General features: G+C 65.4%; 52 protein-coding genes and 1 tRNA gene (1 of these 53 running past the window's edge). 28 read left to right on the top strand and 25 right to left on the bottom strand.

What is annotated here, in order from left to right; all coding sequences use genetic code 11:
- Both EJC47_RS15155 and EJC47_RS15150 read right to left on the bottom strand, forming a co-directional pair.
- Positions 1-570 carry the start of an acetyl-CoA C-acyltransferase gene (locus EJC47_RS15155; protein WP_126848764.1) on the bottom strand. The gene continues 609 nt to the left of window position 1, outside the view, so 570 of the gene's 1,179 nt are visible here — the first part of the coding sequence; it begins with the start codon at positions 568-570; the stop codon falls past the left edge of the window.
- Positions 571-696: 126 nt separating this feature from the next.
- A complete protein-coding gene (locus EJC47_RS15150; RefSeq protein WP_171010471.1) occupies positions 697-1,131 on the bottom strand; it encodes a MaoC family dehydratase in 435 nt (144 codons plus the stop codon).
- 122 nt (positions 1,132-1,253) lie between these two features.
- On the opposite strand from EJC47_RS15150, the gene putA reads away from it, so the two are divergent.
- Both putA and EJC47_RS15140 read left to right on the top strand, forming a co-directional pair.
- Positions 1,254-4,238: a bifunctional proline dehydrogenase/L-glutamate gamma-semialdehyde dehydrogenase PutA gene (putA, locus tag EJC47_RS15145; protein ID WP_126848763.1), complete on the top strand. Its 2,985-nt coding sequence runs from the start codon at positions 1,254-1,256 to the stop codon at positions 4,236-4,238.
- Positions 4,239-4,287: 49 nt separating this feature from the next.
- The gene (locus tag EJC47_RS15140) at positions 4,288-5,229 is read left to right on the top strand and encodes a DUF2167 domain-containing protein (protein WP_126848762.1); all 942 of its coding nucleotides are present in this window, start codon (positions 4,288-4,290) and stop codon (positions 5,227-5,229) included.
- A 4-nt stretch (positions 5,230-5,233) separates the two neighbouring features.
- Here EJC47_RS15140 and EJC47_RS15135 read toward each other — a convergent pair whose 3' ends face one another.
- On the bottom strand, positions 5,234-6,493 hold the full coding sequence (locus tag EJC47_RS15135; RefSeq protein ID WP_126848761.1) for a mechanosensitive ion channel family protein: 1,260 nt from the start codon (positions 6,491-6,493) through the stop codon (positions 5,234-5,236).
- Positions 6,494-6,501: 8 nt separating this feature from the next.
- Positions 6,502-7,521 carry a DNA topoisomerase IB gene (locus tag EJC47_RS15130; protein ID WP_126848791.1) on the bottom strand — a complete coding sequence of 340 codons (1,020 nt, stop codon included), beginning with the start codon at positions 7,519-7,521 and terminating at the stop codon, positions 6,502-6,504.
- 91 nt (positions 7,522-7,612) lie between these two features.
- Here EJC47_RS15130 and EJC47_RS15125 point away from each other — a divergent pair, with 91 nt between their 5' ends.
- Entirely contained in the window at positions 7,613-8,164 is a 552-nt protein-coding gene (locus tag EJC47_RS15125; protein WP_126848760.1) for a type 1 glutamine amidotransferase domain-containing protein, read from the top strand.
- Here EJC47_RS15125 and EJC47_RS15120 read toward each other — a convergent pair.
- The 3 genes from EJC47_RS15120 to EJC47_RS21395 are packed head-to-tail and all read right to left on the bottom strand — an operon-like array spanning position 8,140 to position 10,710.
- A complete protein-coding gene (locus tag EJC47_RS15120; protein WP_126848759.1) occupies positions 8,140-9,237 on the bottom strand; it encodes an acyltransferase family protein in 1,098 nt (365 codons plus the stop codon). The two genes, EJC47_RS15125 and EJC47_RS15120, sit on opposite strands and share 25 nt — an antisense overlap.
- Positions 9,234-10,589: a putative O-glycosylation ligase, exosortase A system-associated gene (locus tag EJC47_RS15115; RefSeq protein ID WP_126848758.1), complete on the bottom strand. Its 1,356-nt coding sequence runs from the start codon at positions 10,587-10,589 to the stop codon at positions 9,234-9,236. Before EJC47_RS15115 ends, EJC47_RS15120 begins: the two co-directional genes overlap by 4 nt.
- On the bottom strand, positions 10,582-10,710 hold the full coding sequence (locus EJC47_RS21395; RefSeq protein WP_260591602.1) for a hypothetical protein: 129 nt from the start codon (positions 10,708-10,710) through the stop codon (positions 10,582-10,584). The genes EJC47_RS15115 and EJC47_RS21395 overlap by 8 nt, the downstream gene beginning before the upstream one ends.
- A gap of 82 nt (positions 10,711-10,792) precedes the next feature.
- On the opposite strand from EJC47_RS21395, the gene EJC47_RS15110 reads away from it, so the two are divergent.
- From EJC47_RS15110 to EJC47_RS15100, 3 genes are all read left to right on the top strand, one after another.
- Positions 10,793-12,034 carry a TIGR04063 family PEP-CTERM/XrtA system glycosyltransferase gene (locus EJC47_RS15110; RefSeq protein WP_126848757.1) on the top strand — a complete coding sequence of 414 codons (1,242 nt, stop codon included), beginning with the start codon at positions 10,793-10,795 and terminating at the stop codon, positions 12,032-12,034.
- Positions 12,035-12,054: 20 nt separating this feature from the next.
- A complete protein-coding gene (locus tag EJC47_RS15105) occupies positions 12,055-12,849 on the top strand; it encodes a hypothetical protein (protein WP_260591601.1) in 795 nt (264 codons plus the stop codon).
- A 67-nt stretch (positions 12,850-12,916) separates the two neighbouring features.
- A complete protein-coding gene (locus tag EJC47_RS15100; RefSeq protein ID WP_126848755.1) occupies positions 12,917-14,416 on the top strand; it encodes a replicative DNA helicase in 1,500 nt (499 codons plus the stop codon).
- A 186-nt stretch (positions 14,417-14,602) separates the two neighbouring features.
- Here EJC47_RS15100 and EJC47_RS15095 read toward each other — a convergent pair whose 3' ends face one another.
- The 3 genes from EJC47_RS15095 to rplU form a co-directional block, all read right to left on the bottom strand.
- The gene (locus EJC47_RS15095) at positions 14,603-15,142 is read right to left on the bottom strand and encodes a GNAT family N-acetyltransferase (protein ID WP_260591600.1); all 540 of its coding nucleotides are present in this window, start codon (positions 15,140-15,142) and stop codon (positions 14,603-14,605) included.
- A gap of 166 nt (positions 15,143-15,308) precedes the next feature.
- On the bottom strand, positions 15,309-15,578 hold the full coding sequence (gene rpmA / locus EJC47_RS15090) for a 50S ribosomal protein L27 (RefSeq protein WP_010407762.1): 270 nt from the start codon (positions 15,576-15,578) through the stop codon (positions 15,309-15,311).
- Positions 15,579-15,591: 13 nt separating this feature from the next.
- Positions 15,592-15,918, bottom strand: a complete 327-nt coding sequence (gene rplU, locus EJC47_RS15085) for a 50S ribosomal protein L21 (RefSeq protein WP_033966002.1) — start codon at positions 15,916-15,918, stop codon at positions 15,592-15,594.
- 520 nt (positions 15,919-16,438) lie between these two features.
- Between rplU and EJC47_RS15080 the strand changes: the two genes are divergently transcribed.
- Positions 16,439-19,000, top strand: coding sequence for a TonB-dependent receptor plug domain-containing protein (locus EJC47_RS15080; RefSeq protein WP_126848754.1), 2,562 nt, complete (start codon positions 16,439-16,441; stop codon positions 18,998-19,000).
- Between the two features lie 73 nt (positions 19,001-19,073).
- Here the strand turns inward: EJC47_RS15080 and hspQ are convergent, their stop codons facing one another.
- Positions 19,074-19,454: a heat shock protein HspQ gene (hspQ, locus tag EJC47_RS15075; protein WP_033966003.1), complete on the bottom strand. Its 381-nt coding sequence runs from the start codon at positions 19,452-19,454 to the stop codon at positions 19,074-19,076.
- Positions 19,455-19,613: 159 nt separating this feature from the next.
- Here hspQ and EJC47_RS15070 point away from each other — a divergent pair.
- Together EJC47_RS15070 and EJC47_RS15065 are read left to right on the top strand one after the other, a co-directional pair.
- Positions 19,614-19,703: transfer RNA gene (locus EJC47_RS15070), tRNA-Ser, on the top strand.
- Positions 19,704-19,738: 35 nt separating this feature from the next.
- Positions 19,739-20,071, top strand: coding sequence for a DUF6481 family protein (locus EJC47_RS15065; RefSeq protein ID WP_010407771.1), 333 nt, complete (start codon positions 19,739-19,741; stop codon positions 20,069-20,071).
- A gap of 219 nt (positions 20,072-20,290) precedes the next feature.
- Here EJC47_RS15065 and EJC47_RS15060 read toward each other — a convergent pair whose 3' ends face one another.
- Positions 20,291-22,348: an NAD(+) synthase gene (locus EJC47_RS15060; protein ID WP_126848789.1), complete on the bottom strand. Its 2,058-nt coding sequence runs from the start codon at positions 22,346-22,348 to the stop codon at positions 20,291-20,293.
- A gap of 70 nt (positions 22,349-22,418) precedes the next feature.
- On the opposite strand from EJC47_RS15060, the gene EJC47_RS15055 reads away from it, so the two are divergent.
- Positions 22,419-22,802 (top strand): winged helix-turn-helix domain-containing protein, encoded by a 384-nt coding sequence (locus EJC47_RS15055; RefSeq protein ID WP_126848753.1) that lies wholly within the window; start codon positions 22,419-22,421, stop codon positions 22,800-22,802.
- Here EJC47_RS15055 and EJC47_RS15050 read toward each other — a convergent pair.
- From EJC47_RS15050 to hpnI, 7 genes are all read right to left on the bottom strand, one after another.
- Positions 22,786-23,295 carry a hypothetical protein gene (locus tag EJC47_RS15050; RefSeq protein WP_126848752.1) on the bottom strand — a complete coding sequence of 170 codons (510 nt, stop codon included), beginning with the start codon at positions 23,293-23,295 and terminating at the stop codon, positions 22,786-22,788. The genes EJC47_RS15055 and EJC47_RS15050 overlap by 17 nt on opposite strands.
- A 78-nt stretch (positions 23,296-23,373) precedes the next feature.
- Entirely contained in the window at positions 23,374-24,348 is a 975-nt protein-coding gene (locus tag EJC47_RS15045) for a lysylphosphatidylglycerol synthase domain-containing protein (protein WP_126848751.1), read from the bottom strand.
- 214 nt (positions 24,349-24,562) lie between these two features.
- Entirely contained in the window at positions 24,563-25,459 is an 897-nt protein-coding gene (locus tag EJC47_RS15040; RefSeq protein ID WP_126848750.1) for a ferritin-like domain-containing protein, read from the bottom strand.
- 15 nt (positions 25,460-25,474) lie between these two features.
- A complete protein-coding gene (gene hpnK / locus EJC47_RS15035; protein WP_126848749.1) occupies positions 25,475-26,299 on the bottom strand; it encodes a hopanoid biosynthesis-associated protein HpnK in 825 nt (274 codons plus the stop codon).
- Complete coding sequence (locus tag EJC47_RS15030) at positions 26,296-26,493, bottom strand: hypothetical protein (RefSeq protein WP_033966010.1); 198 nt, start codon at positions 26,491-26,493, stop codon at positions 26,296-26,298. The genes hpnK and EJC47_RS15030 overlap by 4 nt, the downstream gene beginning before the upstream one ends.
- Positions 26,494-26,502: 9 nt before the next feature.
- Positions 26,503-27,948: a hopanoid biosynthesis associated radical SAM protein HpnJ gene (gene hpnJ / locus EJC47_RS15025; protein WP_126848748.1), complete on the bottom strand. Its 1,446-nt coding sequence runs from the start codon at positions 27,946-27,948 to the stop codon at positions 26,503-26,505.
- Positions 27,945-29,111 carry a bacteriohopanetetrol glucosamine biosynthesis glycosyltransferase HpnI gene (hpnI, locus tag EJC47_RS15020; protein WP_126848747.1) on the bottom strand — a complete coding sequence of 389 codons (1,167 nt, stop codon included), beginning with the start codon at positions 29,109-29,111 and terminating at the stop codon, positions 27,945-27,947. The genes hpnJ and hpnI overlap by 4 nt, the downstream gene beginning before the upstream one ends.
- Before the next feature lie 159 nt (positions 29,112-29,270).
- Between hpnI and hpnA the strand changes: the two genes are divergently transcribed.
- Genes hpnA through EJC47_RS14985 form a run of 7 tightly spaced genes read left to right on the top strand, consistent with a single transcriptional unit; the run spans position 29,271 to position 37,149 of the window.
- Complete coding sequence (gene hpnA / locus EJC47_RS15015; RefSeq protein WP_126848746.1) at positions 29,271-30,269, top strand: hopanoid-associated sugar epimerase; 999 nt, start codon at positions 29,271-29,273, stop codon at positions 30,267-30,269.
- Positions 30,239-31,516, top strand: coding sequence for a glycosyltransferase (locus tag EJC47_RS15010; RefSeq protein WP_126848745.1), 1,278 nt, complete (start codon positions 30,239-30,241; stop codon positions 31,514-31,516). The genes hpnA and EJC47_RS15010 overlap by 31 nt, the downstream gene beginning before the upstream one ends.
- Entirely contained in the window at positions 31,513-32,364 is an 852-nt protein-coding gene (hpnC, locus tag EJC47_RS15005; protein ID WP_126848744.1) for a squalene synthase HpnC, read from the top strand. Before EJC47_RS15010 ends, hpnC begins: the two co-directional genes overlap by 4 nt.
- The gene (gene hpnD / locus EJC47_RS15000) at positions 32,361-33,200 is read left to right on the top strand and encodes a presqualene diphosphate synthase HpnD (RefSeq protein ID WP_126848743.1); all 840 of its coding nucleotides are present in this window, start codon (positions 32,361-32,363) and stop codon (positions 33,198-33,200) included. Before hpnC ends, hpnD begins: the two co-directional genes overlap by 4 nt.
- 44 nt (positions 33,201-33,244) lie before the next feature.
- Positions 33,245-34,465: a hydroxysqualene dehydroxylase HpnE gene (hpnE, locus tag EJC47_RS14995; protein ID WP_249340826.1), complete on the top strand. Its 1,221-nt coding sequence runs from the start codon at positions 33,245-33,247 to the stop codon at positions 34,463-34,465.
- A gap of 9 nt (positions 34,466-34,474) precedes the next feature.
- On the top strand, positions 34,475-36,424 hold the full coding sequence (gene shc / locus EJC47_RS14990) for a squalene--hopene cyclase (RefSeq protein ID WP_126848742.1): 1,950 nt from the start codon (positions 34,475-34,477) through the stop codon (positions 36,422-36,424).
- Entirely contained in the window at positions 36,421-37,149 is a 729-nt protein-coding gene (locus EJC47_RS14985; protein WP_126848741.1) for a phosphorylase family protein, read from the top strand. Before shc ends, EJC47_RS14985 begins: the two co-directional genes overlap by 4 nt.
- Here the strand turns inward: EJC47_RS14985 and hpnH are convergent.
- Both hpnH and ispH read right to left on the bottom strand, forming a co-directional pair.
- Positions 37,072-38,217, bottom strand: a complete 1,146-nt coding sequence (gene hpnH / locus EJC47_RS14980; RefSeq protein ID WP_033965809.1) for an adenosyl-hopene transferase HpnH — start codon at positions 38,215-38,217, stop codon at positions 37,072-37,074. The genes EJC47_RS14985 and hpnH overlap by 78 nt on opposite strands.
- 8 nt (positions 38,218-38,225) lie before the next feature.
- Positions 38,226-39,185 (bottom strand): 4-hydroxy-3-methylbut-2-enyl diphosphate reductase, encoded by a 960-nt coding sequence (gene ispH / locus EJC47_RS14975; RefSeq protein ID WP_033965810.1) that lies wholly within the window; start codon positions 39,183-39,185, stop codon positions 38,226-38,228.
- A 282-nt stretch (positions 39,186-39,467) separates the two neighbouring features.
- Between ispH and EJC47_RS14970 the strand changes: the two genes are divergently transcribed.
- Both EJC47_RS14970 and EJC47_RS14965 read left to right on the top strand, forming a co-directional pair.
- On the top strand, positions 39,468-40,073 hold the full coding sequence (locus EJC47_RS14970) for an ABC transporter substrate-binding protein (protein ID WP_033965811.1): 606 nt from the start codon (positions 39,468-39,470) through the stop codon (positions 40,071-40,073).
- A 5-nt stretch (positions 40,074-40,078) separates the two neighbouring features.
- A complete protein-coding gene (locus EJC47_RS14965) occupies positions 40,079-41,074 on the top strand; it encodes an MlaA family lipoprotein (RefSeq protein WP_126848740.1) in 996 nt (331 codons plus the stop codon).
- Here EJC47_RS14965 and EJC47_RS14960 read toward each other — a convergent pair.
- The 3 genes from EJC47_RS14960 to EJC47_RS14950 all read right to left on the bottom strand — a co-directional run bounded on the left by EJC47_RS14960 (position 41,071) and on the right by EJC47_RS14950 (position 45,032).
- The gene (locus EJC47_RS14960; protein WP_126848739.1) at positions 41,071-43,665 is read right to left on the bottom strand and encodes an MMPL family transporter; all 2,595 of its coding nucleotides are present in this window, start codon (positions 43,663-43,665) and stop codon (positions 41,071-41,073) included. The two genes, EJC47_RS14965 and EJC47_RS14960, sit on opposite strands and share 4 nt — an antisense overlap.
- Complete coding sequence (locus EJC47_RS14955) at positions 43,662-44,141, bottom strand: DUF2141 domain-containing protein (protein WP_126848738.1); 480 nt, start codon at positions 44,139-44,141, stop codon at positions 43,662-43,664. Before EJC47_RS14955 ends, EJC47_RS14960 begins: the two co-directional genes overlap by 4 nt.
- 93 nt (positions 44,142-44,234) lie before the next feature.
- Positions 44,235-45,032: a hypothetical protein gene (locus EJC47_RS14950; RefSeq protein WP_126848737.1), complete on the bottom strand. Its 798-nt coding sequence runs from the start codon at positions 45,030-45,032 to the stop codon at positions 44,235-44,237.
- A 134-nt stretch (positions 45,033-45,166) separates the two neighbouring features.
- On the opposite strand from EJC47_RS14950, the gene EJC47_RS14945 reads away from it, so the two are divergent.
- The 7 genes from EJC47_RS14945 to EJC47_RS14915 all read left to right on the top strand — a co-directional run bounded on the left by EJC47_RS14945 (position 45,167) and on the right by EJC47_RS14915 (position 52,939).
- On the top strand, positions 45,167-45,880 hold the full coding sequence (locus EJC47_RS14945; RefSeq protein WP_185867686.1) for a DUF4129 domain-containing protein: 714 nt from the start codon (positions 45,167-45,169) through the stop codon (positions 45,878-45,880).
- Entirely contained in the window at positions 45,877-47,091 is a 1,215-nt protein-coding gene (locus EJC47_RS14940; RefSeq protein WP_126848735.1) for a hypothetical protein, read from the top strand. The genes EJC47_RS14945 and EJC47_RS14940 overlap by 4 nt, the downstream gene beginning before the upstream one ends.
- On the top strand, positions 47,073-48,059 hold the full coding sequence (locus EJC47_RS14935; RefSeq protein ID WP_126848787.1) for an AAA family ATPase: 987 nt from the start codon (positions 47,073-47,075) through the stop codon (positions 48,057-48,059). The genes EJC47_RS14940 and EJC47_RS14935 overlap by 19 nt, the downstream gene beginning before the upstream one ends.
- The gene (locus EJC47_RS14930; RefSeq protein WP_126848734.1) at positions 48,056-49,366 is read left to right on the top strand and encodes a DUF58 domain-containing protein; all 1,311 of its coding nucleotides are present in this window, start codon (positions 48,056-48,058) and stop codon (positions 49,364-49,366) included. The genes EJC47_RS14935 and EJC47_RS14930 overlap by 4 nt, the downstream gene beginning before the upstream one ends.
- Entirely contained in the window at positions 49,363-50,409 is a 1,047-nt protein-coding gene (locus EJC47_RS14925; RefSeq protein ID WP_126848733.1) for a stage II sporulation protein M, read from the top strand. The genes EJC47_RS14930 and EJC47_RS14925 overlap by 4 nt, the downstream gene beginning before the upstream one ends.
- Positions 50,390-51,256 carry an RDD family protein gene (locus EJC47_RS14920; RefSeq protein ID WP_126848732.1) on the top strand — a complete coding sequence of 289 codons (867 nt, stop codon included), beginning with the start codon at positions 50,390-50,392 and terminating at the stop codon, positions 51,254-51,256. Before EJC47_RS14925 ends, EJC47_RS14920 begins: the two co-directional genes overlap by 20 nt.
- A gap of 84 nt (positions 51,257-51,340) precedes the next feature.
- Positions 51,341-52,939 carry an FAD-binding protein gene (locus EJC47_RS14915; protein ID WP_171010496.1) on the top strand — a complete coding sequence of 533 codons (1,599 nt, stop codon included), beginning with the start codon at positions 51,341-51,343 and terminating at the stop codon, positions 52,937-52,939.
- Here the strand turns inward: EJC47_RS14915 and EJC47_RS14910 are convergent.
- The gene (locus tag EJC47_RS14910) at positions 52,867-54,672 is read right to left on the bottom strand and encodes a hypothetical protein (RefSeq protein WP_185867685.1); all 1,806 of its coding nucleotides are present in this window, start codon (positions 54,670-54,672) and stop codon (positions 52,867-52,869) included. The two genes, EJC47_RS14915 and EJC47_RS14910, sit on opposite strands and share 73 nt — an antisense overlap.
- 138 nt (positions 54,673-54,810) lie before the next feature.
- Between EJC47_RS14910 and EJC47_RS14905 the strand changes: the two genes are divergently transcribed.
- On the top strand, positions 54,811-56,163 hold the full coding sequence (locus tag EJC47_RS14905) for a patatin-like phospholipase family protein (RefSeq protein WP_185867684.1): 1,353 nt from the start codon (positions 54,811-54,813) through the stop codon (positions 56,161-56,163).
- Positions 56,164-56,281: 118 nt separating this feature from the next.
- Positions 56,282-57,431, top strand: a 1,150-nt coding sequence (locus tag EJC47_RS14900) for a TonB-dependent receptor plug domain-containing protein (RefSeq protein ID WP_185867683.1), incomplete at its 3' end; no start/stop codon positions are given.

Below are 57,431 nucleotides of genomic sequence, written 5' to 3'. Positions count from 1 at the left end.
GATGATCTCGGCGTCGAAATAACCGGCGGCCTGAGCGGCGGCGGTGCGCTGCTGCGACTGGAGCGCATATTCGTCGCAGGCATCGCGGCTGATATTGTAGCGCTTGGCGACGGTCTCGGCGGTGCCGAGCATCGTCATATAGACATCCTTGTGCATCGCGATCAGCTCAGGGTCGGCGGCGACGCGCATTTGCGGGGTCTGGACGAGGCTGATGCTCTCCACGCCGCCACCGACGGTGATGTCCATATTGTCGGTGATAATCTGCTTGGCGGCGGTGGCGATCGCCATCAGGCCGCTGGCGCACTGGCGATCGACCGACATGCCGGGCACGGTGACCGGAAGCCCCGCGCGCAGCAACGCGTTGCGCGCGATATTGCCACCCTGATGGCCCTGCTGCAGCGCGCAGCCGAAGACGAGGTCGTCGACCTGGCCGCCTTCGATGCCGGCGCGCTCGACCGCAGCGCGGATCGAATGTGCCGCGAGCGTCGGCGCGGGGGTGTTGTTGAAGGCACCGCGGTAAGCGCGGCCAATCGGGGTGCGGGCGGTGGAAACGATGACGGCGGAACGCATGGGGTTTCTTCCTTCTGCTTCTTCCTCCCCTCCCGCTTGCGGGAGGGGCTGGGGGAGGGCGTGGGGAGAGCGTAGGAATTGCCCTCCCCTAACCCCTCCCGCGAGCGGGAGGGGAAATGGGTTACATCAAACGAAAATCTGGCTGATCCATTCTGCGATCATCGCGGGCTTGTCCTCGCCTTCGATCTCGACCGTGAATTCATTGGTCTGCTGCCATTGGCCGGGGCGCTTCTCGTCGAAGCTCAACAGCTTGAAACGACCGCGCACGCGCTTGCCCGAGCGGACGGGCTGGAGGAAACGGACCTTGTTGCCCCCGTAATTGACGCCCATCTTGACGCCTTCGATCTCGACGCCGTCGATGATCTTGGACGACAGCAGCGGCATCAGCGACAGCGTGAGGAAGCCGTGCGCGATGGTGCCGCCGAACGGCGTCATCGCCGCCATTGCCGGGTTGACGTGGATGAACTGGTGGTCGCCAGTCGCATCGGCGAACTTGTCGATCATTTCCTGGCTGACCTCGACCCAGTCGGACACCTGTTCGGTGCCGATCCGGCCTGCCATTTCCTGGACTGTAACGGTCGTCACGGCATTCCCCTGAAGCTGATTTCGTCGCATAGGCGCGGCCAAGCAAATGGCATCCGCCGTGCCTGCGCGCAAGCCTCACACCGACCGGAAACCGGAACATGACCTTTGACGTAGCGTCCACCGCCCGCAAATCCATGGGCACTCTGCACCGGGCGAGCGAACCCGATGTTCTAAAGCCGCTCCTGGACCGTGCCGCGCTCACCCCCGAGTCGCGCGAACGGGTGATGGGCCATGCTTTGGGGCTGCTCGCCGACCTGCGCGCGGCGCAGGGGAAAGGCTGGGTCAACCAGTTCCTGCAGGAATATCGGCTGAATTCATCCGAGGGCGTGGCTTTGCTGTCGCTGGCCGAGGCGTTCCTGCGCGTGCCCGACCCCGAGACCGCCGATCTGCTGATCGCCGACAAGCTTGGCGATGCCGATTGGCGCGCGCACACCGGCAAATCCAATTCGACATTGGTCAATTCGGCGACCTGGGGGCTGGTGGTCGGCCGCGCTTTGGTGGGGGAGGGGCAGGCGCAAAGTTCGCTGCGCCGCCTGATTGCCCGTGCAGGCGAGCCGTTCGTGCGCCAGGCGGTGGGGGCTGCCATGCGGATGATGGGCGAGATTTTCGTGATGGGCCGCACCATCGACGAAGCGATGAAGCGGATGAAGAAGCCCGAGCATAAGGGCTTTACCGCCAGCTTCGACATGCTGGGCGAGGCGGCGCGCACGCATGACGATGCGCAGCGCTATTTCCGGGCTTATACCGATGCGGTGGATGCCGTCGGGCGCGATCCGGCGGCGGGGCATTCGATCTCTGTCAAGCTGTCGGCGCTGCACCCGCGCTATGAAGTCGCGCGCTGGGATGAATGCGTGCCCGCGCTCACCGAAATGCTCGAGGCGCTCAGCGTTCAGGCGGCGGGCAAGGGCATCGCGCTGACGGTCGATGCCGAGGAGAGCGAGCGGCTCGAAATGAGCCTCGACATCATCGGCAAGGTCGCCGCGCTGCCGAGCCTGAAGGGCTGGGACGGTTTCGGCATGGCGGTGCAGGCGTACGGCAAGCGCGCGCGGCCGGTGGTGGCGTGGGCGGGCGCGCTCGACCGTATCATGAACGTGCGGCTGGTGAAGGGCGCCTATTGGGACAGCGAGATCAAGCGCGCGCAAGTTGAGGGGCTGTCCGATTATCCGTTGTTCACGCGCAAGGCGGCGACCGACGTGTCGTATCTGGCGGTGGCGCGCGACATGCTCGACGCGCCCAACATCCGCCCGGCCTTTGCCAGCCACAATGCGCTGACGGTGGCGACGATCATGGAATGGGCGGGCAATTCGCGCGACTTTGAGTTCCAGCGGCTGCACGGCATGGGCGATGGCCTGTATGAGCGGCTGGTGCGCGAGCATGGCTATCACTGCCGCGTCTATGCGCCGGTTGGCGGGCATCGCGATCTGCTGGCTTATCTGGTGCGGCGTTTGCTGGAGAATGGCGCGAATTCGTCTTTCGTGCATCAACTCGCCGACGAACGGCTGACCGAGGCGGAGATTTTGGCCGACCCGGTGGCGAAGATCGCCGCTGTCGGTGGCGCGCGGCACCCGAGCATCCCGCTGCCCGTCGACCTGTTCGGCGCGGAGCGCAAAAACTCCGCCGGGGTAGATTTGGCGGATCGCGTGACGTTGGCGCAGACCGTGTCTGCTCTCCGCGGCTTCGCGTCTTCGCGTGAACAAAAAGAAGAGGATTTCACGCGAAGCCGCGAAGGCGCGAAGCAGGCTGTCTCCACTGCCGCTGCGGCCTTTCCCGCATGGGCCGGGCGGTCGATTGAGGATCGCTGCGCGATCGTGGAGCGGTTGGCTGATCTGTTGGAGGCGCATCGCGACGAATTGATGGCGCTTTGCGTGTCGGAAGCGTTCAAAACGATCCCGGATGCGCTGGGCGAGGTGCGCGAAGCGGTCGATTTCTGCCGGTATTACGCGCGGGCCGCGCGCGATGGGTTGCAGCCGGTCGAACTGCCGGGGCCAACGGGTGAGCGCAACGTGCTGCGCTATGCCGGGCGCGGGGTGTGGGCGACGATTGCGCCGTGGAACTTCCCGCTGGCGATTTTCCTCGGGCAGACCGTCGCCGCGTTGGTGACGGGCAATACCGTCGTCGCCAAGCCCGCCCCGCAGACGCCGCGCATCGCCGCGCGCGCGGTCGAACTGGCGCATCAAGCGGGCGTGCCGAGCGATGCGCTGATCCTGCTGCCGGGCGGGCCTGAGGTTGGTGCCGCGCTGACCGCCGATCCGCGCATTGCCGGGGTCGCCTTCACGGGTTCGACCGCCACTGCACGTAAGATCGCGCGCTCGCTATTGGAGGACGACACGCGCCCGATCGTGCCGCTGATCGCCGAGACTGGCGGGATCAACGCGATGATCGTCGATTCGACCGCTTTGCCCGAACAGGTCGTGGCGGACGTTGTCACCTCGGCCTTCCGCTCGGCCGGGCAGCGTTGCTCCGCGCTCAGGCTGTTGCTGCTGCAGGAGGAGATCGCCGAGACGACGATCTCCATGTTGAAAGGCGCGATGGACACGCTGCGCCTCGGCGATCCCGGCGATCCCGCGACCGATGTCGGCCCGGTGATCGACCAGGCGGCCTATGACAAGCTCATGGCGTATCGCGCCGGTGCCACTGTATTGAAGACGCTGGACGCGCCGGCCGATGGGCTGTTCGTGCCGCCGACGCTGATCCGGCTGGCGCGGATCGAAGACCTTACCGCCGAATGGTTCGGCCCGATCCTGCATGTCGTCACCTGGCCTTCGGGCAAGCTCGCAGAGACGATCCGCAGCGTGAACGCCAAGGGCTACGGGCTGACGATGGGGCTGCACAGCCGGATCGCGCGCGCTGCCGAGGAGACCGAGGCGTTGGCCCAAGTTGGCAACCTCTACGTCAACCGGTCGATGATCGGCGCGGTGGTCGGCTCGCAGCCGTTTGGTGGGGAAGGGCTGTCGGGTACTGGTCCCAAAGCGGGCGGACCCAACTATCTCCATCGCTTCGTGGTCGAGCGTGCGGTGTCGGTCGACACCACCAGCGCGGGCGGCAATGCGATGCTGCTAAGTCTTGACGAGGGCGGGATTTAACGGCCTTGTCGGTCGGCGCGATTCTCGCGCCGACCGGGGGGGTTAGCAGATGACATTCAAGGCTGTGGCCAGCGCGTGCGCGCTCGGCCTGGGACTGGTGCTGGCCACCGCAGCGGATGCGCAGAAGGACAGCGCACCGCAGAAACTGTCCGCCGAGGCGATCGCATTCGAAAAGGGCTTGCACAAGCAAAGCGGCGATGTTGCCATTCCCGCCGCGCACGCCGTGCTGCATCTGGGCGAGCGCTATTATTTCGTCCCCGCCGATGAGGCCAAGACGATCCTGACCAAGGTGTGGGGCAACCCGCCATCCTCGGGCGACGGCGTGCTGGGTATCGTGTTTGAAAAAGGGCGCACGATCTACGACAATGTCTGGGGCGCGATCGTCACCTATGAAGACACGGGCTATGTCCCCGATAAGGACGCCAAGACCGAGGATTATGACAAGGTCGTCGAGAGCATTCGCGCGGGCGAAGCCGATGCCAATGCCGAGCGCACGAAGGGCGGTTATCCGACGATCCACCTGGTCGGTTGGGCGCAGCAGCCGTCTTACGATCCGGCGGCGCATTCGCTGATCTGGGCGCGCGACATTAAATTTTCGGATTCGCCGGTCGATGCGCTGAATTACGATGTGCGCTTGCTCGGGCGGAAGGGTGTGCTGAGCCTCAACATGTTGTCCGACATGAAGCATTTGCCCGATGTGCGCGCGGCGGCGACCGATTTCGGCAAGGCGGCGGCGTTCACGCCCGGGGCGACCTATGCCGATTATGACAAGTCGGTCGACAAGACCGCCGAATTTGGTCTGGCCGGGCTGGTCGCGGCGGGCGCGGGCGTGGTCGTCGCCAAGAAGCTGGGCCTGCTCGCGATCGTGTTCGGCTTCTGGAAAGTGATCCTGGGTGGGCTTGCGGTGGCGGGCGCGGCGATTTCTCGCTTCTTCGGGAAGATCTTCGGGCGCAAGCGCGATACGCTGGAGGGCGACGAGGGCTCGCTATAGCGGTTCAGCCGGTGCCGACGTCGCCATCGACGGCGGAATCGCTTGGCGCGGCACCGGTGCCCGTACGACCGTTTACCGCCTTCGAGGCCGATTTGGCCGGGGCCGGTGCTGCATCGTCCGTGGGATACGGCAGCACCATCCGTCCGTCGGGCGCGGCGGTGAAGCTGGTCTGGGTCGGGTAGGCAAGCTGGATACCGGCGTCGTTCAGGCAACGGATGATCGCGAGGCCAACCGCGTGGCGCGCGTCGTAAAACTCCTGGAAGGCGGCGGTGGGGGAATCGAACTCGACGTCGAAATCATAGCTTTGCGCGCCGAAGGTGACGAAACCGGCGCGCACGAACTTCATGCCGCCTGCCTCGACCACGTCCTTGATCATCGATGGCAGCGCCTCCATCGTCTCGACCGGGGTCCATTGCACCAGCCCGAGCGTGAACACCACGCGACGGTATTCCCGCTGGGTGTTGTTGATGATTTCCTTTTCGAGCAATTGCTTGTTGGCGACGATGCGTTCCTCGCCGGTGACGCCGCGAATGCGCGTCGATTTCAGGCCGATCGCCTCCACCGTGCCCGCCGATTTGTCATAGCTGATCGCGTCGCCGCGCCGGAAGGGGCGATCGAGCAGGATGGCGAGCGCCGCGAACAGATCGGCGAAGATGCCCTGCGCCGCCAGGCCAACGGCGATGCCGCCGACGCCAAGGCCCGCGATCAGGCCAGTGACGTTGACGCCGAGATTGTCGAGCACGACGATCGCCGCGATCGCGAATACCGCAAAGCTGACCAGCAAGCGGATAATGTTCATCGCGCTGCCGATGGCTTCACCCGCATAATGGTCGCCACCGGTGCGGTGCTCGATCGTGCCGAGGATGATTTCGCGCGCCCAGATCGCCATCTGGAACACCGCGACGATCACCCACAGGACGTTGATGAGCGAAAGCACCTCGCGCGGCGTCCCCGCGAAAGTGTCGGCGGTGACGATCTTGGCGGCCGCCATCACCATGAAGAAATTGCCGGTCTGCAACGTCGCGCGTGCTGCGACGCCGAACCAGCCGCGCGGGCCGGACTCGCGCATGCAATATTTCCGCGCGAGCCGCCGCACGAAATGCAGCGCCATCACGATCACACTCGCCACCGCCAGCACGATCAGGATCTGCAGCCAGTGGGTGTGGACCCAGTGATAGAGGATGCCGATGAAGCCGCGGGCTTGATCGTCCAGGTCGCCCACCCGAATGGGCGGCAGGATCGCGGTCGTATTTTTGGTCGTCATGGAAACCTTCAGGCGGCTTGGGCGGTCGCCAGTTGCGTGGCGCTTTCGAGCAGGGCGATCAAGCCGCGTTCGACGCGCGAGAGATATTGCGTGCGGCGCGGCAGGCGAAGGCCAGCGCGAAACGCCGTTTGCCCGTCCTTGGCGAGCGCCAGCAAAGCGGGGTGGACATAGGATTTACGCGCAATCGCGGGCGTGTTGCCCAGCGTTTCGCTCACCGGCAGCAGCATCGTCTTCAGGCTGATATCGGCGCGCGCCTCGGCCAGCGCCTCGAAGGCGAGCACGCTGGCCGACCAGGTGCGGAAATGCTTTGCGGTGAAATCCTGCCCCATGGCGGCGCGGATATAGGCGTTGACGTCGGATGAGGTGACGGGATGGGTTTCCCCCGCTTCATCCACCCAGCGGAACAGATGTTGCCCCGGCAAATCCTGACATTTGCGGACGAAGCGGGTGAGCGAGCCGTCGGTGATCGTCAGCACGCGCAACTTGCCTGATTTCGCCTTGAACTGCAGTTTCAGCGCGCGGCCTTTCAGCGCGGCATGGCGTTTGCGCAGCGTGGTCGCGCCGAAGCTCTTATTCGCTTTCACATAGCCTTCATTGCCGATGCGGACCTTGCCGAGATCGAGCAGCCGCACGACCGCGGCGACGGCGGTATCCTTGCCCAGGGTGCGCTTGGCAAGGTCGGCGGCGACGCGCGCGCGGAGCTTGGGCAGAGCCCGGCCGAACGGCGCGCACAGATCATATTTCGCGGCTTCCTGCGTTTCGCGGAAACCGGTGTGATAGCGATATTGCTTGCGGCCTTTCTCATCCCAGCCGACCGCCTGAATGTGGCCGCTGGGCGACGGGCAGAACCAGGCATCGCGATAAGCGGGTGGTAGGCCGATCGCGTTCAGCCGGTCGATTTCGGCGCGATCGGTGATGCGTTTGCCATCCGCACCATAATAGCCCCAGCCGTGGCGCATCTTCTTGCGCGAAATGCCGGGCTCGCTGTCGTCGCAATAGGTGATGTCGCAAAGCGGTTCGCCGGTCATTGCCCATTCCAATGCACGGATCGTCGCATCGTTCCGGAACGGTGCGCGCGATCGCGGGTTGAGCGGCGTGAACCCCCAGCGGAGATTCCCCATGACCGATCTTTCCAACGCGCATGTCCTGATCCTGGCGACCGACGGTTTTGAGCAGGATGAGTTGTTCAAGCCGCGCCAGGCGCTGCTCGATGCCGGCGTCAAGGTGACGCTCGCTTCGATCAAGACCGACCCGATCCAGGGCATGCAGCATGACGTGAAGGGCGACACGATCGTGCCCGACCTGCGGCTGGAGGATGTCGATAGCGAGGATTACACCGCGCTGTTGCTGCCCGGCGGCGTCGCCAACCCCGATACGCTGCGGCTGAATGACCGTGCGATCGAGATCATCGAGGAATTCGCCGATGACGACAAGCTGATCGCGGCGATCTGCCACGCGCCGTGGCTGCTGATCGAGGCGGATGTCGTGGACGGCGTGCGTATGACGAGCTGGCCATCGGTCCGCACCGATCTCGCCAATGCTGGCGCGGATGTGGTGGATGAAGCGGTGGTGCGCGATGGGCCGTTCATTACCAGCCGCAACCCCGATGACATCCCGGCCTTCAACGCGGCGATTCTTGAGGCGCTTCAGGAAGAGCTGGAAGAGGCCTGAACGCGCGCGCCTGTCCGCTGCCAGCGGGCGGGCAGGCGGTTCATCCAATCCTGTGCGGGGCGCTCCACCAGATGGTGGAGCGCCACCGAACTGCCGAGCACCAGCGCCAGATACAGCGCGATCAGCAGCGGCGGAATGGCATGCGCATCTTCGACCAACGCCAGCTTGAACACCCCGAACAGCAGGAAGTGGCCGAGATAGGTGGCGTAGCTGATCTCGCCAAGATAATGCAGCGCCGGGGTTTCGAGCGGGTTGCCGCGCCGGTCTGCGGTGAGTGCGAGCGCGAGCAGGAAAGCGGCGAACGCGCCCGGTATGGTCAGCGTTTCGGGCGCACCCAAGGCCGCCGCAGCGACTCCGGCGACCCCGAGCATCGTCGCCAGCGTGGCGGGCAGGGCGGGGGTGCCGCGCCACCGCATCCACAGCGCGCAAATTGCGGAGCCTGTGGCAAATTCGATCAGGCAGCGGCGCAATCCGAAGGTCCAGATGTCAGTGCCGAGTGTCGGTGCCCCCGCCATCGCGCCGTGCAGCAGCACCAGCAGCGCCGCGATCGTCGCGAGCACCGCCCAGCTTGGCACGCGCCGCCAGTCTAGGCTCAGCGCCAGCAGCGGGAACAGCAGATACGCCGCCCATTCGGTGCTGATCGACCAGCTTGGGTCGTTCCACGCCAGATGATCGGTAAAGCCCCAATTTTGCAGCAGCAGGATGTGGAGCGGCAGATCGGCAAAGGGGTGATGCACGGCATCATGCTTGCCCAGTGCCAGCAGCAAGAGCGCCAGCGCGACCGCGCAGCCGAGCATGAACAGGTGCAGCGGCCAGATCCGCGCGAGCCGCCGCCACAGAAAACCCGGTACCGCGCCGATCCCGCCGCGGCGCAATCGCTCGCTCCAGCTCAGCCAGATGACGAAGCCTGAGAGCAGGAAGAAGAAATCTACCGCGAGATAGCCTTTGGCCAGCACCGCGACCACCCCCTGTGGCAACCCCGCCACCGACAGGCGGATGTGATAGAGCACCACCAGCCACGCCGCGATGCCGCGCATCCCCGTTAGCGCGCGCAGTTCATGCCGACCGCTCATGCCGCGACAGCCTCCGGGCGGGGTTTGCGGATCGGCCGCCATGCCGCCGCGCGGCGTTTGCGCGCGAGATAGGTGTCGAGCCCGATCTGCGCGCCGATCAGCATATAGACGAAGGGCTGGAATGCGATCGCGATGAACGCCGCGCCCAGCAGATAGACGATATGCGCCGATTGCAATGCGCCTGCGAGCGGGGTCACCCAGGCATAATCGGCCTGCTTGCGGTAGCGATGCCGCAGCACCTCCATGCGGAGGATGCCAGTGAGGTTGATCAGCACCCAGATGGCGAGCCCCGGAAAGCCCTGCTCGCCCAGCATTTCGAAATAGGCGCTGTGGAAGGCACGCGCCTGGTCGACGGTCAGCTTGCGGTCGACAGTGGCGTTGGTGGCGTCGCCTTCGACCTTTTCGGTGTCGTAGCGAATCTTGTTCTGGCGATACATTTCGAAGCCGCCGCCGAACGGATGGTCCTTGGCATAGTCCCACGTCCAGCCCCACACGGCGAGCCGGGTCGAAGCGGATTCATCGCCCTTATAAGTTTTGATCGTGCTCATGCGATTGGTGAAGGAGGAGGGCAGGAACGGCACCGCCAGCACGCCCATCGCGCCAAGCAGGCCGAGATAGAGCAGCTTGCGCTTGGCATCGCGCAGCATTAGCAACGCGACGAGGCCAATGCACAGCAGCCCGGTCCGCGTCGAAGTGCCGACCGGGATCAACAGGCATGAGAAGACCAGCGCGTAGCAAAAACCCTTCACCTTCCAATCTGGCGGAAAGATTGTGCCGTGGCGCGTGAACCACAGGATCAGCGGGATGATCGCGACCGCCACGGTCGAGATGGTCGAGCCTTCGTACAGCCCCGAATTGTTGGAGACCATCAGGTTGAGCGTACCGTAACCGCCCCCGCCGCTGGCGATGGTCTTGGCCCCGCCGACGATGATGATCGAGGAGGCCGACGCCACCATCACCAGCAACAGCGCCTCGATCCGCAGCTTGGTGCGCAGCGTGAAGGGCAGGAAGGCAGCGAAGGCCAGCGCCTTCCACACCCACCCCCATTTATCGAGCGCCTCGACCGGGAAATCGGCGTTCAGCGTCGTGGCGTAGCAATAGGCCAGCAGCAGCACGATCAGCACCTGGCGCGGCGCGACGCGCGTTTCGGCTTTGTCGTCTGCGAGCATCCAGCCGCCGACCGACAGCACCACCGCGATCAACGAGATCGGCACTGCGTTGAGCAGATAATAGGTCAGCCGCTGCGGGCTGACGATGTCGATATAGACATAGGCCAGCACGAAAATGAACGGACGGCGAAAGCCTGCCGCGAAGAACGCGCCGAGAAAGGCGACGAAGAAAAGGTCACGCACGCGGGCGACCCTTCCTGGGCGGCGGCGCGTCTTCGCGGTCGAGATCGGGGCGGCGCAGCAATCGCCACACCGCCAGCGCGATCAAGCCGTGGCTGATCGCGAGCGCGAGATTGTCGATCATGAGGCGGCCTGACTTTCCACAGGCGCGGTGTAGGGCGTGCGGGTTGAGGCTCCGTTAAGCAGTGCCACGCTATGGACCGCGCATGCGCATCCTCCACATCCTGGACCACGGCCTGCCGTTGCAAAGCGGCTACACCTTTCGCACGCGGGCGATCCTGAAGAGCCAGATGCGGCACGGCTGGCACGTGGCCGCCGTCACCGGCCCACGCAACGGCGCGCGCGACGCGGCGGCGGAAACCGTCGATGGCATCGATTTTTTCCGCACCCCGCCCGTTCCCGAGACGATCAGCCCATTTGGCGAGATGCGCGAAATCCGCGCCTTTGCCCGCCGCATCGATGAGGTGGTCGAAGAGTTTAAGCCCGACATTTTGCACGCGCATTCGCCGGTGCTGGATGCGGTCGCCGCGCTGCGGGTGGCGCGCACGCGCAAGCTGCCCCTGGTGTATGAGATTCGCGCCTTTTGGGAGGATGCCGCCGTTGGCAACGGCACCGGGCGCGAAGGATCGCTGCGCTACCGAGCGACGCGCGCGCTCGAAACCTGGGCGGTGCGGCGCGCCGACGCGGTGGCGGTGATTTGCGAAGGGCTGCGCGGCGATCTGGTCGCGCGGGGCATCGATCCGGCCAAGCTGCTGGTGTCGCCCAATGGCGTCGACATGGCGGTGTTCGGCGATCCGTTGGCCTATGATTCGGCGTTGGCCGAGTCGCTTGGCCTGAAGGACGCCGAAGTGATCGGCTTTATCGGCAGCTTCTACGATTATGAGGGCCTTGATGATCTGATCGCGGCGATGCCGACGCTGGTCGCGGCGCGGCCCAAGGCGCATCTGGTGCTGGTCGGCGGCGGCCCGATGGAGGACGCCTTGCGCGCGCAGGCTGCAGCCTCGCCGGTGGCGACGCAGATCCATTTCATCGGGCGGGTGCCGCATACCGAGGTCGATCGCTATTACAGCCTGATCGACGTGCTGGCCTATCCGCGCAAACGGATGCGGCTGACCGATCTGGTCACGCCGCTCAAACCGCTGGAGGCGATGGCGCAGCGTCGGTTGGTCGCCGCGTCGGACGTTGGCGGGCATCGCGAGCTGATTCGCCACAACGATACCGGCACGCTGTTCCCGCCCGACGACCCGGTGGCGATGGCGCAGGCGCTGTCGGCGCTGCTCGCGGATCGCGACGGCTGGGAAGGGCGGCGCGAACGCGGCCGCGCCTTTGTCGAGGCGGAGCGCAACTGGGCCGTTAATGTTGCGCGTTATGGCCCTGTTTACCAGAAACTTACCGGTGCGGTGGCATCGTCTGCGTCATGGCCGTGTTCTCCCGTTCCCAACCTCTGATTCTCCCCGTCGCGCCAGCGGTGGCTGGTGTTATCGGGGTGATGACCGCCGCGATGTTCGCGCTGGTGCCGACCGATCTGCTCGAATCGATGGTCGTGGATAGCGGGATCGCCTCGGTCCTGTCCGCAGCCGAGCCGCCGCTTGGGCTTACCGCGCGGTTGGTGTTGGTGCTGCTGTGCGGCGGCGGCATCGGCCTGATAGCATGGTTCGCCCTGTTCCTCGTTTTCGGCGCGCGCACTATGGTGATCCAGCGCTCGCGCGGGGAGCGCGGCAGCGCGCCGGTGTTGCGCCGCGCCGATGCGCATCCCGATGCGCCGGCGCGCCGCCCGTTGTTCGCCAATACCGATCTCGGCACGCCGTTTCTCGATGTGCGCGCGCCCGCCGTCCCCGTCACGGCACCGGCGGCGGTGGAGCCTCCGGTCGAACGACCATTGCCGGTCGATCTTGAAGAACCACTGGCCGCTTATGGTCGGGTCGCGGTGCCTGAAACCCCGCTTGGCGGGTCCTCGACCCCGACGCGGGAGGAGTCGGTTACCATCCTTCCCGCCGAACGCCCGCAGACGTTTGATCCCGGTGAACGCTTCGAAACCTTTCCGCTGACGCCGATGGTGCGATCGACCCCGCAGCCCGTGGTGGAAACGCCGGTGCCGCCGGTCGCGCCCGCACGGGCCGATCCATCCGATACGATTCACGCCTTGCTCGACCGGCTGGAGCGGGTGGTGGGACAACGCCCGCCCGTCGCTGCGCCGCCGCCGCAGGAGACGTTGGAGGACACGCTGGCGGTGCTGCGCCGGATGGCGACGGGCGCGCGCTGAGCGGTTATCCCCGGCTTTAATCGCGCCAGCCCCTTGAGTGGCGGCGGCTGGGGTGGGACAAGGGGGCATGGCCACCGCATTCGTATCCCCGACCGAACCCGAAACCGTAACCCTGCCGCAAAATGTCGAGGCCGAAGCCGCGATGCTCGGCGCGATGATGATCGACAACCGCCTGGCGGACGATCTGATCGACCGGCTCCAGCCCGAGCATTTCTTCGAGCCGCTGCATGGCCGCATCTTTTCCGCGATTCGCACGCTGCGCGGCAATGACATGCTGGCGAGTCCCGTCACGCTGCGCCCGATGTTCGAACAGGATGTCGGGATGCGCGAGCTGGGCGGCCCGGCCTATCTCGCACAGTTGACGGGCTCGGGTGCCGGGCTGCTCGGCGCGCGGGAGTTTGCCAAGCAGATCTATGACCTGGCCATGCTGCGCACGCTGGTCACGGTCGGGCGCTCGCTGGTCGAACGCGCGATGGACACGTCGGAAGAGGTCAACCCGCGTGCGCAGATCGAGGCGGCCGAGGAAGAACTGTACAAGGTCGCCGCCGATGGCGGCAGCGACAACCAGATCAAGACCTTCGTCCAGGCCTCCACCATCACGATCAAGATGGCCGAAGTCGCGCTCAATTCGGGCGGGCATATTTCGGGCATCACCACCGGGCTCGAAAGCCTCAACGCCAAGATCGGTGGTATGCACCGTTCCGACTTGATGATCCTTGCCGGGCGTCCGGGCATGGGCAAGACGTCGCTTGCCACCAACATCGCCTATAACGCCGCACAGCGCTGGATGCGCGACATGGCCGACGGGATTGACCCCGAACGCTCGCTCGGGGCCAAGGTCGCCTTTTTCAGCTTGGAAATGTCCGCCGATCAGCTTGCCGGGCGTATTCTGGCGGAGCAATCGGGCATCAATTCCGAAGTGCTGCGCTCGGGCAAGATCAAGCGCGAGGAATTTCACAAGCTTGCGGCGGCGGCGGCAAGCCTGGAAACGCTGCCCTTGTTCATTGACGACAGCGCCGGGCTTTCGATCGGCGCGCTGCACACCCGCGCGCGGCGCTTGCAGCGCAAGCTCAACAACCAGCTTGGCTTTATCGTGGTCGATTACTTGCAGCTGCTCTCGGGCACCGCCAAGAGTTCGGGCGACGGGCGCGTGCAGGAGATTTCCGAAATCAGCCGTGGCCTGAAGAACATTGCCAAGGATTTGAACGTGCCGGTGATGGCGCTGTCACAGCTCAGCCGCGCGGTCGAGCAGCGCGAGGACAAGCGCCCGATGCTGTCGGATCTGCGCGAATCGGGCTCGATCGAGCAGGACGCCGACATGGTCATGTTCGTGTTCCGCGAGGATTATTATCTCAACATGACCCAGCCCGAAATTCCGACGGCTGGCAGCCCGGCCGACGTGCAGGACAAGCACGCCAAATGGTCGGAGCATCTGTCGCGCGTCGATGGGCTTGCGGAGCTGATCGTCGCCAAGCAGCGCCACGGCTCGACCGGCAAGGTGACGCTGCGATTCGAGCCCAACATCACCAAATTCTCGGACTTCGGCGGCTTCGTTCCGGAGTATTGAGGGAATCGCGGTGCCGACTTCCTATATAGTATCGACTTCCCCGGCGAAGGCCGGGGCCCAGGTGCGAGCGTTGCGGTAACCGACCGCTGTGCCCATTACATCGGCCTCCGCTCCTGGGCCCCGGCCTTCGCCAGGGTGGTAATCAGCGCCGATCTGACGCAAGAGCCCGGCACGCGCCCGCGGCCTTCAGGCCGCGAGCGGGATGGCGTGGGCCACGTCCAGGTCGAGTTCCAGCTTCACGCACGGGACGTGATGCCCGCGTGCGCGACAATGCTGCGGCTCGACGCGACCGGTGGGGGTGAAACCGAGCTTGGTCAGCACGCGACCCGATGCGGGGTTGTCGAGGAAATGCCCCGCGCTCAATCGCTTCAGCCCTAGGGCGTAACGCGCGATCTGCACCATCTGCCGGCCCGCTTCGGTGGCATAGCCATGACCCCAGGCATCGGGGGTGAGCCAATAGCCGAGTTCGTAATGATCGCCCTCCGGGTGCACGCCGATGCCACCGATGATTTGCGGCGTGCCGCTTTCAAGGCTGGTGATGAGCATGAAGACATCGGTCGTAGCGCGCGGGCGCGTTAGGAAGTCGCGAGCGTCCTCCTCGCCATAGGGCCAAGGCGCGCGCGACAGCTTGGTGACCACGTCTTCATGGCCCATTGCCTGCGCAAGCGCAGGGGCATCCTCCGGCCAGCCTGGCCGTAGCGTCAGCCTCGGAGTCCGAGCGAACATTATTACTCTCCTCGTCGCCGTCGCTTGCCCGTCTCTCGTGACGATCAAGCGACAATGGGTGGGGAGGGAGCATGAAAAAAGGGAGACCGGGGCGACCCGTCTCCCTTTTTCGGTAGTCTGAACTACCCGGATCGCCCTGGTGGGCAACCCGGATGGTCACCCGATGTTATTCAGCGGCCAGCGCCAGCATTTCTACCGAGCAGAATTGGCGACCGAGCTTGCCTTTGTGGAAGGTCACGCGACCTTCGGTCAGAGCGAAGAGGGTGTGGTCCTTGCCGATGCCGACATTGGTGCCCGGGTAAAATTTGGTGCCGCGCTGACGCACGAGAATGTTGCCCGGAATGACGGCTTCGCCACCGAACTTCTTCACGCCAAGGCGACGACCGGCCGAATCACGACCGTTGCGCGAGGAACCGCCTGCTTTCTTATGTGCCATCTCGAATTACTCCTTACGCCTGAGCGGCCGGTGCGGCAGATTCGCCACCGATCGCGGTGATGCGCAGAATCGTGTGCTGCTGACGATGGCCGTTCTTGCGGCGATAGTTGTGGCGACGACGCTTCTTGAAGACGATGACCTTGTCGGCCTTCGCCTGCGCGATGATCTCTGCCGAGACCGTGAGGCCTTCGACCGACTTCAGCTCCGAGCCTTCGCCCGCCAGCAGGATATCGCCGAGCGTAATCGACGCCCCGGCCTCGCCCTCGAGCTTCTCGACGACGATCTTGTCTCCGGCGGCAACACGATACTGTTTGCCGCCCGTGCGCACGATTGCGAACATGGGCCTCATCACTTTCAAAAATACCTGTGCCCCACGCACGGCGAGCCGAGCGCGGGAAAGAAGCGCCGACTATGCGACACAGGCCGCGCTGTCAACCGCCGAGGCGCGCCGTATGCGTCGTAAAGTTGTTGCTCAAACGCAATAGTTGGTCCGGAACCGTCCTAATATTGGATGAACTATCCGCTCTGCGTGAACTTTATGTTGCATTGCCAAACGGTCTATGGCGTCATCCGATTCGGAACAGATGAGGCGAACTCGATTCCGGCAATAAAATGTCGCGTTAGAGCGTTCAGCATCACAAGGATTCCACATACATAGATACCGAATGCGGCGTGCTGCATTCGACTAAGTTGGTCGTGTCAAATTATCTGCAGGGTTATTTCAATGCCGTGCTGTGCGGCAGGGGGAACTGTGTCCGTCACTCAGTGGCGACGCAAATGAGGTGCGTATTCGAAAGAACATAAAGTGCTGGGGGCGGATGGACTGAAGGTCACCTGTTTTTTTGGGGGATCTCACAGCCATGTACAAATCTTCGATTTCGCTCTTCGCGCTGGCCGTCGCCAGCGTGGCCGCAATGCCCGCTTTTGCTGACACCAAACCCGATAGCAGTGTTGCGATGTCAGCGGCACCGGCCCCGGCAGATCCCGCGCCCGATACGAGCGCACCCGAGCAATCCGACATTATCGTCACCGGCACTCGGCGCACGGGCACGACTGCGGCCGAGAGCGCCACGCCGATCAAGGTGCTAAGCTCGGATGAATTGTCGCGAGTCGGCCAACCCAACCTCAACCAGGTGCTGACGCAATTGGTGCCGTCCTTCACCGCGCAGGCCTTTGGCGGCGACACCGCCAATTTGACGCTGTCGGCGCGGTTGCGCGGGCTCAGCCCCAACCACACGCTGGTGCTGATCAACGGCAAACGCCGCCATGGCACCGCCAACCTTGCCGTGCTTGGCGGCCCTTATCAGGGGGCGGCGACTGCCGATCTCGACCTGATTTCGCCCAGTTCGATTTCGCGCATCGAAGTGCTCGAAGACGGTGCCGCCGCGCAATATGGGTCGGACGCGATTGCGGGCGTGATCAACATCATCCTGAAAGACGATGCCGAGGGGGGATCGGGCTATGCCACCGCAGGCAAGAATTACGACGTCGGTGGAACGACCTATGCCGGCACCGTGCATCTGGCGACCAAGATCGGCGAGGATGGCTTCATCAACGTGACGCTTTTCCACCGCTTCCACGATTTCACGCAAGTGGGCGGGCTTGATCGGCGTGTGACCGATGCGAGCGGCACATTGCTGACCACCGCAACGAGCCCTGCGCTCTCCGCAGCACAGCAAGCGCTCTACAAAAACATTCCGGGCTTCCCGTACGTCAATCGCATCAACGGCGATGCCAAGTCCTGGCTGACCAATGTCCAATATAACACCGCTTATGATTTCGGGGACGTCACCGCCTACAGCTTCGGTTCGTTCAGCAAGCGGATCGCCAGCGCGTACGAGAATCTGCGCGTTCCCGATCGCGTGATTGCGTCCCCCGTGCTCGGGGTCGGTGGCAGCCTCACCACGGCAGGCGAGCTGGTTCCCTTCCCGCAAGGCTTCAACCCGCGCGAAGGCATTCGCGAGGATGATTATGCCTTTACCGGCGGCGTGAAGGGTGCGGTCGGCGCGGTGAAGTTCGACCTCAGCACGACGTACGGCAAGGACAAGAACCTCATCTACACGCTCGACTCGGCGAACCGCTCGCTGTTCATCGACACCCATTTCACGCCGCGCGATTTCTATAACGGCTCGTTCACCTCGTCCGAATTCACCGCCAATGCCGATTTCTCGACCGAATTCGAACTCGGTATGGCGGCACCGCTGAACGTCGCGTTCGGCGGCGAATATCGCAAGAACCAATATTCGATCGGCTCGGGCGATCCGGGTTCGATCTACAAGGAAGGCGGGCAGTCCTATCCCGGCTTCCGTCCGTCCGACGCAGGCACGCATAGCCGCGAAAACGAATCGCTGTATCTGGATGTCGCCGCATCCCCGGTCGCGGCGCTGAAGCTCGATGGCGCGGTGCGCTATGAGCATTATTCGGACTTCGGCAGCCAGGTGATCTTCAAGGGAACCGGGCGGTACGATTTCTCGCACGCCTTTGCCCTGCGCGGCACCGTTTCGACCGGCTTCCGCGCGCCGACCCTGGCCGAATCCTATTATTCGGCCACCAACGTCTCGCCGACCTCTGCGTTCGTGCAGCTGCCGGCCAATTCGGCAGCGGCCAAGCTGATCGGCTTCCAGAATCTGAAGCCCGAGAAATCGACCAACTTCAGCGCGGGCGGCGTATTTCGTGCGGGCAAGCTGACGGTCACGCTCGATGCCTATCAAGTGAAGATTCGCGACCGTATTCTTGGCACCGGATCGATCTTCGGCAGCGGCGGGGCGACCAACTTTGCGATCGTGACGCAAGCGATCGTCGCCAATGGCAACGTGCTCGATCCGACGGTGACGCAGACCGGCATCAACATCTTCACCAACGGGGCGAGCACGCGCACCCGCGGGATCGAACTGACGGCAAACGTGCCCTCGGACTTCGGGAGCTGGGGCACGGTCAGCTGGAGCCTGTCGGGCAATTATAACGAGACCAAGATCACCAAGCTCGGCGTCGCCCCGGCGTCGCTCGGCGGTATCCCGCTGTTCGACGCCAGCGCCCGCGCCAACCTCGAAACCGCGTCTCCCAAGTTCAAGGCGATCGCCTCGGCCTTGTGGACGATCGGTCCGGTCTCGGCGACGGCGCGTGGCACGCTCTATGGCGAGACATCGACCTATGCGAGCCCGGATGGCGGCACCTATTATCTGCAAAAGGTGCCGACTGCCTTCATCGCCGATCTTGAGGCGACCTATAAGCTGCCGGGGGGAATCGACCTGACATTCGGGGCGAACAACGTGTTCAATCAGCGTCCGCCGAAGGTGGCGCTGGTGCCGGGCACGACCAATACGACCCTGGTCACGGGCGGCAACGTGATCGATGCACCGCTCAGCGCCGCCTATGGCATCAACGGCGGCTATTATTACGGGAAGGTCTCGTTCAAGTTCTGAGCGAACACCCTTCGAACAAAAGGAAAGGGGGCCTGCGCGGCCCCCTTTCTATGTCATGGCGCGGCAGCGGCGATCAGTGGCGATGTTCGCGCCGCAGCGGGTATTTGCCGTCCTCATAATCCCCGAACAGCCCCGAAATGGCGGGGTGGTCGACCGGCTCGTCGCTGTCATCGGGCACCAGATTTTGCTGGCTGACATAAGCGACGTAGCTCGACTCCATGTTTTCGGCGAGTAGGTGATAGAAAGGCTGGTCCTTGCGCGGGCGCAACTTCTCCGGGATCGCGTCATACCATTCGTCGCTGTTCGCGAAGATCGGATCGATATCGAACACCACGCCACGAAAATCGAACATGCGGTGGCGCACAACGTCGCCGATGGCGAAGCGGGCGTGCGCAATGGGCGGGAGAGTGATCGCGCTGTCGAACGGCAGGGCCGAGATGGTGGTACGGGGCATGACTGTAATTTAGGCGCTCTTGCGCAAGGCACAAGCGATTGCTGTGCTTTTGCTGGTGCGCAAACGCTTGCCTCCGCCCGATCACTGCGTTAGAGGCCCCCGCTCACCGACCGGTGCCGCTTTTTGGATTTCCCATCAGACGGCATCTTATGACCTCGCGGAGAGGTGGCAGAGTGGTCGAATGTACCGCACTCGAAATGCGGCGTGGGTGCAAGCTCACCGTGGGTTCGAATCCCACCCTCTCCGCCATTTCCTTCCTGACTGACTCCCGCTAAAGGGCCCGCATGGCATCGTATAAGGAACCCTCGTTCAAGGATCGCGCAGCGCTCTCGGCTGACGCGAAACAGCGCGCGCTTGAGAAGCTGAAGGCCAAGCCGCCGGTCGATCCGGCCGTCGTCGCTGCCCGCGCTGCCGCGCGCGAAGCGAAGGAAGCCGCCGAGGCCAAGAAGCGCGAAGAGAAGAAGGCTGCGATCGAACAGGCGCGGCTCGAAAAGATCGCCAAGGCTGAAGCTGCCGAACGCGCGATCGAAGAGGCCAAGCAGGCCGCGATCCAGGCCGAAATCGACAAGAAAGCGGCGCGCGACGCGCGCTACGCGGCGCGCAAGAGCCGCAAGTAAGGCGCTTTCGGCGCGTTTTTCTTTGGGGGCGCTGTGAAATTGGCAGGTCCGCCCGATTACGGGCCGACCCACCCCCAGCCCCTCCCTTACAGGGAGGGGAGGAACCGCGACGCCTTCCGCCTCCCCTCCCTGGAAGGGAGGGGCTGGGGGTGGGTTGCTCTACAATGGGCAACCGCGTGTCTCGCGGACTCCCCCCTCACTCCCGGTCTACCAATGGCGCTACTGCGGCAGCCCGCGCGCCAGTTCTTCCAGCCACACCCGCGCCGTGCCGTCCGAGGGCGCACGCCAGTCGCCGCGCGGGCTGAGAGCGCCGCCGCTCGAAACCTTCGGCCCATTGGGGATTGCCGAGCGCTTGAACTGGCTCGTCGCGAAGAAGCGCACCAGAAACTTCTCCAGCCAGCTCGCAATCGTCGGCAAATCATACGCGACTCGCGCCGCTAGCGGCACGTCGCGCGGCCAGCGCCCTGCGCTGGCATCGCGCCAAGCGTGCAGCGCCAAAAACGCGATCTTCGACGGGGCCATGCCGTGGCGCACGACATAATGCAGGAAGAAATCGTTCAGCGCATACGGCCCGATGCGCGCCTCGGTGCTCTGGATCGCGCCATCCGCGCCCGCCGGCACCAGTTCGGGTGAGATTTCGGTCGCGAGAATCGCCTCGAGGATCTGGTCGGTCTCGGGATCATATTGGCGGTCGCGGATGCACCAGCGAATCAGGAACTGGATCAGCGTCTTGGGCACCCCGGCATTGACCGCATAATGGCTCATCTGGTCGCCGACGCCGTAGGTGCACCAGCCCAGCGCCAGCTCTGACAGGTCGCCCGTGCCTACCACCAGCCCGCCGCGCTGATTGGCGAGGCGGAACAGATAATCGGTGCGCAGGCCTGCCTGCACATTCTCGAAGGTCACGTCGTAGACAGGCTCCCCATCGGCAAAGGGATGGCCCATATCGGCGAGCATCTGGCGGGCGGCGGGGCGGATGTCGATTTCGTCGCCATCGACGCCCAGCGCGCGCATCAGCGCCCAGGCATTGCTCTTGGTGTGTTCGCTGGTGGCGAAGCCCGGCATGGTGAAGGCGAGGATGCGGTCGCGCGGCAGGCCGAGCCGGTCCATCACCTTGGCCGCGACGATCAGCGCATGCGTCGAATCGAGCCCGCCCGAGACGCCGATGACGAGGCGCTCGGCATGCGCCGCCTGGAAGCGCTTGAGCAGCCCCTCGACCTGGATGTTGAACGCCTCATAGCAATCGGCATCCAGTTTCTCGGGCGTGTTGGGCACGAACGGGAAGCGGCGTGTATCTCGCAGAAGCCCGATGTCGCCAAAGTCTGGCTTGTGCTCGAAGGCCACGCGGCGGAAGCGCTTTTCGGGATCGTCGGCGAGGCGCGCGGCATCGTTGAAGGTGCCGACGCGCATCCGCTCCTGCTCGATTCGCTCGGCATCGACATCGGCAAGCAACAGGCCGGGCGCACGCCCGAAGCGGCTCGATTCGGCGAGCGCTTCGCCCAGTTCATGCACCATCGCCTGGCCGTCCCAGGCGAGATCGGTGGTGCTCTCGCCCGGTCCCGCGGCGGAAAAGACATAAGCGCACACAGCGCGTGCCGATTGCGCGGCGCACAGCAACGCGCGCTCACGTGCCTTGCCGACGACGATGTTGGAGGCGGAGAGGTTGCAGCAGATCAACGCCCCCGCCAGCGCGCCCATCGTCGAGGGCGGGATGGGGGCCCAGAAATCCTCGCAAATCTCGGCATGGAAGACGAAATGCTCAAGGTCGCTCGCCGCGAACAGCAGATCGGTGCCGAACGGCGCGGTCTGCCCCGCAACCGTGATGTGGCACGGCGCAGTGATCCCGGCCCCGCTCGCGAACCACCGCTTCTCATAATATTCGCGGTAATTGGGCAGGAACACCTTGGGCACCACGCCCAGAATGCGCCCGCGGGCGATCACCACCGCGCAATTGTACAGCCGCCCGTTGCGCGGCAGCGCTGCGCCGACCACCAACACCGGGCGCAATTTGGCGGTCGCCGCGGCCACCGCCGCCAGCGCCGCCTCGGTCGCGTGATGCTGCGCGGTCTGCAAATGCAGATCGTCGATTGCGTAGGAAGTGAGGCTGAGCTCTGGGAAGACCAGCAAGTCCGCGCCCTGTTTGTGGCCGTCCTTGGCCAGCGCGATCGTCGCCTCGGCATTGGCGATCGTGTCGCCAACGCTCGCGGTCGGAGTACACGCCCCGACGCGGATCAGCCCGTGGGTGTGGATCGAGTGGAACGGGTGCACCTTCGCCATGCCTGCGACGTAGCGACGTTTGCGCGGCATTGCCACCATGCTAGGGCATGGCCCTGCAACGGAGGCGGGGATGCGGATCGGCCAGCTCAAAATCAAGGCGCAGATCTATTGCGGCGATGAGTTGGCGATGGGGCCGGGCAAGGCCGACCTTCTCGAAGCGATCGACCGCGAGGGATCGATCTCGGGGGGCGGCCGCGCGATGGGGATGAGCTATCGCCGTTCCTGGCTGCTGGTCGACAGCATGAATCGCTGCTGGACCGAGAAATTGGTCGAGACGGTGGCGGGCGGTGGACAGTCGCGCGGGGCCACCCTCACCAAAATGGGCCGCGCGGTGTTAACCGCCTATCGCACGCTCGAGGCGAATCTCGCAGCCAGCGCCGATACTGCGCCGATGGCCGAGTTAGACGCGATGCTGCGCGCCGAGCCGCTGCCGCCGGTCAGGGAAGCGCCGTAACCAGCACCGGCGTCGCGGCTTCCTTGCTGCCCGAGATTTGCAGCACGTAGCGACCCGGACGAAGCTTGAAGTCGACGATCTTGCGGATGCCGCTGCACGCCGGCCCATGCTCGTGCGCGACCGAGGTGAGCGAGGTCCGCGCCCGCACCAAGTCGATCCACGCGCCCGTGCCGAGCGCGACGCGGTAGGTTCCTGCGCGCCGCACCGTAACACCGAGCAACCCGCCCATGCTGCCGGGTGCGGGTGGCTTGCCCGGCGCGAGCCGGTAACGAACGGTGTCGGTCGGGGCGAGCATCACCTCCACGCGCTTGCCGATCGTTACTTTGGTATGCGCCAGCGTGGGCGCGTCGGTGGCGGCGGCGAGGCTGAGGCCGGTCTGCCACGCGACGAGGCTGGCGGGCAGCGGCGCGGCCGGGGTCGGGCAGGGAACCGGCGCATCGGGCGCTGCGGCGATCAACAGGGGGAGGGCCAGCAGCAGGGTCGTCGGTTGCATGATCGGATCACCTTCACTGGACTATATCCTACGCTATACGGCGGCGCACTGGCTTGGGCAATTGACGCCGCGCAAAGATCAACTGACGACGCGGCGATATTCTCCGATTTGCCAGACCAGCAAGGCGGGCACGGCAATGACGACGTCGCGCGCGCGCTTGAGCAGCGACAGCGCCAGCGCGGTCGCGGGTGGCAGGCCGACCAGCGGGCCGATCAGCACATAGGCCGCCTCCTGCACCCCGATGGCGCCGGGAATGGCGAAGGCGACGCTGCGCAGCGTGAAGATCAGCGCCTCGATCATCAGCACTGCCCATAACGGCACGTGGCTGCCCATGAACCACAAGGCGATCCAGGCACCGGCGGCACTCGCCAGCCAGGCGGCGAGGTTGAACAGGAACGCCGCGATGACGCGGCGCGGCTCGCGGTAAATCGCGTCGAGCTGCTCGCGCACCGCCGCCATCGCCGCGACCGAGCCCGGCAGCAAACGCGCGCCGAGCGTCCCGGCGAGCTTCAGCATCGGTCGCTGTGCGAACACGAACAGCAGCATCAGCGCGACCATCGCGCCGACACCTCCCAGCGCCAGCGGAACGAGGCCCTGCTGGACGGCAGCATGCGTCAGCACCAGCAGCAACACCCCCACCCCGAACAGCGTGAAGATCAGTTGCGCGGCCATCTCGGTCGTCAAATCGGCGATCATCGAGGCGTAGATCACCGGCTGCGGCACGCCGAATGCGGCCAGCGTTCGTGCGCCCACGACCAGGCCACCGAGTTGCGAAAAGGGCAGAATATCGGTCGCGGCTTCGCGGGTGGTGCGTGCCCACACGAACAGCCACAAGCGGTCAGCGGATTCACTTGGCGCGACGGCGACCCATGCCATGCCGAGCAAGGCGAGCACGCCGCCCGACCATAGCACGAAGCTTGCCATGCCGATCCAGCCGATCGACGCCATCGCCTCGGCGACTTGCACAAGCCCGACCGTGCCGACTGCGCCTGCAGCGACGATAAGCCCGACGACGGTTGCAACGAGCAGCCCGATCCGGGCGGAGCGGTTCATGATTTCGCCACTGCGATCGGCGTTCGGCTAAGGAACCGCAGCGGATTTGGGCATGCGCTGGCGCGAAGGCGCAAAGAGCGCGCGCTCATCGCAAGGCGATCGCCTTCGCTCACGTTGGATCTGGGGCGCTGCGCGCTTGCGGGTCCGACCATCTTCGCGCCTTCGCGCCTTCGCGTGAATCGATCAAGCCCCGATCCATCGCGAAGGCGCACGATCAGCGCGCGGCCAGCGCCTTCTTGCCCATCAGGCGCAATACCAGACGGATCGCACCCGGAACGAATTTCGGGCGGATCAGACGCTGGTCATAGACGGACAGCCGCCGGTCGTTTTCGGACAGGCAGATTGCGGCGAGTTCGGGGAATTCGATCTCGACGCCCAGTTCCTTGGAGCCGTTGAGCGTGAAATTGTTTTCCTGCGCCTTGGTGTTGTCGCCCATGCCCTTGGCCATGTCGATCCGCTCCCAGATCAGGAACAGCCACACCGTCCACACCTTGAGCTCGAAATAGGGGCGCCGCCACCACGGCATGTTGCGGCGCCACCACGCCACCCAATTGACGAAGAACAGGATGTGCCGTCCTTCCTCGCGCATCACGGGTTCGAACGTGTCGACCAGCTCGGGCGGGAAGAAGCCCGAATCCTTGGCGATCTTGAACAGGCCGAAGCCGAAAAAGCTGTCGATGCATTCGGAAAAGCCGGTGCGCATGAACGCGAATTCGGGGTCGCGTGGGCGTTTATACGCTTCCTCGGGCTGGAGCTCGATGCCGTAAAAGGTGACCATGTCGGCCAGCACGATCTTGTGGCGGCTTTCCTCGAAAGCGTTCATGTCGATCGCGTCGCGCAACAGCGGATCGGCGACCTGCTCGCCATAGGTTCTGACGTTCATGCCCGCGCGCCCCTCGGTCGCGACGGCGATGTCCCAGATCGGCAGCGACACGATCCGGTTGCGGGTTTCCGCATCCAGCACCGGCCAGTCGATCAATGCGGGGCGATAGCGATCATGCGTATCGAGCATCGTGCGGCAGAACAGGATTTTGTGGGCCGTGCTGCCAAGCGGGACGGGCGTACCGGGCGCGGGGGATGCGGGGGCAAGCGATTTGGAGATGAAATTCATGGGGCCTTTCTCCCGCTAGAGATCGGCAAAGCGCGCCAATCTGATATCGTTACGCGTAACGATCGAACGGGCTTGCGGATCCAGCAACGCCGCCAATTCCGCTTCATATTGATAGCTTGGCGCGGCCAAGGGGTAGGTTCCGGTGGCCGGATGCAGATAGATCTCGTTCACGCCCTCTGGCAGGTTCTCCAATATGCCGCGCAACCGCGCCGCGTGCATCGCGCCCGACCAGGCGAGGCCAAAGGTGCGGTCGGGCACCTTCATCCCGGCAGCACGGCCCGAGCGCTGGATATGGCGCGCGAACGGCTTGGCGATGTCGAGCCCAGTCACTGGCTCGAAGGCTGCCAGCGATGCGCGCTCCTCGATCGGCGCGCGCAGCGCCTTCATCCCGTGGCGCAGGCCCACCTTCAGCAGCGTCGCGCCGATTACCGGGTGCAGGTGCATGTGCTTGTGCGAATTGACATGGTCGAGCGGCAGACCGGTGGCCGCGAACAACGCGAATTGCGCCTCGATCTCGGCCTCCAACTGGCGGCGCACCGACGCCTTGGCCAGCAACGCCAGCGCGACCGGCAAGGATTCGATCCGGAACTGCCCGTTCGCATCAACCAGGTCCGGAATGTCCGATGGCGGCAAAGCAGGCGGGGTTTCGGCCAGCGCGACGTGCAGCCCGACGCCCAGCGTCGGCGTTGCGTGCGCGCGCTCCACCGCATCGGCGGCGGCATCGCCGGTCACCATCAGGCTGGTGACGGTCAGAACGCCCTCGCGGTTGGCTTGTTCGACCGCGCGATTGACCTCGATCGACACGCCGAAATCATCGGCGGTGATGATCGCGGTCTTCACCGCCGGGGAAACCCGTAAAATTCGGGGTCGGCCAACACCGCGTCCGCAACATTGCCGGGGCTGGCGACGGCGACTCGGCGCAGCAGCGCGATCATCGCGTCGCGGTCGCCGGCCCGCACGGCCGCATCCCAGGCTTCTTCGCGACCGGTCGCGGCGATCCGCTCATTCACGGTCATTCCGGCAAGCGTGGTCATGGCCGTGCCTTATGCAGCTTCCTTGCGGCGACGCAGGAAGTCGAAGAACTCGACGCCTTCGCGCAAGCGGCGCTTCATCATGTCCCAGTCGGTCAGCATCTCGCGGACGATTTCCCAAATCTTGGACGGGCGGAAGTAGAAGCGCTTGTAGAACTCCTCCACCTTCTCGAAAATCACCGCCGAGGAGAGATGTGGATAGCTGAGTTGCGCGATCTGGTTGCCGTTATCGGTCAGCAGATCGTGCGAGCTGTCGAACCAGCCATTTTCGGTCGCCTGCTTGTACAGGAAGGTGCCCGGATACGGTGCCGCCAGCGACACCTGAATCGTGTGCGGGTTGATTTCCTTGGCGTAGTTGATCGTCTCCTCGATCGTCTCGAGCGTCTCGCCGGGCAGGCCGAGGATGAAGGTGCCGTGGATGGTCAGGCCGAGCGCGTGCGCATCCTTGGTGAACTGCCGCGCGACATCGGTGCGCAGGCCCTTCTTGATGTTGTGCAGAATCTGCTGATTGCCGCTTTCATAGCCGACCAGCAGCACGCGACATCCGCCTTCCTTCATCGCCTTCAACACCGGCTGGGGCACGTTCGCCTTGGCGTTGCAGCCCCAGGTGACGCGGAAACCCGGCGTGCCGAAGCCGAGCTTGCGCAGCTCGCCCGACAGTTCGACGACGAAATCGTGCGCATCGGCGAGCGTATCGTCGTCGAAGAAGATCTCGTTCACCTCGGGCATTTCCGCGAGGATATATTTCACTTCCTCGATGACCTTGGGGACGCTGCGGTGGCGATAGCGATGCCCGCTGATCGTTTGCGGCCACAGGCAGAAGGTGCAGCGGCTCTTGCAGCCGCGCCCGGTGTAGAAGCTGACGTAGGGGTGGCGCTGATAGCCGCCATAATATTTCGACGTGTCGAGGTCGCGCTTGTAGATGGGCGAGACCATAGGCAGCACGTCCATGTCCTCGATCTGCGCACGGTCCTTGTTGCGCACGATCGTGCCGTCGGGCGCGCGCCAGGTGATGCCGTCGATTTCGGCAAAGGGGCGGCCCTCGGCCAGTTCGACGCAGGTGAAATCATATTCCTCGCGGCAGACGAGGTCGATCGCCTCGCACGCCTCCAGGCTGGCCTTGTCCTCGATCATCACCTTGGCACCGACAAAGGCGACGATGATCTTCGGGTTGCGCTCCTTGATCAGCCGCGCGGTGCGGATGTCCTGGTTGAAGCTCGGCGTCGAGGTGTGGAGAATGACCAGATCGCGGTCGTCGAACTCGTGCGCGATATCGTCCCACGACTGATCATGCGCGGGCGCGTCGATCAGCTTCGATCCCTCGATCATCGCCGCCGGCTGGGCGATCCACGTCGGATACCAGAAGGATTTGACCTCGCGCTTCATCTGGTAGCGCGCCCCGGCACCGCCGTCATACCCATCGAAAGAGGGTGCCTGGAGGAAAAGGGTCCGCATCATGCTCGTTGCTCCGTGGAGGCCGAAACAATGCGGCCGTCCGTCTTCATTTTAAGTGTTGCACCGCGCCAATCAACCGACCGCACGAAGAAGCTCGCGATATACACCGCAAAGGCAAGGACATCGTGCAGCAGCGCCATCCACAGCGGTGCGATCCGCCCCCCTACCGCCGCATCGACGTTGCGCACAACCACCAACCGCGCAATTGCTGCTGCAAGGGCGAGCAAAAGCCCGAACTGTGGCGCATACAGCGCAGCCAAGAGCGCGGTGGGGAAGGGCAGGCCGATGACGATGCCGACATAGGGCCAGAAGGCGACGTCCCGGACGGTCGCGCCCCAGCGGAGTTCATGCCGCCATAGTTGCGACAGGCTGGTTTCGTCGCAAGCGTGCGTTACCAGAATTGGCGGCACCGCAACGCTGAGCCCGAGCGCACGCACGCCCTCGCCAATCGCATAATCGTCGGCCAGCACATCGGCGAAGCGTTGGAAGCCGCCGATCTTGTCGAGCGTCTCGCGCTTGAGCGCGATCGTCGATCCCATGCACGGCGCGGCCAGCCGATTCGACACCCCGAAGGCCACGCCCAGCATGAATTGATACGTCACGCCGGCGGCGACCATGCGCGACCAGAAACCGGCATCGCCGCGCCCCGAATAAATGCAGGTCACCGCGCCCACCGCAGGATCGTCGAGCGTGGCGAGCAGTTGCGCGATATAGTCGGGCGCGACCGCGATGTCGCTGTCGCTCAGAATCACGATGGGATGGCGCGCGGCGCGGTCCATGTTGATGAGGTTGGACAGCTTGCCGCTGGCACCGTGCATCGTCGGGTCAATGACCAGATCGATATCGGCGTGCGGATAGGCGGCTTTCAGCGCCTCGACCACAGCGATCGCCGGATCGTCTGCGCGCTGCACACCGCACACCAATTGCAGCGGTCCGGCATGGTTCTGGGTCAGGAAGGTGGCGAGATTGTCCAGCAGGCGGGGTTCGGCCCCGTAGAGCGGCTTGAGCAGGGTGACGGCTTCGGTGCGGGCAGGGGCCGATCTGGCGGCGGCGAAAAAGCGCCGGAATACGAACGCTGCGGCCAGCGAATAGACGATGCCGAACATCGCCAGCACGATCGCCAGCCAGCCTAGCGCCGTACCGATATTCTGCAGAATGTGGGTCACGATGCCTCCCTCGTAACGCCGCGCGGGTGACCGGTATAGGCACACCGATATGAAAAAGCTGTCATGTTTGCGCCGGATCGGCCCTTTCTGCGTGTGCGGTGGCCCGTGGTATTTGCTCTTGCGCGCCTTCGCACTAAAGCCACCGCCACTGGAGGCTGCTTGACCGATCGACCCATCATACTTGTTACCGGCGTCTCCGGATTTGTCGGCTCGGCCGTCGCGCGGCGGCTGGCGGCGGACGGCGCGCACGTGCGCGGGTTGGCGCGGGCGAGCAGCGCGCGCACCAATCTCACCGATTTTCCGGGCGAACTGGTCGAGGGCGACGCGCGCGATGCCGCTGCGATGGCGCGGGCGATGGCGGGTGTGGCGCACCTCTATCACGTCGCTGCCGACTACCGGATCTGGGCCCCCGACCCCGAGGAGATTGTCCGCAACAATCTCGCCAGCACGCGCACGGTGATGGAAGCGGCGCTGGCCGCCGGGGTCGAGCGAATCGTCTATACCAGCAGCGTGGCGACGCTGCGGCCCGACCACGGCAAACCGTCCGACGAAACGCGCCCGGCCACGCCCGAACAGGCGGTCGGTGCCTATAAGCGCAGCAAGGTGGTGGCCGAGCGACTGGTCGAGGCGATGGTCGCGCAGCAAGGGTTGCCTGCGGTGATCGTCAATCCCTCGACCCCGATCGGCCCGCGCGATGCGCGGCCGACGCCGACCGGGCGAATCATCGTCGAGGCGGCGTCGGGGCGGATGCCCGCGTTCGTCGAGAGCGGGCTCAACCTCGTCCATGTCGATGACGTGGCCGAGGGCCATATCGCGGCGATGACGCGCGGGCGGATCGGCGAGCGTTATGTGCTGGGCGGGCAGGACGTCTCGCTGCGCCAGATGCTGGCGGACGTCGCGGCGATCGTCGGGCGCAAGGCCCCGACGGTGCAAATCCCGAGAGCGCCGCTTTTTCCGCTGGCCTGGGTGAATGAACAGATCGCGCGGGTGACGGGCAAGGAGCCGTTCCTGACGCTGGACGCGCTGCGCATGGCCGCACACGACATGTATTATTCGAGTGCGAAGGCGGAGGCCGAACTCGGGTACCACGCGCGGCCCCATCGTGCGGCGCTGGAGGATGCGGTCGCATGGTTCCGGCAAGCGGGGATGCTCGCGTGATCGCGCTCGGGATTGCCACGTTATCCCTGCTGATCTGGATCGGGCTGGCGCTCGGTCGTGACGGCTTCTGGCTGACGCGGGAGCGGGATGATCGTGTTCCTCCCCTCCCGGACCTTCCTCCCCTCCCTGAAAGGGAGGGGCCGGGGGTGGGTCGGCCTAAGGCAGGCGTCGCGCTCTCCACGGGCCAACCCACCCCCAACCCCTCCCTTCCAGGGAGGGGAGTAGAAGAGAGGGCATGGCCCACCGTCGTCGCCGTCGTGCCCGCGCGTGACGAAGCCGAGGTGATCGCCGAGTCGATCGCCAGTCTCGCCGCGCAGGATTATCCCGGCGACTTCCGCATCATCCTCGTCGACGATTCGAGCAGCGACGGTACCGCAGAGATCGCCCGCACGGTCGGGTCGGAGCGGTTGCAGGTCGTCACCGGCGCGCCGCTCGCAGCGGGCTGGACGGGGAAATTGTGGGCCGTCTCGCAGGGTATCGCCGCCGCCGGTGATGCGCCCGACTATTTGCTGCTGACCGATGCCGACGTCGCCCACGCACCCGATAGCGTGCGCAGCCTGGTCGCGCGCGCGGTGGACGATGACCGGGTGCTGGTGTCGCTGATGGCGCGATTGCGCTGCGAGAGCCGGGCCGAGCGTGCGCTGATCCCCGCCTTCGTGTGGTTTTTCCAGATGCTCTACCCCTTCGCCACGGTGAACCGGCGCGGGCGTGGCCTCGGTGCCGCTGCGGGCGGGGTGATGCTGGTGCAGCGCCGCGCGCTGGCAGCGGCAGGCGGGATTGCGGCGGTGCGTTCCGCCTTGATCGACGATTGCGCGTTCGGGGCCTTGATGAAGCAGCAGGGGGCGGTGTGGCTCGGCCTGACCGATCGCGCGGTCAGCATCCGGCGCTACGACACCTGGGCCTCGGTCGCTGCGATGATTTCGCGCTCTGCCTACGCCCAGCTCCGCTATTCGCCGTTGCTGCTGGCGGGCACCACGCTCGGCCTCGCACTGACCTATCTCGCGCCGCCCGTGCTGGCGATTTTCGCGCGCGGCGCGGCGCATTATGCAGCGCTGGCGGCCTGGGCTATCATGGCGCTGCTGTTCCAGCCGATGCTGCAATTCTACCGTCGTTCGCCACTTTGGGGACCTGCCTTGCCGTTGATCGCAACCTTTTATGCGGGCTGCACCGTGCTGTCGGCGTGGCAGCATAAGCGCGGGCGCGGGGGCCTGTGGAAGGGCCGCGTCCAGGCGGATCTGTCGGCATGAGCACCGCAACCACCGCCACCGCGCTTGCCTCGGGCAAGGGGCATAAGGATGAGAATTTTCCGGTCGCCTCGGTGCTGCTGAAGCCCGAGCATCGCGCCCCGGTGATGGCCTTCTATCATTTCGCGCGCGCCGCCGATGATGTGGCCGACAATGCCGCCGCCTCCGCCGACGAGAAGCTGACACTCCTCGCCGCGATGCGCGCGACGATTCTCGGCACCGAGGATAGCGATGCGCATTCGGTCGCATTGCGCGCAACGATGGAATCGCATGGGCTGAGCCCGCAGCACGCGCTCGACCTGCTGGTGGCGTTCGAGCGCGATTGCACGGTCGATCGCTATGCCAATTGGGCGGCGTTGCTCGACTACTGTCGCTACTCGGCGATGCCGGTTGGCCGCTATGTGCTGGACGTGCATGGCGAGGACCACGCGACCTGGGCGGCGTCGGATGCGTTGTGCGCCGCGCTGCAAGTCATCAACCACACGCAGGATTGCGGCAAGGATTACCGCGCGATCGGACGGGTGTATCTTCCTGCGGACGTGATGGCAGCCCATGGCGCAACGGTGGAGGATTTGGGCGCGACGACCGCGACCCCGGCATTGCGCGCGGTGATCCGCGATCTGGCCGCGCGATCTGGGGTATTGCTCGCGCAGTCGGCAGGCTTTGCCGCCGCGATTCGCGATCGTCGGTTGGGAATAGAGGTGGCGATCATCCACCGCCTCGCCGCCAGCCTGACCGCGCGTTTGAAAGTCCGCGATCCGCTGTCCGAGCGGGTCCATCACCGCGCGCCCGAGGCGCTTGGGCTCGCAACGTTGGCGGCGGCACGGCAAGTGGTTAAGGGACGCTCATGAATCCCAAGGCGACACCCGCCCAACTTCAGGCGCAAGTCTCGCGCAGTTCGTTCTATGCCGGGATGCGCGTGCTGCCGAAGGCGCAGCGCGAGGCGATGTACGCCGTCTATGCCTTTTGCCGCGCGGTCGACGACATTGCCGATGACGAGATTGGCGATCGCCCGGTGCGTGCGGCGGCGCTGGAGGCGTGGCGCGCCGATATCGAATCGCTCTATGCCGGTGGCGATGCGGGGCAAGCGGCGCTGGTGGCGGAGGCGGTGCGCCGCTTCGCGCTCGACAAGGCCGATTTCCTGGCGGTGATCGACGGCATGGCGATGGATGTCGCCGAGGATATCCGCTGGCCGAGCATGGCCACGCTCGATCTGTATTGCGACCGCGTCGCATCGGCAGTCGGGCGGTTGTCGGTCAAGATCTTTGGCATGGAGGAGGAGACCGGCATAGCGCTGGCGCACCATCTGGGTCTGGCGCTGCAATTCACCAACATCCTGCGCGACGTCGATGAAGATGCCGCGATCGGACGCGTCTATCTGCCGCTGGAGCCGTTGCAGGCGGCGGGTATCCCGTTGGGCGACCCTTTTTCCGTCGTCGGCGATGTGCGCGTGGATGCCGCGGCGCGCGTGCTGGCAGCGCGCGCGCATGAGCATTTTAAGGCCGCCGAGGCGATTTTGGCTAAGCGGCCGCGTGGGCATTTGTTGGCACCCCGCTTGATGGCGGCGGTATACGCGCCGATTCTGGTGCGGATGGAAGCGGTCGGCTGGGCACCACCGCGCGAGCGGATCAAGGTCAACAAGGCCGCATTGCTGTTCACCGTGTTGCGGCTCAGCCTGTTCCGTTGAAGCGCGAGGGTTCTATCGGTCGGGTCCGGATCGTCGGGGCCGGGATGGCGGGGCTTGCTGCCGCCGTCGATCTCGCGCGCGCCGGGCACCGCGCGGAGCTGGTCGATGGCGCGGCGCAAGCCGGCGGGCGTTGCCGCAGCTATCACGATCCGCAGCTTGGGCGAACGATCGACAATGGCAACCATCTGGTCCTGTCGGGCAATCGCGCGGTGGCCGACTATCTCGCGACGATCGGCGCGAGTGATCGGCTGAGCGGGCCGCTCCACGCCGATTTCCCCTTCGTCGACCGGCGCAGCGGTGCGCGCTGGGCGGTGCGCTTCAATGATGGGCCGCTGCCCTGGTGGATCTTCCGCGATGGCCGCCGGGTGCCCGGTACGCGCGCGGGCGATTATCTGCGGCTGGCGGGGCTGTTGACTGGCGCGCCGGGGCAAACGGTGGGCGACCGGATCGATCCGCGCGGTGCGGTGTGGGACAAATTGATCGAGCCCGTGCTGCTCGCCGTGCTCAACACCGCGGTCGCCAGCGGATCGGCGCGCCTCGCCGCCGCCGTGATCCGCGAGACGCTCGGCAAAGGCGGGCGCGCGATGCGGCCGCGCATCGCCGAGCCGACGCTGGCGGCGGCGTTCGTCGATCCGGCGGTGTCGTGGCTGGAGCGGCAGGGCACCACCCTGACGCTCGGGCGGCGGCTGCGGGCCTTGCGCTTTGCCGAGGATCGCGTCGTCGCACTCGATTTCGGGAGCGGCGAAGAGGCGGTCGCAGCGGACGAGAGCATTATCCTGGCGGTGCCGCCGTGGGTTGCTGCGGCGCTGGTGCCCGACCTCACCGTGCCCGATGATTTCCGCGCGATCGTCAACGCGCACTTTGCCTACACCCCGCCGGCGGGCGTCGCGCCGATGATCGGCGTCATTGGCGGCACGGCGGAATGGATCTTCTCGTTTGAGGATCGCATCTCGGTAACGGTCAGTGCGGCGGACCATCTGGTCGATACCGACCGCGCAGACCTCGCCGCGACCTTCTGGGCGGATATCGCCGCGATTCACGGTCTTCCGCCGACGCTGCCACCATGGCAGATCGTCAAGGAAAAGCGCGCCACTTTCGCCGCGACGCCCGAACAGGACGCCAAGCGTCCGCCCGCCGCCACGCGCTGGCGCAACCTGTTTCTGGCGGGAGACTGGACGCAAACCGGGCTGCCCGCGACGATCGAAGGGGCACTGCGATCGGGCGAGACTGCTGCCCGCTTGGCGCGGGGTGCCCGACTCGGCTAAGGCGCGGGCATGAGCATCGATACGATAGACCGCAGCGCCCTCCTGGACGAAGCCGACGCTACCGCGAGCAAGGCGGCGGCGGCGCTGGGCGGGTTGCAGAATGCGGACGGGCATTGGGTGTTCGAGCTGGAGGCAGATGCCACCATTCCGGCCGAATATGTGTTGCTGCGCCATTATCTGGGCGAACCGCGCGACGCCGAGATCGAGCGCAAGATCGGCGTCTATCTGCGCCGCATTCAATCGCCGACGCATCACGGCTGGGGCCTGTTTCATGGCGGCGCGTTCGATGTCAGCGCCAGCGTAAAGGCCTATTTCGCGCTCAAGATGATCGGCGATTCGATCGATGCGCCGCATATGGTGCAAGCGCGCACGGCGATCCACAAAGCGGGCGGCGCGGCGGCTGCCAATGTCTTCACGCGCATTCAGTTGGCGCTGTTTGGCGCGGGGCCGTGGAGCGTGGTGCCGACGCTGCCGGTCGAGCTGATCCTGCTGCCGCGCTGGTTCCCGGTGCATCTCTCCAAAATGTCCTATTGGGCGCGCACGGTGATCGTGCCGCTGCTGGTGCTCGCCGCCAAGAAGCCGGTCGCGCGCAACCCCTCGGGCGTGCTGGTCGACGAACTCTACACCGCCAAGCGCGCCAAGCTGGTCAGTAAGGCGGCGGGGACCAAGCAGGCGTGGACGACCTTCTTCAACGGCCTCGATGTCGTGTTGAAGGGCGTCGAGCCGCTGTGGCCCAAGGGCACGCGCCAGCGCGCGATCGACGCCTCCGTCACCTTCGTGACCGAGCGGTTGAATGGCGTGGACGGGCTGGGCGCGATCTATCCGGCGATGGCCAACAGCGTGATGATGTTCGATTGCCTGGGTTACCCGCAGGATCACCCCGCGCGGGCGCTTGCGCGCGAATCGGTCGAGAAGCTGCTCGTCGTCAAGGAAGACGAAGCCTATTGCCAGCCGTGCGTCTCTCCGGTGTGGGATACAGCACTGGCCTCGCACGCGATGCTGGAAGCGGGCGGCGAGGAAGCCGAAGCGCGCGCGGCGGCGGGGCTGGCGTGGCTGAAGCCGCTGCAAGTGCTCGACGTGAAGGGCGACTGGGCTGACGAAAAGCCCGATGTCCGCCCCGGCGGCTGGGCCTTCCAGTATAATAACGCGCATTACCCCGATCTCGACGATACCGCCGTGGTCGTGATGGCGATGGACCGCGCCAAGGACCGTACCCCCGCCGCTTATGACGAATCGATCGCGCGCGGGGTCGAATGGACCGTCGGGCTGCAAAGCAGGGATGGCGGCTGGGGCGCGTTCGATGCCGACAACAGCTATCATTATCTCAACAACATCCCCTTTGCCGATCATGGCGCGCTGCTCGATCCACCGACCAGCGACGTTACCGCGCGCGTGGTGTCGATGCTGGCGCAATTGGGCGAGACCGACACGCCCAGGATGAAGGCGGCGCTGGCCTTCCTCGAGAAGGAACAGATGTCCGATGGCAGCTGGTTCGGGCGCTGGGGGGTGAATTACATTTACGGAACCTGGTCGGTGCTGTGCGCTTTGAACGCCGCCGGGCTCGATGCGAAGCATCCGATGGTGCGCAAAGGGGCCGACTGGCTGATCCACATCCAGAATCTCGACGGCGGCTGGGGCGAGGATTGCGAGAGCTATGCGCTCGATTACAAGGGCTATACGCCTGCGCCCTCGACCGCGTCGCAAACCGGCTGGGCGCTGCTCGCGTTGATGGCGGCGGGCAAGGTCGATCATCCCGCAGTCGAGCGCGGCATCCGCCATTTGATCGCGACCCAGGCGGCGGACGGGCTGTGGGGCCAGGAGAAATATACCGGCGGCGGTTTCCCGCGCGTCTTCTACCTGCGCTATCACGGCTATCCGGCCTATTTCCCGCTCTGGGCGGTGGCGCGCTATCGCAACCTGAAGCGCTCGAACGATCCGCGCCCGGCGTTCGGGATGTGACGATCCTCGTCGCCTGCGGGCTGACGCGCGAAGCGGCGATCATCGCGCGACCGGGCTTGGTCGTGGTGGCGGGCGGCGGCGATGCGGCGCGGCTGGAGCGTGCGCTTGAGGCGGCGGTGGGTGGCGTTTCTGCGGTGCTCTCATGCGGCGTGGCGGGCGCGCTCGATCCGGCTTTGCGGGCGGGGGATGTGGTGGTCGGCGATCTTCACCCACCGTTCGTTTCGAGCGAAGTCGAGAAACCTGGCACCACCGCAGGTTTCTCGACTTCGCTCGAAACGAACGGACGGTTGGTGGCGTGGCTCGCCTCCGCGCTGCCCAATGCCCACCCCGGCACCATCGTCGGCGCGGACCAGATCATCGCCTCCACCGCCGAAAAAGCCGCGCTCCATGCCGCCACCGGCGCAATCGCGGTCGACATGGAATCGCACATCGCCGCCCGCGTCGCCGCGCGCCACAACCTCCCGTTCGCGATCCTGCGCACGATCTCGGACAGCGCCGATCACGCGCTGCCCCCCGCCGCTCTGGTCGGCATGAAGCCCGATGGCGGCGTCGCGCTCGGCGCGATCCTTGCCTCGCTCGCGCGCAACCCGGCGCAACTCCCCGCGCTGATCCGCACCGGGCGGGAGGCGGGGGCAGCGTTCAGTGCGCTACGCCGCGCGCTGGGTGCGCTTGAAGCCCTCGGGATCGGCGGCCTTGATCTTCGCGAGTTCACGCTCGACGTGTAGCGAGTGGACGTCGCTCGCCTTGCGGGCGTTGGACAGGTCGATATCGGGGGCCATCGGCCCTTCGGTGCGCACGCCGTTGCGGCCGATCGCGAACATCTTCAGCGGATGGCGGATCGAGTCGCTCGCAGCCGTGCCCTCGAACCCGCAATGCACCATGCAGTTCGAGCACTTTTCATACTTGCCGACGCCGTACTGATCCCAGTCGGTGCCTTCCATCAGCTCGGCAAAGGTGTCGACATAGCCTTCGCCGACCAGATAGCACGGCTTCTGCCAGCCGAAGACGGTGCGCAGCGGCATCGACCACGGCGTGCATTCATAGGTCTGGTTGCCCGCGAGGAAATCGAGGAACAAAGGCGAGTTGGTGAAGGTCCACGCCTTGCCGCCATCGCCTTTCCGGAACACATCACGGAAGAAGTTCTTGGTGCGCTCGCGCGTCAGGAAATGCTCCTGGTCGGCGGCGCGCTCGTACGAATAGCCGGGCGAGATGGTGATCTCGACGCCACGCTTCTGCATCTCGTCGAAGAACGCAGCCAGGCGGGTCGGGTCTGCCCCATCGAACACGGTGCAATTGACCTGCACGCGGAAGCCCTTGGCCTTGGCCATTTCGATCGCTTCGATCGCGACTTCATAGGTGCCGGCCTGGTCGACCGCATGGTCGTGCATGCCCTTGTCGCCATCGAGATGGATCGACCAGGTGAAGTATGGCGACGGCTTATAGTCGTCGATCTTCTTCTTCATCAGCAGCGCGTTGGTGCACAGGATGACGAACTTCTTCTTGGCGATATAGCCCTGGACGATCTTGGGCATGTCGCGGTGGAGCAACGGCTCGCCGCCCGCGATCGAGACGGCGGGCGCGCCGCATTCGTCGATCGCGTCCATGCACTGGTCATAGGACAGGCGCTGGTTGAGGATCGCATCGGGATAATCGATCTTGCCGCAGCCCGGGCACGCCAGATTGCAGCGCAGCAGCGGTTCCAGCATCAGCACGAGCGGATATTTGCCGCCCTTGATGTGGTTTTTCAGGGTGTAGGCGCCGATGCGCGCAAGCGGGGCTAAGGGAAGGCTCATGGGGGTTCCTATGCGCTCAAAACGCGCTGTTGGGAAGTTGCAGGCGGGTCGCGCAACTCACGCGGCAGACCGAATTCGAGCGATTCCTCGACGCCTGCCAGCTGTGTCACCTCGACCGGACCAAGTTTGCGCAGCGCCGCGATCACGCTGTCGACCAGCTCGTCCGGCGCGGACGCGCCTGCAGTGAGGCCAACGCGCTCGACGCCCGCGAACCACGCCGGATCGATCGCGCTGCCATCGGCGACGAGATAGCTCGGCAAGCCCTCATCCTGCCCGAGATCGCGCAGACGGCTGGAGTTGGAGCTGTTTTCGGAGCCCACCACCAGCAGCAGATCGGCCACCTTGCAGAGATCGCGCACCGCGCTCTGGCGGTTCTGCGTTGCGTAGCAGATTTCGGAAACGTCGGGGCCGATCAGGTTGGTGAAGCGCTTCGCCAGCGCGGCGATCACATTCTTGGTGTCGTCCACGCTCAGCGTCGTCTGGGTGATATAGGCGATCTCGGCATCCTCGGGGATGTCGAGCGCAGCGACATCGGCCTCGGTCGAGACGAGATGGACGGGCGCATCGACTTGCCCGCGCGTGCCGATCACTTCGGCATGGCCTTCATGCCCGATCATCACCAGCGTCCGCCCGGCCTTGGCATAACGCCGACCCTGCAAATGCACTTTGGTCACCAGCGGACACGTCGCGTCGAACACCGGCAGCTTGCGCGCCTTGGCCTCTTCCTCGACGGTACGGGCGACGCCGTGCGCGCTGAACACCGTCATCGCGCCCTCGGGCACGTCCGACAGTTCTTCAACGAACACCGCGCCTTTTGCGCGCAGCGTGTCCACGACGTGGCGGTTATGGACGATTTCGTGGCGGACGTAGACCGGCGCGCCGTAGCGGTCGATCGCGCGCTCGACGATCTCGATCGCGCGTACGACGCCTGCGCAGAAACCGCGCGGGTTGGCCAAAATTACTTGCAAAAACTGTCCTTCCGTCCGCTCAAATGCCGAAAACCGGGCGCGGGGCCGGAGGGCACGCACACGGATCCGTCATGTATGCCTCCCGGCCGCTTATTCTAGCCGCGTCGCAGCATAAAGAAAGCAGGAAAACCTATATCTTCGGATGGGTGGTTTCCCGGCCGGGCACCCGATAGCGCCTAAAGCGTTCATCGGCGCTACAGCGGTTTGTGCTAGGGCCGTTGCGGTGATAACGGCCAGACCAACTACCTGGGTCATCGCCAAATGTCCCAATAGGAGCTTTCGATGATTTTCTCCCTGCGATACGTCGTGCCGATGGTGGCATTGTGCAGCGCGGTTCCGCTTGCCGCGCAAGCCACCGATCCGGCGCGGGCCCCCGTCCAGACCCTGAACGATGGATTGCTGACGATCATGAAGGGCGGCAGCGCGCTCGGCACGCAAGGCCGAATCGCGCGGATCGGCCCGGTCGTCGACCAGACCTTCGACATCGGCCTGATCACGCGGCTGTCGGTGGGGCCCGATTGGGTAAAGGTGGCCCCGGGCGACCAGGCCACGCTGGTTTCGGCGATGCGCCGCATGACGGTTGCCCAATATGCCTCGAACTTCAGCACCTATGGCGGTGAGAGTTTCAGCATCGACCCCCGCGTCGAGACGCGGGGCACAGACAAGCTGGTACGGACGACGCTTTCCGCGCCGAAGGGGGACGCGGTCCCGATCGGCTATCGCTTGCGACAGAGCGGCGGCAAGTGGAAGATCGTGGATGTCTATTACAAGAATGCGATCAGCCAGTTGGCGACGCGGCGCGCCGATTTCGCGAGTGTTTTCGCCAAAGGCGGTGCCAAGGCCCTGATCGCGCATCTCGACGACTTGGCCGCCAAAGGCGGGCGCTAAGCCGGGTGACGATTCGATCGACGACCAGCGCGCTGGCGGTGGCGATCGCGCTGCTGGCCGCGCCCCTCACGGCTGCACCGCAGTCGGCACCCGCGCCGGTGGCGGCGGGGGGGCAGGCGACGCCGCCCGTCGTGGCGCTTGCCCCCGTCACCGCCGGGCAGGCGTCCGTGCGTCATCATCACCATGCCAAGGGCGATTCGCTCGAAGGCTTCAATCGTGTGATGTTCTCGATCCATCAGTTTCTGGACCGGATCTTCCTGCGTCCGGTCTCGATGGCGTATAAAAAGATTGTGCCCAAGGTGGTGCGCACCGGCATCCGCCATGTCTTTTCCAACGTCGGCGAGCCGCTCGTTTTCGCCAACGACCTGCTGCAGTTGAAGCCCAAACGCGCGATCAGGACGCTGGCCCGTTTCGGGGTCAATTCCACCATCGGGATTGGCGGGTTGCTGGACGTCGCCAAGACGTCCGATTTCAACCTGCCGCATCATGACAACAGCTTCGGCAACACGCTGGGTCGATATGGGGTGGGGCCGGGGCCCTATATCTTCCTGCCGCTGGTCGGCCCCAATACGCTGCGCGACTTCGGGGCCGGGGTCGGCGAGGGATCCGTGCTGCCCCTCACCGTCGGCACGCCGTTCGATCGTGCCGAATATCAGGCGGCCCAAGCCGGGCTCACCGGGATAGATTTGCGCGCAGAATCCGATGCGGAGTTGAAGGCGCTGTTGGGCGCGGCGGTGGACCCCTATGCGACCTTGCGGTCGGCCTTTTTGCAGGACCGCGCGGCGACCATCGCGGAACTGCGCCACGGCACCAAGCAAACGAGCAGCCCGCTCGACGATCCCTTGAACGATCCCGGCGCGACGGAGGCGGTGCCCGCTGCATCCGCATCCGCTGGGTCGGCCAAGCCTGCTACCGACGACCTCCCAGCCGACCCGGCTCCGCCCGCCGACGAAAAGTCGGCGGCACCCAGCGCTCCCGCACAGCCAAGCCCCGCGCCCTAACCCTTTTTCGGGCGCGGCGGCCCGAGCAGGGCCGGTTCGAAGATTAACGCGCACACCAGGGTCCAGGCGAGCGAGATCATCAGGATCTTGCCCATGCTTGCCGTGCCCGGATGGTGCGACAGCCACAGGCTGCCGAACGCGCTGCCCGTTGCCAGCGCGCTGAACAGCACTGCGCGGGCGAGGCTGGATTGCAGCAAATCGGTCGCGCCACCGCGCCACGCCATTACGAAATAGATGTGGAAGGCGACGCCGACCCCGAACAGCAAGGGAAAGGCGATGATGTTGGCGAAGTTGATCGGCTGACCGATCAGCACGCAACTGCCCAGTGTCAGGAAACCCGAGAGGACGACGGGCGCGAGGGTGAAGGCCACCTCCTTGATGTCGCGCAGCACGAGGAACAGCAGGCCGCTGACGAGCGCGAGCGCGAGAAGCCCGGCCTCGACGAATGCCCAGGCGACGGTTCCCGCCGCTTCCTGCGTTGCCACGGGCAAGCCGCTGGCATCCGGCGCGACAGTGCGCACCGCCTTGGTGAAGCGGCGCAGCACGGCGTTGTTGTTGCTGTCGCCCTTCGGGAATACCTGCACCAGCGCGCGGCCATCCTTGGCGATCCAGTTTCCGGCGATTTCCGGCGGCAGCGTGGCGCGTGTCACCGCCTCGGCTTGCAGTGTGGCGCGGATCTGGTTGAGCATCGTATCCAGCGGAGTCACCAGCAACGTCGTCGCGCGGGCGCGGTCTTGCGGTGTGCCGACGGCCAGGCGTGCAAAGGCGGTGGCCAGTCGACGCGCACTTTCCGCAGCGGGGCCAGGGTGGCTGGCAGCGACCGCGCGCAATTCGGCGGCGGTGCGCGCCAGCGCCGCCGCAGAGTCGGCATCGTCTGGCGGTGGCGTCACGTCGAACGGGTTGATTGTGGCGTCGAGCAGGAGCGACGCATCCTGCACCAAAGCGAGCTTGGTCTCCTGATCGGCAGGGACGAAGCTGTCGACCGACACCGCCTCCGCCACTTCGGGCAGTGCGCTCAGCTTCTCGGCCAAGGCCTTGGCGGCGTCGGCATTGGGCGCGAGCAGGTTGATCGTGTTGGGGGTGCGCAGCGGGTCGCGCATCAGATCGTTTAGCGCGCGCATCGCCGGGCCGTCCTTGGCGCGCAAGTGGAGCGGATTAAAATCGAACTGGACGAAGGGCAGCAAGGCGATGCTGCCCGCCATCGACAGTCCGAACGCCCACAACACCGTCTTGCGGTGGGTATGCAGCCAGCGATCGATGGGGGCGGCTTCGGCAAAACCCACTTCGCGGCGGGGCGCACCGGGCTTGAGCAACATCAGTATCGCCGGGAGCAGCGTGACGCTGGCGATCAGCGCGACGACCATGCCCAGCCCGGCAATGATGCCGAGTTCGGCAATGCCGATATAGTCGGTCGGCAAAAACGCGCCGAAGCCGAGGAACACCGCCCCCGCCGCCAGCGCCAGCGGCGCACTGAGCGCCACCGCTGCGCGTTGCAGCGCGGTGCCGGTATCGGCCCCGTCGAGCCGCTCGGCATTGAAGCGCACCGCGATCTGGATGCCGAAATCGACGCCCAATCCGACGAACAGCGGGATGAAGGCGACGGAGATGAGGTTGAGCGCGCCGACCGCGAGCAGGCCAAGCGCGGTCGTCACCACCAGCCCGGCGACGATCGTTACCACGATTCCTGCGACGATCTTCACCGACCGGGTGGCGAACCACAAAGTCACCAGCATCGCGGCGGCCATCACCAGCCCGACAAAGCCGATATTCTCCTCCAGCGTAGCGAATTCCTCGTCGGCCAGCGGCACTTCGCCGGTGGTGCGCACGGTCACGCCATGCGCCTGGTCGAGGCCGAGCTTCGTCGCCTGTGCCTGGATCGCGGCAACGGCATCCTCGCCGGGCTGGAGCGCGCCATAATCGAGCTTGGGTTGAGCAAGGATCAAGCGGCGGAGCGGCGGCGCGGCCCCCGCGCCGGGCTCGGCAAAGAGCTGCTGCCATGAGAAATAAGCGGGTTTGCCTGCCGCCAAAGTTTCCAGCGCAGCCGCCATCGTCCGCATCGGGCGATCGATCCGCGAGAGCGGCACATCGCCGTTGGTGACACCGGTCAGCATCGTCGAAAACGCGCCGGCAATGCCGCGCAAAGACGGATCGCCGGCGAGCGGGCCGAGCAAGGGCTGTGCGTCGATCAAGGCCTTGGTGGACGCTTTTACCGACGCGGTCGAGCCGAACAGGAGCCCCTCGCGGTCGAAGAACGCGCCGCCATCGGGGCGCTGCACCGTGCGGAAATGGCGGGTGTCTTCGGCGAGCGCTGCGGACAATTTCGCGGTGGCGGCTTCGGCCAGTTCGGGCGTTTTGCCATCGACGATTACCAGCAGCACGTCGGACAGTTGCGGAAAGGCGGTCTCGACCGCTTTCTCATTCTGCCGCCACGCGATCTTGGGGGAGATCAGCGCCGCGGTGTCGGTCGTCATCGCGAAATGGCTGGCGGCATAGAGCGCCGCGCCTGCGACCAGCGCGAGGCACACCGCAAGCACCGCGAACGGCCGCTTGACGCCAAGCGCGACGAGTTGCTGGATGCGGTGCGCAATCACTGCTTGGGCGCGTCCGGGCCTGTGAAATAGCGCAATTTCAGGCGGATCGTCTGTTCCTGCCCGTCATAGTCGAACACCGCTTCCTCCCATTTCGGTGGGGCCAGGCGGATCTTGGCATCGTTGGAAAAGCCGACGCCTTCCTTGGGAATGCCGAACAGCGCGCGGTCGATCTTGCCATTGCCATTCTGGTCGTAAAACACCTGCGCGGCATAGCGGCCGGGCTTCAGGCCGGTCAGCGTCACCGTCGTCTGCCCGATCCGGGCGGGGGCATCGGCCGAGGTCGGGCAATCCTTCAGAAACTGCGCCTGGGTGCACAGATCGACATGCACGCGCCCGGTGCGGGCACGGACATTGTCCACCGCGACATGCAGCACGCCGCTGGGCGCGCCCGCGCCGAGCGCGAGCATGGCGAGCGGAAATAGCGCAAGCCGCGACCAAAAAGGATGCGGGTGCAGGGCGGAGAGGATGCGATTCATGGCGGGGCCCTTAGACCAGATCAGGGCCGGATTGGAACCACCGGCCAACGCCGCGTGCTAAGCCGATTCACGGTGAACGCGCGCTGAAGCGCCTTAGCCGAAGATATCGGTCAGCGCTTCCGCGGCAGGGCCGTCTTTCCAGTTGCGCAGTTCGACATAGAGCGAGGTCTGGATCGTCGAGATGATCGTGATCACCAGCGTGGACGATACCGCGCTGACCGCAATAAGCCCGATCGACAGGCCCTGGCCCTGCGCGGCATTGGCCAAGTTCTGGAAGCCGATCAGCGCGAGGAAGAGCACGCCGACCACCGCCGAAATGATCCAGTAGATCACCAGCACGACCAGCTCGAGCGCGAAGATGTTCCAGCGCGCACCCTTGGTCAGTGCCGCGCTGCGTCCGAATGCGCCGAAAATGCCCGAATTTTCTTCGACCAAGGCGGGGGTGGCGACCGACAGTATCACGTAAAGGATGACGCCCGGCACAATCAGCAAGGCCAACCCGAAGATCACGATCAGCCCGAGCAAGATCGCCAACCCAAAGAGCGGCAGGATTTTGCGCAATCCGGCAAGCGCGGATTCGGCGAAGCTGACGGGCTGCCCGTCGCTATAGGCGACCGTCGCCCGGACCAGCGCGCCTTGCGCCAGAAAGTTGAAAGCCAGTGTCAACAGCGCCACGCCCGCCGTCAGCAGGAGCGTGGTGGAGTCGAACGGCAGCGTCTGTGTCGCCCGTGGGCTTTGCAGGAGAGCCTTGAGGATAACGCTCGGCAACGCTCCGAACAGGAACGAAATGCCGAACATTGTCAGCGGATTGGCACCGATTGTTGCGAAAGCGCGGTTGAAAACCCGGCCAATCGACATGCGACGGTCCGATGCTGCTGCGATAGTCGCCATGTCTGCGTATCCCCCGACCCAAGACCGTTGTCAGGGTGGCGGATGCGATCCGCTTCGTCCAGCGCAATTTGCGGATTGCGCGAAGGAAGAGTTGGTTTAGTTTGAGGGGGGTAGCGACCCATGCTGCCGGGGGAATGACAGTGAGCGGGGGTACATCGCAGCAGGTGGCAACCGCTACCGACCGTTTCGCTGCGGCCCATGCGGCGCTCAAAGCCGATTCGACGATTCAGTTCACGCTACTCCCCGCGCCGCCGCCGCCCGAGCCGCCCTTGTGGCTGATTCAGTTTGGCAAATGGCTGCAGCAGGTGCTTGCCCCGATTGGACGTTTTTTCGCGTGGCTGGACGGGCTCTTTCCCAACTGGCCTTATGCCAAGATCTTCTTATGGACGGTGTTGGCGTTCGCTGTGGCGGCGGTGCTGTGGGCGGCCTATCAGCGCATCCGCTACGGCGAATGGCGCTTGCCGCGCTTTCGCCGCGCCCGTCCGTCGGCGATCATGCCCGAAGATGAAGCCGGGTGGGAGCCGGAGGCGGCACCGGTGCGTGAATGGCTGCGCGAGGCCGATGCGCTGGCGGCGGCGGGGCGCTATGCCGAGGCGGTGCACCATTTGCTGTTCCGCTCGATCGACGACATCGCCCGGCGTCGCCCGCAATTGGTGCGCCCGGCGCTGACCAGTCGCGAACTCAGCGCGTCCGAGGCGATTCCGCCATCGGCGCGCGGCCTGTTTGCGGGGATTGCGCGCCTGGTCGAGCGCAGCCTGTTCGGGGGACGCCCTGTTGCCGCCGATGACTGGCAGAGCGCGCGCGCGGCTTATGCCGATTTCGCGCTGCCCCGGACGTGGCGCGGATGAGCGACATCGCGATCGGCACTGCTGGGTCGAGCTCGGGCGGGTTCTCCGTGCGCACCGTCGGCATCATCGTGGGGGCAGGGATTGCCTTGTTCCTTGGGATGCTGGTGCTCGGGGCCTATGCGCCTGATCTGCGCTCGGGCCGCAATGGCGGGGCGCACGCGCTGTCGAATGCCGCCACGGGGTTTAGCGGGATCGTGCAGCTGGCGGAGGCGACCGGGCATGGTGCGCAGATCGTGCGCGATGTGCGCGCGCTCGATACCGAGGATCTGGTGGTGCTGACGCCCGAGACCGGACGCACCGACATGAGCAAAGTGATCGAGCAGCGCGCGCTCAAGCCGACGCTGGTGATCCTGCCCAAATGGCGCACCGTCGCCGATACCGAGCATTCGGGGTGGGTGCGCTATCGCGGGCTGCAGCCGACGTTCGAGCCCGAGGGTGTGCTCGCCCCCAAGAATGACCTGAAGATCGCGCGCCATCCGAGCGGTGGGCGGCCGTTGGTTGGGCTGTCCTGGATGCCCGCCGACGTGCACTTTGCCGCGCCACGCCCGTTACAAACAATGGCGGGGGCTGATCTGAAGCCATTGATTACCGACGATCAGGGCGGGATTGTGCTGGGCCAGATTGGCGAGCACCCGTTCTACGTGCTGGCCGACCCCGATTTGCTGTCGAACATCGCGATGCGCGACCCGAAACAGGCGCGCTCGGCGTTGGCGTTGCTCGATTTTCTCAATGCGACGGGCGCAAAATCGGTGCTGTTCGACGTGACGCTGAACGGCTTTGGCCGGTCGCGGACGCCGCTCAAGCTGGCGTTCGAGCCGCCCTTCCTTGCGATGACGTTGGCGGTCGCGGCGGCGGTGCTGCTCGCCGGCATCCAGGCGACCGCGCGGTTCGGCGCGCCACGGCGGCGCGAGCGCGCGATTGCGTTCGGCAAGACCGCGCTGATCGACAATGCCGCCGCTTTGGTCCGCAAGGCGCGGCGGCAAGGCGCGTTGGGCGCGCGCTATGTCGATCTGGTGCGCGAGCGCGCGGTGGGTGTGTTCGGGGTGCCCGCGCGGCTGCGCGATGGCGCGCTCGACGCGCATCTCGACGGCCTTACCGATCGCGCGCGTTTTTCGGATCTGGCCGAGCAGGCGCGCGCCGCGCGCCATCCACGCGATATGCTTCAGGCGGCGCAGGCGCTGCATCGATGGTTATGGGAGAAGACACGGTGACGGGTGCAATCACGACAGTCGAGGACGTGGCGGCGCTGGCCCAGGCCATTCGCGGCGAGATCGGCAAGGCGGTGGTCGGGCAGGAACAGACCGTCGAGGTCCTGCTGGTCGGGCTGTTCGCGGGCGGGCATGTCCTGCTCGAAGGACCGCCGGGCACCGCCAAGACGCTACTCGCGCGCAGTTTTGCGCGCGTCATCGGGCTCGATTTCGGGCGCATCCAGTTTACGCCGGACCTGATGCCGGGCGACATCATCGGTGCCAATCTGTTCAACTTCCAGACCAGCACCTTCACGCTGACGCGCGGACCGATCTTCACCGATCTGCTGCTGGCCGACGAAATCAACCGCACCCCGCCCAAGACGCAGGCGGCGTTGCTCGAGGCGATGCAGGAACGCACCGTGACCATCGACGGCGAAAGCCTGTCGCTGGGCGAACGCTTCATGGTGGTGGCGACCCAGAACCCGATCGAACAGCAGGGCGTCTATCCGCTGCCCGAGGCGCAGCTCGACCGCTTCCTGTTCAAACAGACCGTAGACTATCCGAGCGCGGCGGAGGAGCGCCGCATCATCGCCACGCATGGCGCGCACGGCCATGCGATGGAGCCTGCCGAATGGGGCGTTGCGGCCGTCGCCAATGCCGCCGCCATTGCCGATGCGATCACGGTGGTCGGGCAGGTGCGGCTGGTCGACGAGGTGATCGATTATATTGCCGCGCTGATCCGCGGCACGCGCGGTGTCGCCGATCTGCAAAGCGGCGCGAGCCCGCGGGCTGGCGCGATGCTGGCGGGCGCGGCGCGTGCCCGCGCGGCGATCGACGGGCGTGATTTCGTCATCCCCGACGACGTGAAGGCGCTGGCCCCTGCGCTGCTGCGCCACCGCCTGATCCTGTCGCCCGCCGCCGAGATTGACGGGCGCGCGATCGAAGATGTCGTCGCCAGCATCATCGAAACAATCGAAGCGCCACGGTGATCTACCCGACGCGCACGGCGGTGCTGGCGGCGGCGGCGGGCGCACCGGTCGCCTTGCTGCTGGCGGTAGCGATGCCCGGGCGCTGGTTCGTCGGGCTCGCCTGGCCGATCGCCATATTGGTGATGACCGCCGTCGATGCGCTGGCCGGGCGGCGCGCGGGCACCGCCAAGATCAGCGTGCCGTCGAGCGCCTCGGTCGGCGCGACCGTGGAGGCGGTGGTGAGCGTCGCCCTCGACGGGGCGCGTGCTCCCGCCAGTGCCGAGGTCGCCATTGCGCCGGGCCCGCTGGTAACGGTCGACAATGACGGGCGGATGTGGATCGCGCTCCGGGAAGGACGCGGCGCGGCGGTCCTGCCGCTGGCAACGGTGCGGCGCGGGACGGCGCGGTTCGAGCAGTTGTGGTTGCGCTGGCGCGGGCCGCTCGGGCTGGCGTGGCAGCAGCGGGTGATTGCGACGGCGGCGACCTTGCCGATTCTGCCCGACATCCGCCCGCTGCACGATCGCGGCGCGCAGATTTTTCAACGGCACGCGCTGCAAGGCTTGATCGCACAGATCGAGCGCGGCGATGGGGCCGATTTCGAGGCGCTGGTCGAGTTTCGCGCTGGCATGGACCGCCGCGCGATCGACTGGAAACAATCGGCGCGGCAAACCAAGCTCCACGCCAAGGAATTCCGTACCGAACGCAACAACCAGATCGTGTTCGCGGTCGATGCCGGGCGGCAGATGTGCGAGCCGGTCGCCGGGCTGCCGCGCATCGATCGCGCGGTCTCGGCGATGTTGCTGACCGCATGGATCGCGCTGAAGCTGGGCGACCGCGTCGCGTTGCACGCGTTCGATTCGCGGCCGCGCATCGCCAGCGGGGTGGTGTCGGGGATGCCCGCCTTCGCCAATTTGCAACGGCTGGCGGCGGCGATCGACTATAGCGGCGAGGAAACCAACTATACCTTTGCGCTCACCACGCTGGCGGCACGGCTGACGCGGCGCTCGATGATCGTGCTGTTCACCGAATTCACCGACCTGACCTCGGCCGATTTCATGGTGCGCGCGGCGGCACGGATCGTCGACACGCATTTGCTGCTGGTGGTGGTGCTGCGCGACGAGGAACTAGAGCGCATCGCCGATGCTACCCCGGTCACTGCCGACGACGTGACTCGCGCGGTGACGGCGGCGGCGCTGTTGCGCGACCGCAAGCTGGTGCTCACCCGCTTGCAGCATCTGGGGGTGCATGTGATCGAGGCCGATCATGATCGCGTCGGCGAACGGTTGGTCGCGGGCTATGTCGATTTGAAGCGGAGGAACCTGCTGTGACCGACGCCGCCCCCGCCGCTGTTTCTGCATTCGCGCCGCCGCAACCGGTGCTGGTCAATGCCAGCCGCTTTCGCGCCGCCCATGCCGCCGATTGGGAGCGGCTGGAATATCTCGTCTCGCGGATCGAACGCCGCTCGGTGCGCGCGCTGCAGGATGAGGATTTGCTGGCGCTGCCCTTGCTGTATCGCTCGGCGCTGTCGTCGTTGGCGGTGGCGCGAGAAACCTCGCTCGACCGCGCGCTGATCGTCTATCTCGAACAGCTCTGCACCCGCGCCTATTTCCAGCTTTACGGCGTGCCGAGTTCGGCGCTGAGCCAGTTGGCACGCTTCTTCCGCCACGCCTGGCCCGCCGCGATCCGTTCGATCTGGCGCGAGACTTTGGTCGCCTTTCTGCTGACGGTGGCCGCGGCAGTGGTCGGCTATGTGCTGGTGCGCGGCGATCCGAGCTGGTTCTTCGGCATCGTCGGCGAGGGCATGGCGCAGGGGCGCGATCCATCGGCCTCGGTCGAAAGCCTGCGCCAGACGTTGTACAATACCAAGGATCAGGATGCGCTGGCGACCTTTGCCGCCTTCCTGTTCACCCACAATGCGCAGATCGCGATCTTCGCCTTTGCGCTGGGCTTTGCCTTTGGCGTGCCGACGGTGTTGTTGATCGTCTATAACGGGCTGACGCTGGGTGCCTTTCTCGCGGTGTTCGCGCCCAAGGGGCTGGGCTTCGGCTTTGTCGGCTGGATCATGATCCATGGCACGACCGAACTGTTCGCGATCATCCTGTCGGGGGCGGCGGGGTTCCGCATCGGTACCGCGATCGCCTTTCCCGGACGCCAGGCGCGGATGGATGCGGCGGTGGCGGCGGGCAAAAGCGGGGCGACGGTGATGGCGGGCACGGTGGTGATGCTGGCGGTGGCCGGGGTGCTGGAAGGGATCGGGCGGCAGACGGTTACCGCCGATCTGTCGCGCTATGCGATCGGGCTGGCGATGCTGGCTGGCTGGCTACTGTATTTCTATCTGCCGAGGGGTCGCCATGGCGTTGTTCAGGCGTAACCGGACGCGCCGCCCGAAGGGCCCGCAATCGCTGCGGCGCAGCTTCGTCACGCCCGAAGGCGTCGATCTGCAAATCGAGCTGGGCGGGGCGGGAGTCCGCGCCGCCGCCTTCATGGTCGACGCGGTGGCGATGTTGATTCTGCTCGTCTTGGCGACGATCGCCATCGTCTTGCTGTTCGTGGCGAGCAAGCAAAGCGCCCTGGCGATCCTGTGGTTGCTGGGCTTCTTCGTGTTGCGCAATGGCTGGTTCGCGCTGTTTGAGATGGGCGGGCGCGGGGCGACGCCAGGCAAGCGCTTGATGGGCCTGCGCGTCGTCGCGCGCGATGGCGCGCGGCTGACCGGGGGGGCGGTGATCGCGCGCAACGCAATGCGCGAGATCGAAGTGTTCCTGCCGCTCAGTTTCCTGATGTCGCAAGCGGTGCAGGGGTTGGCGGACAGTTTCGCGACGATCTTTGCGCTGGGGTGGAGCGGCATTTTCCTGTTCTTCCCGCTGTTCAACCGCGACCGGCTGCGGATCGGCGACCTCCTCGCCGGGACATGGGTGGTGCGCACCGTGCGCGGCGAGCTTGGCGCGGATCTGGTCGTCGCGAGCGAACGTGCGCGGCGCGTGTTTCCCGAAGCCGCGCTCGATCTGTACGGCGTCTACGAGTTGCAGACGCTGGAGGAGGTCCTGCGCAGCGGGCGCGAGGATGCCATCGCCACCGTCGCCGCCACGATCCGGCGCAAGGCGGGGCTACCGGACGATCATGACGATCGCGGCTTTCTCGACGATTATTATGCTGCCTTGTGCGGTCGACTTGAACGCGGACTGCTGGTCGGGCGGCGGCGTGCGGATAAATTCGCCTGAGCCGCAGCGATACCGCCCGATTTTCACGCGATTCGGACAGCTTTGCGGCAAGGCGCGCGCACCTTAGTGTTCGGAGGAATGCGCGTGCCCTCGCTGTCTTGGTCCACCACGCCGCATTGGCGCAATTACCACCACACGCAGGATCGGCTGCAGGTCGAAACTGCGGCGTTGATTCCGGGACCTGGACCGAGCGAGGCCATTCCGGCGCTGCGCAAGACCGCCGAATTGTTGGGCGCGGTGCTGGGGCATGCGGCGCAAAAGCGTGCACCGGTCAATGTGCTCGGTTCGGCCTGGTCGTTCAGCGACATTACCAAGGGGCCGGGCGGGCTGGCACAGACGACGCTGGCGCAACATATCTGGCGTGTCGATCCTGCCGATCTCGGTGCGGCGGCGGTGCACCGCGACCGCATGGTGCTGGCGCATGCGGGGACGACGATCCATGATCTGAATGCCTTTCTGGAACCCTCGCTCTCGTTGGCCACGTCGGGCGCGCATGACGGGCAGACGGTGGGGGGGATGCTGGGCACGGGCGTGCACGGTTCGGCGCTCAGCTATGGCGGTTTCCAAAATCACATTCGCGGGGTGCATATCGTAACGGGCCCAGGCGAATCGTGGTGGATCGAGCGCGGTCCGGTGCCCTGGCTCGCGGCGGCAACGGCGCGGACGCTGGCCAATCATGTTGTGCTGGAGGCTGACCTGTTCGAGGCGACGCTGGTCCATCTCGGTGGGCTCGGCGTCGTCAATGCCGTGCTGCTGGAGGCAGTGCCGGGCTTCGTCGTCGATCTGGTACGGGTAAAGCACCCGCTGACAGCCGCAGCGATCGCGCAATTGCAGGCGGGCGATTATGCGGGCTTCGCGCGCGAAGTGTGGCCGCCAAGCCGGGAAACGCCTTATTATATCGAGGTCATTCTCGATCCCTTTCACCCCTATGCCGGCTATCGGGGTGACGCCCACGATGCACTGGTGACGCTGTTCTACAAGCGCGAACCGAATCGCGTGGTCGCCCGGCTGGCGGCGCTGCCCGATGTTCCGCACGAACCGACCCATGAACCGCTCAACCTGCTCGGCCGGGCGCTGGCGGCGCAACCCGAACAGGATTTGCTGCTGCCCTTGCCGCAGGCGGTGGCGTGGCTGGTCGCACAGGAGTTCAAGCCCGAGCCCGCACCGGGCGTGGCCCCCCGCCAATTGACCTGGGGCGGGGCCAATGGCCCGCATGTCCGCCAGAAAATCCTCGGATGGGAAATCGAGCTGTACAATGCCGCTTATGCGATCGAGCGAGCACATTTAAGCACGACGCTGAAAACCATGCTGGATGCGTTCCATACCCATGGCGGCGGGCACCAGGTGTTCACGCTGCGCTTCGTCACCAAGGCTGCCGGGCTGATGGCCTTTACCCGTTTCGACGACACGGTGGTGATCAACATGGATGGGCTTCGCACCCTTAACAGCGCCGATGCCGCGCGGTGCGTGGCGCTGGCGCTGGAGCGCGAGGGCATCCCCTTCAGCCAGCATTGGGGCAAGCAGGGTGTCATCACCAGCACCCGGGTGATGCGCGATTTCGGGATGCCGAGCGACCCCCGCTCGCGCGCCGGGCGTTGGCGGGCGGCGCGTTATCGGCTGCTCTCGCCCGAGATGCGGGGCGTTGTGTGCAGCGATGCCTTGTCGGCCTGGGGCCTGGCATAGCGATCCAGCGCGGTGTCGAGCACCGCACGCATCCGCGGATCGCGAATGATCGCATCGATGCTCCGCGTGCCGCCCAGCGCACGCAGGCGGATGGCGTAGGGAGCCGCCTCCTGCTCCTCGCCGTTGAGGGTAAACGCCACAACCAGCGCGGCAAGGGTGACCGGGGCGTGCGGGAGATATTGCACAGCTTCGCGCAAGGCGGTCCGTGCGCGCATGACTTCGCCACAGGCGAGCAGGCCGAGTCCGATTCCGGTCAACGCTTGCGGCCGCACTGCCGAACGCGGGTTCATCCGCAGCGCCTGCTCGAAGCGCGTGATCGCCCGCGCCGGCTTGGCACGCGCAATGTCGACCCACCCGCCCCAGAACAGGCTGGCCCCCGATGCCGGGTGAATCTCGAGCGCCCGCTCGATCAATTGATCGGCGATGTCGATGTCTCCGCCAATGCCGACCAGCGTTCCTGCCGCATAGCCGAGCACGAACGGATCATCGTCGCCGTAGCGCAGGCAATGTTCATAGTGAGCGAGGGCCGCCGCCCGCGTCGCCGCAGGATCGTCCGCCCAGCCGAAGGCGAAGGTGATCGAATGGCAAAAGGCGGCAAGGGCGCTCGCCCAGGCATTGTTCGGCTCCAGCACCAGCACTTGCCCGGCCAGCGCGATCGCCTCCTCCATCGGGGCCCGTTCCCACTGACGGAACAGCGCATTGGCCCGCCAATAGAGATGATAGGCATCGGCGGTCGTTACCGGTTGTGCTGCGGCCCGCGTGCGCTCGGCGATCTCGACCGAGGAGTCGATTTGTTGCGCGACCGTCGCCGCGATCTCGGCCTGCACGTCGAACAGGGCGTGCAGCGCCGTATCGAAGTGCTGGGTCCAGATCTGTTCGCGCACCACACCATCGGTCAGGCGCACCTGAATGCGGATGGTCCCGCTTTCCCGCTGCACGCTGCCTTCGAGCAGATAGCGCACGCCCAGTTCGCGGCAAAGCGGGCCGTGATCCAGCGGGCGTTCCACGCGCGGGCCGGCCAGCACCACGAACAGCGTCGAGAACCGCGAAAGCGCATCCCCGATTTCGTCCGTAAAGGCGGCGGCAAGCGCGATATCGTCGGGGGCGCTGGACCGGGTGCTGAACCCGATCACCCCGACCGACGGCTTGCGGGACGAGGGAGCGAAACCGTTGGCCAGCCCGGACGTGGCGGGTGCTTGTGCGCTTTGCGCCGATACCGGCGTATCGGATAGCGCGACTCGCTCCCACGCTTGCACGTGCACATGTTCAATCAGCGTGCGGACATGCTGGCGCTGTTCGCGGAGCCAATCCTCGAATCCGTCCTCGCCAGGCAAATCGAGGCCTTCCAGCAATTCTCCGGGATCGGCGAGGGCGGGGGTACGCACATTGGTGACGTCGGTGTGGAGTTCGCGCACATCGACATCGATCCGGTCGAGGTCCAGCCGAACTTTTACGGAGTCCGCGGAGAGGAGCGGTGGCTCACCGGCTCCATTGATCGCCAGCCGCAAATTGGACAGTTCTCGGCGCAAGCTGGCGCGGGCTTGATCGGGATCGCGGCCGCCCCACAGTTGCGCTTGCAGCCAGGCGCGCGAGCGTTCGCCCGAGCGCGCCAGGGCAATCAGGGCGAGCAAGGCAATGCCCTTGCGGCTGGTGATCTGCAGGCGGGTGCCGTCAGGCGCGAACAGCCCAAACGCACCGAGCAACCGCAAGCGATGCGGTGTCCTGTTCTCCATGACCCTGTTCCCCGCGTCGCGCTTTCCGCCTCGCCCCCGCGACGGCTTTCACGTTTTTCGGACTCCAGTAAAACATCGTGCGTAGGTCGCGTCTATCGGCAAGTGCGAAATGGGTCCGAAACGGTTTGGGGGCATGCCATGCTGAAGGTTCGCGCAATGCTCGTCGCGACGATCGCGCTGGCGCTTGGCGGCTGCGCCACGCGGGGCGCTCTCCATATCGATTGCCCGCAATTCACCAAATATATCATAAAGATGCCGCGTTCGCAGCTCGTCGAAGATATCCAGGCAGATGCCGGCGCGGGGGGCCTCCAGGTTCAAGCGCTGGCGGCCGACCCGCGCGCCCGCTTTTCGCTTGAGGCAAGCCTTGCCGCAGGCGCGCGCAACGCGATGCGGCCGAAAGCGCTGCGCGTGCCGGAGGCGGCAATCGCCGCGCCGCCGGGAGATGCCGTGCTGCTGCTGTCGGGCGGCGGGCAATGGGGGGCGTTCGGCGTCGGCTTTCTAGACCGGTTGCGCAGCGCCCATCCCGATCAGTTTCCCCGCGCCCGCACCATTACCGGGGTCAGCACTGGCGGATTGCAGGCGCTGTTTCTTGCGGTCGGCACCGATCAGGCGTTTGCCGCGCTGCGCCAGGCCTATGCGCCGGGCAGCGAGAGCGATATCGTAAATCGCAACCCGCAATGGCAGGCGGTGATTACGGGGTCGATCGCGGGGCTTGCTCCCCTGAAACGCAAGGTGCTCGCCGCTTTGTGTGTCGATGGCGACCCGGCAAAGGGCTGCCCGATGATCGATGCGCTGGCCTCCGATGCCAGCGCCGATGCCTTTATCGGCTTCGTCGATGCCGAAAGCGGCGATTTCTATTATGCGCCGATCAAGATGATGGCGCGCACCCTGCCCAAGGCGGAGGCCCAGCAGTGCATCGCTGGCGCGGCGATCGCCTCGGCGGCAATGCCGGTGTTTTTCCAGCAGGTGAAGGTGGGCGACCGCGTCTATTATGACGGGGGTGTGCGGCAATCGGTGTTCGAAACGAGGATAGCTGCCCAGGCTTATGCCGAGGGTCGCGCGGCGGCGGTGATGGCGCAGTCGTTGGGCATGGCAAATCCGCCCGCGCCGCCGATGCTGTACGTCGTGCGCAACGGGCCGACGGTGCTGACCGACGACGCATCGCCGCAAAAAGGGGCGGATGCGCTGACCAATGCGCTTCGCGCCGAGGCGATCGTGGTCAACCAGTTGGAGGTGCAGTCGATTGCCGATTTACGGCTGGCCGATCCGACGGGGCCGATCGGATTGGTGACGGCCGACGGGTTCGATCGGCCGCCGGGCTCGTGCGTCAAGGAACCAAAGGACGCGATGTTTTCGCCAAGCTTCATGGCGTGTCTTACCCGGTTTGGCGCGGCGCGCGCCGATCGGGTGCCGCCGTGGCGCGCCTTGTCGCCGATCGCGCCGGGCGCGGAGCCGAGCGCAGTGCGCCTCAGCCCACTCTCAGTCCGTTGACGCGTTTCGTTACAATTTCTCAATCTCGAAATTGACGCGAACTTGCAACGAAACTGTCATGGCTAATCCATAGCGCATCCCTCACCGGGACGGACACCGAGTTGGGGAAACAAAAATCATGTCGATTCGCACCGAGGCGCACATGCGCCTGCTCGGCGTAAGCGCGTTTGCGCTTGCCGCCTCGTTTTGCGCCACCGCCGCTGCTGCCGAAACCGCGCCCGCCGTTGCGGCGGAGCAGCGGGCCGAACCCGCCCCCAAGACGGATATCGCCGAAGGCTCCGACATTGTCGTCACCGCGACCAAGGCCAATGAGCTCGCCCCGGTCACGGCATCGCTGAAGACGACGCAGCCACAGGCGATCGTGTCGCGCTCGTTCATCGAGGATTCGCTGCCCGCTACGGTCGACTTCAACCAGATCGCGCTGATCACGCCGAGTGTTTCCAATTTCGGCGGCAATAACGGCATCGGCCTGTCCGAATCCAAGGCGCAGCTCCGCGGCTTCCAGGATGGCGAATATAACGTCACCTATGATGGCGTACCGTTCGGCGACACCAACGACCCGACGCACCATTCGACCACGTTCTTCCCGTCAAACACGATCGAAACGCTGATCGTCGATCGCGGCCCCGGCAACGCCAGCAATCTCGGCCAGGCGACTTTCGGCGGCACCTTCAACCTGTTCAGCCGCGCAACGCGCGACGACTTTGGCGGCCAGATCGTCGGCAGCTATGGCAGCTTCAACACCTATCTTGCGCGGGGCCTGTTGCAGACCGGCACCTTTGCCAATGGCGCGCAGGCGGTGTTCAGCGGTCAGTACGTCCATAGTGACGGACGTACGAGCTATTCGAAGTACCAGAATTACAATCTGTTCGGCAAAGTGGTCGTCCCGGTTGGGCCGGACGTGAAGCTGACCTTCATCGCGACCTATAACAAGAACCGCTTCAACCAGGCCGACAGCGACGGCTCGACACTGTATCAACAGTCGCTTTATGGTAAATATTACGGGTTGAACAACGATCCGAAGTCCTCCCAATATTATGGTTACAATCATACCGATAAGACGACGGATTTCGAAATCATCAAGCTGGAAGCGAACCTCGCGCCCGGAGCAGTGTTCGAGAACCGCACGTATACTTATTATTATGACAACGAGACGCTCTCGGCCAATGACGTGACGACCGTTCCGGGCACGGTCTACAATACGATCGCATCGGACGGTAAAACCAAGATTGTCGGTGACATTCCGGGCTACACCAAGACCAACAAAT

The organism is Sphingomonas sp. TF3 (genome assembly GCF_003985085.1).
Taxonomy (GTDB): Bacteria; Pseudomonadota; Alphaproteobacteria; order Sphingomonadales; family Sphingomonadaceae; genus Sphingomonas.
Note: the sequence above shows the minus strand (reverse complement) of the source record. Positions and strands in the feature narration are given on the sequence as shown.

Coding starts and splice junctions, on each gene's coding strand:
- EJC47_RS14955 (WP_126848738.1), bottom strand. CDS start 44,141: ATGAATCGCATCCTCTCCGCCCTGCACCCGCATCCTTTTTGGTCGCGG.
- EJC47_RS14910 (WP_185867685.1), bottom strand. CDS start 54,672: ATGGAGAACAGGACACCGCATCGCTTGCGGTTGCTCGGTGCGTTTGGG.
- EJC47_RS15050 (WP_126848752.1), bottom strand. CDS start 23,295: ATGCAACCGACGACCCTGCTGCTGGCCCTCCCCCTGTTGATCGCCGCA.
- EJC47_RS15040 (WP_126848750.1), bottom strand. CDS start 25,459: ATGAATTTCATCTCCAAATCGCTTGCCCCCGCATCCCCCGCGCCCGGT.
- rpmA (WP_010407762.1), bottom strand. CDS start 15,578: ATGGCACATAAGAAAGCAGGCGGTTCCTCGCGCAACGGTCGTGATTCG.
- EJC47_RS15055 (WP_126848753.1), top strand. CDS start 22,419: ATGCGGATCGGCCAGCTCAAAATCAAGGCGCAGATCTATTGCGGCGAT.
- EJC47_RS15140 (WP_126848762.1), top strand. CDS start 4,288: ATGACATTCAAGGCTGTGGCCAGCGCGTGCGCGCTCGGCCTGGGACTG.
- EJC47_RS15120 (WP_126848759.1), bottom strand. CDS start 9,237: ATGAGCGGTCGGCATGAACTGCGCGCGCTAACGGGGATGCGCGGCATC.
- EJC47_RS15130 (WP_126848791.1), bottom strand. CDS start 7,521: ATGACCGGCGAACCGCTTTGCGACATCACCTATTGCGACGACAGCGAG.
- shc (WP_126848742.1), top strand. CDS start 34,475: ATGAGCATCGATACGATAGACCGCAGCGCCCTCCTGGACGAAGCCGAC.
- hpnD (WP_126848743.1), top strand. CDS start 32,361: ATGAATCCCAAGGCGACACCCGCCCAACTTCAGGCGCAAGTCTCGCGC.
- hpnH (WP_033965809.1), bottom strand. CDS start 38,217: ATGAGCCTTCCCTTAGCCCCGCTTGCGCGCATCGGCGCCTACACCCTG.
- putA (WP_126848763.1), top strand. CDS start 1,254: ATGACCTTTGACGTAGCGTCCACCGCCCGCAAATCCATGGGCACTCTG.
- EJC47_RS21395 (WP_260591602.1), bottom strand. CDS start 10,710: ATGATCGACAATCTCGCGCTCGCGATCAGCCACGGCTTGATCGCGCTG.
- hpnC (WP_126848744.1), top strand. CDS start 31,513: ATGAGCACCGCAACCACCGCCACCGCGCTTGCCTCGGGCAAGGGGCAT.
- EJC47_RS15110 (WP_126848757.1), top strand. CDS start 10,793: ATGCGCATCCTCCACATCCTGGACCACGGCCTGCCGTTGCAAAGCGGC.
- EJC47_RS15060 (WP_126848789.1), bottom strand. CDS start 22,348: ATGGCGAAGGTGCACCCGTTCCACTCGATCCACACCCACGGGCTGATC.
- EJC47_RS15100 (WP_126848755.1), top strand. CDS start 12,917: ATGGCCACCGCATTCGTATCCCCGACCGAACCCGAAACCGTAACCCTG.
- EJC47_RS15080 (WP_126848754.1), top strand. CDS start 16,439: ATGTACAAATCTTCGATTTCGCTCTTCGCGCTGGCCGTCGCCAGCGTG.
- EJC47_RS15095 (WP_260591600.1), bottom strand. CDS start 15,142: ATGTTCGCTCGGACTCCGAGGCTGACGCTACGGCCAGGCTGGCCGGAG.
- hspQ (WP_033966003.1), bottom strand. CDS start 19,454: ATGCCCCGTACCACCATCTCGGCCCTGCCGTTCGACAGCGCGATCACT.
- EJC47_RS15010 (WP_126848745.1), top strand. CDS start 30,239: ATGGTTCCGGCAAGCGGGGATGCTCGCGTGATCGCGCTCGGGATTGCC.
- EJC47_RS14905 (WP_185867684.1), top strand. CDS start 54,811: ATGCTGAAGGTTCGCGCAATGCTCGTCGCGACGATCGCGCTGGCGCTT.
- EJC47_RS15065 (WP_010407771.1), top strand. CDS start 19,739: ATGGCATCGTATAAGGAACCCTCGTTCAAGGATCGCGCAGCGCTCTCG.
- rplU (WP_033966002.1), bottom strand. CDS start 15,918: ATGTTCGCAATCGTGCGCACGGGCGGCAAACAGTATCGTGTTGCCGCC.
- EJC47_RS14940 (WP_126848735.1), top strand. CDS start 45,877: ATGAGCGACATCGCGATCGGCACTGCTGGGTCGAGCTCGGGCGGGTTC.
- EJC47_RS14920 (WP_126848732.1), top strand. CDS start 50,390: ATGGCGTTGTTCAGGCGTAACCGGACGCGCCGCCCGAAGGGCCCGCAA.
- hpnJ (WP_126848748.1), bottom strand. CDS start 27,948: ATGATGCGGACCCTTTTCCTCCAGGCACCCTCTTTCGATGGGTATGAC.
- EJC47_RS14970 (WP_033965811.1), top strand. CDS start 39,468: ATGATTTTCTCCCTGCGATACGTCGTGCCGATGGTGGCATTGTGCAGC.
- EJC47_RS15125 (WP_126848760.1), top strand. CDS start 7,613: ATGACCGATCTTTCCAACGCGCATGTCCTGATCCTGGCGACCGACGGT.
- EJC47_RS15150 (WP_171010471.1), bottom strand. CDS start 1,131: ATGGCAGGCCGGATCGGCACCGAACAGGTGTCCGACTGGGTCGAGGTC.
- EJC47_RS15135 (WP_126848761.1), bottom strand. CDS start 6,493: ATGACGACCAAAAATACGACCGCGATCCTGCCGCCCATTCGGGTGGGC.
- EJC47_RS15030 (WP_033966010.1), bottom strand. CDS start 26,493: ATGACCACGCTTGCCGGAATGACCGTGAATGAGCGGATCGCCGCGACC.
- EJC47_RS14935 (WP_126848787.1), top strand. CDS start 47,073: ATGGGAGAAGACACGGTGACGGGTGCAATCACGACAGTCGAGGACGTG.
- hpnE (WP_249340826.1), top strand. CDS start 33,245: ATGGCGGGGCTTGCTGCCGCCGTCGATCTCGCGCGCGCCGGGCACCGC.
- EJC47_RS14945 (WP_185867686.1), top strand. CDS start 45,167: ATGACAGTGAGCGGGGGTACATCGCAGCAGGTGGCAACCGCTACCGAC.
- EJC47_RS15045 (WP_126848751.1), bottom strand. CDS start 24,348: ATGAACCGCTCCGCCCGGATCGGGCTGCTCGTTGCAACCGTCGTCGGG.
- EJC47_RS14950 (WP_126848737.1), bottom strand. CDS start 45,032: ATGGCGACTATCGCAGCAGCATCGGACCGTCGCATGTCGATTGGCCGG.